Genomic DNA, 55,395 nt, shown 5'->3' on the forward strand with positions numbered 1-55,395 from the left:
GACACGGTGCAGTCGCGCTTGCCGGATCCGGAATGGCTCGAGCGCTGGCTCGACGAGCAGATCCGTTTCGACGGCGAGTGGGAGAAGAAGGTCGTCGAGCGGATCCTGCACAACCTGTCGATCCTGTTCGAGCGTACGTTCGCGACCGCGCAGGAGCTGAACCGTTATCGCAAGGAAGTCACCAGCCGCCTGCAGGCCGAAAGCGGCCCGTCGTCGGCCGCGCAGCCGGCCTGAGGCCGGCGGGTGCCGGCGGCGGCGCGAGTCACGCCTGGCTCGCGCCCGGCTCGCCGCACCGTGCCGCGTTCGCTGCATGAAGCCCGCCCGGCCGGTCCGGCGGGCTTTTTATCTGGCGCCGCCGTCGCGCGCGCCGTCGTTCATTCCGTCCGATTTCCATCATGTCCGCCACCTTCGAACGCAAGCTGATCACCCGTGATGCCCTCGTCGCGCTGCGCCCGTCGCTGCCGTCGCCCGTCGTGTTCACCAACGGCGTGTTCGACATCCTTCATCGCGGTCACGTCACGTACCTTGCCGATGCGAAAGCGCTCGGCGCCTGCCTGATCGTCGGCGTGAACAGCGATGCGTCGGTGCGCATGCTCGGCAAGGGCGACGACCGGCCGATCAACCGCGAAGAAGATCGCGCGGCACTGCTGGCGGCGCTGGAAAGCGTCGACTGGGTCGTGACGTTCGGGGAAAAGACACCCGTGTCGCTGATCGAGGCCGTCCGTCCGGACATCCTCGTGAAGGGCGGCGATTACGACATGGATGCGCTGCCGGAATCCGCGCTCGTGCGCGGCTGGGGCGGCCGGGCGCTGGCGATTCCGTTCGAGCACGACCGCTCGACCACTGCGTTGCTGAAGAAGGTGCGCGCGCAACGGCCCTGAGCGCGACGCGGCGCCGTCACGGAGCAGACGCCGCGAGCGGTGCGGTCGTGACGGCCGGCGCCGCGATCGGGCCGCCGACGACGGGCTGGTCGGTCGCTTGCAAGAGCGGCGTCGCGCGCAGCGCGTCCGGCCGCACCTGCCGCGCCAGCACGCCGGGTTCGCGCGGGCCGGCCGCCGGCAGCGGCCCGAACACGCCGCGCGCCGCCACGAACGCGAGCAGGTTGGCGAGAAAGAGAACAGCGATCAGCCAGCGCAGCATCGTCGAAACTCCTTGTCGTCATCGACGTGATTCACGTCGTTCAGTCGAGCCGGCCGCATGGCCGGCTTTTTCATGGCTTCCGTCGACCGTTCGTGCGAGCCGCTGGCGCGGCGCCGCGCGTACTGCGTCGTCGGCGTGATGCGGGCCCGCTTGTGCACGCTTGTGCCCGGTTCGGCCGGCATCGCCACGCGCCGGCGCGATGCCGGCGCATTTGCTTCAATCCTGCGCCGTCGCCGGGCCGGCCGTGTCCGCGGCGATCAACGCGAGCCCGGACAGGATCAGCGCGTCGTGCCGCGTGTGCGGGACCGTCAGCGCACGCGCGACGTCGTCCGCCGCGCCGCCTGCCAGCACGAGCCGTACCGGCGCCTGCCACGCGTCGACGAGATCGCGCCACGCGCGTTCGATCAGGCCGGCCTGCGCGTACAGGCAGCCGGCCGACAGCGAGCGCGGCGTATCGATCTGGAACGGTTCGGCCTGCGCGCCTGTGAGCAGGCCACTGGCGATATCGGTGGTCAGCGTCGGCAACTGCGCGGTGTGCGTGCCGAGCGCGCGCATCATCAGCGCCCAGCCCGGCGCGATCAGGCCGCCCGTGAAGCGGCCGTCCGCGCGCAGGACCTCGAGCGTCGTCGCGGTGCCGAACGTCGCGATCAGCAGATGCTCGCCCGGAAACGCCGCGTGCGCGCCGATCAGGCCGGCCCACCGGTCGCTGCCGAGCTGTTCGGGCGTCGTATAGCCGTTCGTCACGCCGCATTGCGCGGGCCGCGAGCGGATCGTCGTGCGCGGCAGGCCCGGCCAGCGTGCGTCGAGCAGCGCGTCGATTCGCGCGGCCACGTCCGCGCCCGCGACGTTCGAGATCCATGCGCCGCGCGGACGCGGCAGGCGCGACCAGTCGGGATCGGCGCCGCCGTCGCGCGTGTGGCCGAACGCGCCCGTGTCGACGAGCGTGCGCTGCGCGTCGGCGAGCGCCCACTTGATCCGGCTGTTGCCGGCGTCGATCAGCAGGTGCGGTTCGTTCATTGCGCTTCGCGCAGCGACACGTCGCCGGCCGCGATCGCCTGCACGCCGTCCGGCGTGTCGAGCAGCAGCTGGCCGGTGGCATCGATGCCCGTCGCGATGCCGCGCACGCGTTCGACGCCCTGTTCGAGCAGCACGACTTCGCGGCCCGCGTACGCGTGCAGCGCGTGCCAGCGCGGCAGGAACGGCGCGAGGCCGTCGGCGCCGAATTGCGCGAGCGCCGGCGTGAGCGCGTTCAGCGACGCGGCGAGCGTATCGGTGAGGTTCGCCGACGCGCACGCGATCGACAGCGCGGCGGGCGGCAGCCCGCTCGCGAGCGTCGCTTCGCGCGCGCGCAGCGCGTCGACCTGCGCGGCGACGGCTTCCGCGCCGCGCACGTTGATGCCAAAGCCGATCACGACGGCGGTGGCGTCGGCGGTGGTCCAGACGGTTTCGATCAGAATCCCGGCGAGCTTGCCGACGATGCGCGGCGTGCCGTCGTCGTCGGTCGTCAGCAGCAGGTCGTTCGGCCATTTGAGCGCGACGCGCATGCGGGCGTCGAGCGGCAGCGTGGCCAGCCCTTCGGCGAGCGCGACGCCGATCGCGATGCTGAGGCCGCCGAGCGCGTCGACCGCGCGCGGCACGATGCAGCCGACCGAGCACAGCAGCGCATTGCCGGGCTGCGCGAACCACGGGCGGCCTTGCCGGCCGCGACCGGCCGTCTGCTCGAATGCGACGCGCACGAGCGGCGCGGGCAACGCGTTCGCGCTGCGCGGCAGCGCCTTGAGCCGCGTGGCGACGTCGGCGTTGGTCGAGCCGGTAGCGGCGACGATGTCGAGCGGCCACGCGCGCGGCGCGGCGTCCAGGTGCGCCTCGAGCCGGTTGCGCGCGATGTGCGCGTCGCCGGAATCGGGCGTGTCGGAGGAGGTGGGGGCGTTCATGGCGCCTATTGTAGCGACAGGGGGCGTCGGCGCGCGCCGGGCCGTGCGTGCGACAGGCCGGTGTACGGCCGCAGCCCGGGCGCGCACCGCGCCCGGGCTGCCCGCCGGACCGGCGCCAAGCCGCTCAGTGTTGCCCCTGTTGTTCCAGCGCCTTGATGTCTTCCTCGCTCGTCATTTCGCAGGCGAGCAGCGTGTTGCCCTTGAGCGCCGGACCCTGGCGGGCCGACACGAGGATCAGCGCGCCGCCCGGGCCGCGGACGTTCAGCCGGCGCGAATAGCCGACGGACGACGCACCGAGCAGGTGGCCTTTCTCGCGGGTGAGCGCGTAGCGTTTGGCGAGCTGGTCGGCGACTTCGCCTTCCACGAGTACGCCGATGCCGGTGGCGACGAACACGACGTGCTGCGTCGTGAAGCCGTCGCGGCGGATCGGCTCGGGCAGGCGATAGACCGCCGCACCCAGCATCGAGTTGTCCGGTTTCGGATCGGCCGCCTTGGCGGCGTTGTAGATCGCGTCCATCAGGTCCGACGTGAACGGCGGCTTGCACAGCGCGGCGTTGAAGATGTCGGGCGGCGCCGGCGGTGCGGCGAGCGAAACGAGCGGAATGGCAGCGACGGCGGCGCCGATGGCGGCGCGCAGGCAGGACAGGCGATGCGACATGGATGAAGGCCTCTCAGGTTTTATCGTGAATGCGAGGCGGCATGTTAAGGCATCGCCGCACGTGTATCGAGCTGCGAAAACCGACAGGCTGCGCGGCGCGGCGACCGGCGTGCGTATCGCGCGCCGCGCATCGAGCGCCGTTGCGCGCGTTCGACGCACGACGCGACGGATCATGCTCGTCGGGCAAGCCGCCGTTACGCTACCGCGCGGTCGTGCGTGCGCCGTCGACGTCCGTCACGGCGCCACCACCGGATGCTTCAGCGCATGCGCGGTCTCGATCCACTGCGCGTGGAATTCGTCCGCGTCGGGCTCGAGCCCGAGTTCGCCGTTGCGATAGGCCATCGCGAGCGTCTGCACGGCTTCCGGCAGCTCGTGTTCGGCGGCCCGGCGATACAGCGCGAGCGCGCGCGCGTCGTCGCGCGGCACGCCGCTGCCGTCGCGGTACGCGTTCGCGAGCATGAAGTCGGCGGCCGGGATGTCCGCGCGCGACGCGATGTCGAACCAGTGCGCGGCCTGCACCGGGTCGGCGGCGATGCCGTAGCCGCTGCGGTAGATCAGCCCGAGGTAATACGCGGCGGCCGGGTCGCCCTGTTCGGCCGCGGCGCCGAGCAGCGCACGTGCGCGTGCATAGTCTTTCGGCAGGTCGCCGCTGCCGAGCAGCAACGCCTTGCCGAGCGCGAGCTGCGCGCGCCGTGCAGCCGGCGCGTCGGCCGCGTCGTGCGCCGCCGCGGCCGTTTCCAGCCAGCCGCGCCCCTCGTCGCGCAGCCCCGGTTCGTGCGCATCGACGAGCGCGATGCCGAGCGCCGCCTGCGCGGCGCCCGAGCCGCGGCGCGCGAGCGTGCGCAACTGGGCCAGCGCATGCGGCTCGGTCGCCTGCGCGACCATCGCCTGCCATTCGTCGAGTTGCGCGGCGCTCGGCGCGGGGCCGGCGCCGCGCAGGCCGGTCGCCGCGACGACGGCCGCGACGGTCACGGCCGCCGCCGCGAGCAGCGCGGCGGGCGGGAGCTTCGCGCGCAGCACGCGCCGCGCGGCAGCGGCGAAGCCGGTTTCGGCGGGCCGCATCGTCCGGATCGGTTGCATCGCGTGTCTCATTGCGTGAGGTCGATCTCGTAGGTCGCGAGGTTCTTGCCCGAGCCGTCGTCGGCCGCGACCTGCGTGATGCCGGTCAGGCCGGCCGCCGTCGCGTCGCCGAGGCGGTTCGGCGCGGACGCGAACCGCACGTGCGCGACCGAGCTCGCGAGCTTCGTGAAGCGCCAGCTGCGCTGCGCGCCGTCGGCCGCGCGCGTGATCGCGCCGCGCTTCTTGATGAACGCGATCAGCACGTCGCGGTTCGCGTCGGGCGACGCGAAGATCGTCTTGCTGCCGTCGAGGCCCGGGAAGTTGCCGCCGCCGCTCGCACGGTAGTTGTTGGTCGCGACGATGAACTGCGCGTTCGGGTCGATCGGCGCGCCCTTGTACGTCAGGTTCCGGATGCGGCTGCCGACCGGCTGCGTGACGTCGATTTCATAGGCGAGATCGGCCGACGTGAACATGTCGAAGTTGTAGCCGGGGAAGGTGCTGACGAGCGGCTGCACGGTCGCCTTCGTCGGGTCGATCGTGTTGAAGCGCTTCGCGGCGGTCTCGAGCCAGTTCTTCACGTCGGCGCCGCTCACCTTCACCGCGTACACGGTGTTCGGATACAGGTACAGGTCGGCGGCGTTGTTGATCGCGAGCGCGCCCGGCGCGACGTCGGTGTAGTCGGTGCCGCCGCCGAAGCCGCTCTTGAACGGCGCGCTGACCGACAGCACCGGCAGCGACGCGTATTGCGGCAGGTTGGCCTGCACGTAGGTCTTCACGTAGTCGGCCTGCGCCTCGTTGACGATCTGGATCGCGCCCGGATCGCCGACGTCCGCGAAGTACGAGTTCATCCGGTAGTCGGTCGAGCCGATCGGCGTCTTCACGTAGTCGATCGTCGCCTGGTGCTCGGCGGCGATCGCGGCGGAGACCGACGGGTCGGCGGCGACGTAGCTCTTGTCGGCGTTCTGGATCGGCCGCGCCTCGACGGTCGTCTGCGACTTGTCGACGGTCCACGTCTTGCCGTCGAACTTCAGGCCGAGCTTGATCACGCCGAGATGCTTGCCCCAGTAGTTGGCCATCACGGTCGGCACGCCGTTGACGGTGCCCTTGACCTTGTCGACGCCCGGCAGGTTGAACTGCGACACGGTGCTGTTCGCGTCCGGGAACACCTGGTGCGAGTGGCCGATCAGCATCGCGTCGATGCCGGGCACCTTCGACAGCCACCAGCTGCCGTTTTCCATCGTCGGCGAGTACGCGGCATTGTCGAGGCCGCCGTGCGAGATCGCGACGACGAGATCGGCGCCCTTCGCGCGCATTTCCGGAATGTACTTCTCGGCCGCCTCCTTCAGCCCGGTCGTGTAGACCTTGCCGTCGAGCCAGCGCTTGTCCCAGTTCATGATCGCCGGCGGCGTGAAGCCGATGATGCCGATCTTCACGGGCGCGCTGACCGTCTTGCCGTCCGGCGTCGTGGCCGTCACCGTGCGCGTGAGGATCGTGTACGGCGTGAACAGCGGCGCGTTGGTCTTCGCGCTGATCACGTTCGCGAGCACCTGCGGGAAGTTCGGGCCCGCGCACTTCTTCTGCTGGGCCGGCGCCGGCAGGCCGTCGACCTCGAACGTGTTGCCGGTCACCTGCGACAGGTACGGCAGCCCGTAGTTGAACTCGTGGTTGCCGATCCCGCCGCCGTCGAATTTCGCGGCGTTCATCACCTTGTAGATCGCGAGCGTCTGGTCGCAGCCCACCGGCTTCACGAGCGCCTGGTAGTCCGACAGCGCGGTGCCCTGGATCGTGTCGCCGTTGTCGAGCAGCAGCGTGTTCGGGTACTGCTTGCGGGCCTGCGCGATCAGCGTCGACACGCGCTCGAAGCCGAGCGAATTGTCGGCGGCGAGCTTGAAATAGTCGTACGACAGCACGTTGGTGTGCAGGTCGGTCGTCTCGAGCAGCGCGAGCGTGGCCGTCGTGCCGACGGGCGCCTGGGCCTCGGGCTGCGACGGCGGCGTGGCGGTGACGTCGTCGCCGCCGCAGCCGGCGAGGACGAAGGCGAGGCTGGCGAGCGCGGCGGCGGCCGGCACGTGGCGGCGGGAAAGCGGGGGGAGACGCATCGGTTGTCCTGTTCGGTGTTCTGTTTTATGAAGCGCGAGGTACGCACGCATGGCGGCGCGGTGCGCCGACGGCCTGAGGTGCGGCGCGTGAGAGTATCGAAAGGAAACGTGACGGAACAATGAAAGGTTGCGATGCCGGCAGCGGGCCGCGGCCGGCGGCGGCGTCGGGCCGGGGCCGGGGCCGGCCGGCGCCCCGGGCTCGACGCTCCCGGCTGCGAGCCGCGCCCCCGACGCCGCGCCGGAAATCCTCACGTCGCGGCGTCGGGCGGTTCGCTACAATGGCCGCTGTCATCCTTTTGCAAACAACCTGCCCTTGGACTTCGAGACTCCTCCCGGCCTGTCGGTCGACGCCGGCGGCCAGGGCCAGACGGTGCGCCTGACCGGCCAGTGGACCGCGCTGTCGCTCGCGCGCAACCGCGGCGCCGTGGCGCGCCGCATCGCGAGCATCGCCGCCGGGCGCGTGAGCGAATGGGATCTGTCCGGCATCGAGCGGCTCGATCACGTCGGCGGCCAGGCGCTGTGGCGCGTGTGGGGCCGCAAGCTGCCGGCCGGCGTCGCGCTGAGCGCCACGCAGCGCACGATCTTCGAGCGCATCGAGCGGCTCGACAGCCAGCGCGAGGCGCCCGAGCGCATCGTGCGGTTCGATCCCGTCACGCGGCTCGGCCAGGCGATCTTCTCGTTCGGCGAACACCTGCAGGGCGGCATCGCGATGTTCGGCCTCGTGATCCTCGATGCGCTGTCGGTGCTGCGCCGCCCGCGGACGATGCCGTGGCGGGAAACCTCCGCGAACATCTACAGCGCCGGCGCGCAGGCGCTGCCGATCACCGCGCTCGTCGCCTTCCTGATCGGCATCGTGCTCAGCTACCTGTCCGCGCAGCAGTTGCAGATGTTCGGGGCGAACCGCTACATCGTGAACATTCTCGGGCTGTCGGTGATCCGCGAGCTCGGCCCGGTGCTGTCGGCGATTCTCGTCGCGGGCCGCTCGGGCTCCGCGATCACCGCGCAGATCGGCGTGATGCGCGTGACCGAGGAGCTCGACGCGATGCGCGTGATGGGCATCCCGCACGGGTTGCGGCTGATCCTGCCGCGCGTGCTCGCGCTCGGCGTCGCGATGCCGCTGCTCGTGATGTGGACCAACATCATCGCGCTGACGGGCGGCGCGCTCGCCGCGAAGTTCGTGCTCGGCATCGACATCAACTACTTCGTGCGCTCGCTGCCGGGCGTCGTGCCGATCGCGAACCTGTACATCGGCGTCGGCAAGGGCGTCGTGTTCGGCATGCTGATCGCGCTGGTCGCGTGCCATTTCGGCTTCCGGATCAAGGCGAATTCGCAGAGCCTCGGCGAAGGCACGACCACGTCGGTGGTGTCGTCGATCACGGTCGTGATCCTCGCCGACGCGGTGTTCGCGATCCTGTTCCAGAACGTGGGGCTCGGATGAACGCATCGAACGAAACGACCGCGCATGCCGCGGCGATCGGCGCCGGGTCGGTCGGCTCCCGGCCGGACGCGGCCGCCGATGCCGGCGACCTAGTGATCGAGGTGCGCAACCTGACCAAGCGCTACGGGCGCAACATCGTTCACCAGAAGCTCGACTTCGACGTGCGGCGCGGCGAGATCGTGTCGATCGTCGGCGGCTCGGGCTCCGGCAAGACGACGCTCGTGCGCCAGATCCTCGGCCTCGAACGGCCGACGTCGGGCACGATCAAGGTGTTCGGCGAGGATACGGCGACGATCGACGACGCGAGCGCGCGGATGATGCGCACGCGTTCGGGGATGCTGTTCCAGCAGGGCGCGCTGTTCTCGTCGATGACGGTGTTCGACAACGTCGCGCAGCCGCTGCGCGAGCTCGGCCGCGTGCCGCCGGACCTGCTGCACGACATCGTGATGCTGAAGCTGGAGATGGTCGGGCTGCCGTGCAAGCACGCGTCGAAGATGCCGGCCGCGCTGTCGGGCGGGATGGTGAAGCGGGTCGGCATCGCGCGCGCGATCGCGCTGGAGCCCGAGCTGCTGTTCCTCGACGAACCGACGGCCGGCCTCGATCCGCAGGCCTCCGACGAATTCGTCGAGCTGATCGCGACGCTGCACCGCACGCTCGGGCTGACCGTCGTGATGGTGACGCACGACCTCGATACGATGGTCGCGCTGTCGACGCGCGTCGCGGTGCTGGCCGACCGCAAGGTGCTGGTCGCCGCGCCCGTCGAGGAGGCCGCGAACGTCGACCACCCGTTCATCCACGAATATTTCCTGGGGCTGCGCGGGCGCCGCGCGTTGCAGGCGCTGCCGCCCGAGCGGCGCGCGAAGCTGCCGAAGGCGGCCCTCGAACCGGCGCTGTCGAGCGTCGAGCTGTAGAAGCAAGGAACCCGCGAATGGAAAACAAATCACATGCGTTCTGGGCCGGCCTGTTCACGATCGCGCTGACGCTCGCGATCGCGGGCACCGTGTTCTGGTTCAACGTCGACCGCACCGTGCGCGTGCCGTACGACCTGCTCGCGCGCACCAACGTGACGGGGCTGTTCCCGGACGCGGCCGTGCGCTTTCGCGGCCTCGACGTCGGCAAGGTGCAGTCGATCGGCTTCGATCGCACGCATCCGGGTCAGATCCGGATCCGCATCCTCGTCGATCACGACGCGCCGATCACGCAGTCGACCTACGGCAGCCTCGGCTTCCAGGGCGTGACGGGCATCGCGTTCGTGCAGCTCGAGGATACGGGGCGCGATCTGTCGCCGCTGCCGTCGTCGCCGAAGTCGATCGCGCAGATTCCGATGCGGCCGAGCCTGTTCGACCAGATCCAGGAGCGCGGCGACGTGCTGCTGCGGCAGCTCGAACTCGCGGCGAAAAGCGCGAACGCGCTGATGTCGCCCGAGATGCGCGAGCAGTTGCGCGCGACCGCCGAAAGCCTGCAGCACGCGGCCGACGGCGCGGCGACGCTGACGAAGCAGCTCGGCCCGGCGGTCGCCGCGCTGCCGGAGACGATGCACGAGGTGAACCGCGCGATGGCGTCGGCGAACACGCTGCTGCAGCCGAACGGGCCGCTCGTGTCGAATCTGAACAAGGCCGGCACGGCCGCCGAGCAGGTCGGCGTCGCGCTGAACGGGCTCAACGCGCGCGTGCAGTACGACACGCTGCCGCGCTTCAATGCGCTGGCCGGCAGCGTCGGCGATGCGTCGCGGCAATTGAAGGACGTCGCCGGCGAACTCGGCCGCAACCCGCGCAGTCTGTTGTTCGGATCGCCCGGCGCGGCGCCGGGGCCCGGCGAAGCGGGCTTCGTCTGGCCGGGTGCGACGGCCGGGCAATGACGTCCATCGAAACCGGAAACATCATGCAGGAATACGCCATGCCACGAATCCTTGACCGCGCGCTGCGCCCGGCCGCGGCCGCGCTTGCCGCGCTGACGCTCGCGCTGGCGGCCGGTTGCGCCGGCAACAACGCGGTGCTGTCGAACATCCGCTACGACCTCGGGCCCGTGTCGTCGGTGGCGACCACCGGGGCCGGCCCCGCGCTGAAGGTGCTCGACGTCGCCGCGCCCGATGCGCTCGATACGGACAAGTTCGCGTACCGCCTCGCGTACGCCGATGCGCAGCACGTGGCCGTCTATCGCGACAGCCGCTGGACCGCGCCGCCCGCGCAGTTGCTCACGCAACGGCTGCGCGGCGCGCTGTCGTCGCGCGGCACGGTGCTCGAAGGGACCGACGGCGTGCGCGCGCCGACCCTCAAGGTCGACCTGAGCGAATTCGAACAGGTCTTCGACGGGCAGTCGCAAAGCCACGGCGCGGTGACCGCGCGCGCGACGCTGATGCTCGACGGCAAGGTGCTCGGCCAGCGCACGTTCGTCGCGCGCGCGCCGTCGAGCACGCCCGACGCGGCCGGCGGCGCGCGCGCGCTCGCGGCGGCCAGCGACGAACTCGTGTCGCAGATCGCCGCGTGGGTCGGCGTGCAGGCGTACGCGGGCACGCCGTGACGCCCGGCGGGCAGCCGCGATGAGCGCGCCCGGCACGCATCGCGCGTCGCCGCTCGCGCGGCAGGCGTTTGCCGCCTACGCGGCGCTGATCGTCTATGCGTCGCTGTATCCGTTCGAAGGCTGGGCGTCGCTCGGCATCGGTCCGTTCGATTACCTGTTCGCGCCGATGCAGCGCTACGTGACGGCGTTCGACGTGGTCACGAACGTGCTCGGTTATCTGCCGTTCGGCGCGCTCGGCGTGCTCGCGCTGCACCCGCGCTGGCGCGGCGTGGCCGCGACGCTGATTGCGAGCGTGCTCGGCGTGCTGCTGTCGGGGACGATGGAGGCGCTGCAGACCTACCTGCCGACGCGCGTCGCGTCGAATCTCGATCTCGGCGCGAACGCGCTCGGCGCGCTGCTGGGCGCGGCGCTCGCCGCGCCGGCCGCCGGCGCGCTGCTCGACCGCGGCGTGCTGCGCCGGCTGCGCTTCGCGTGGCTGGAGGCCGACGGGTCGACGCCGTTGCTGCTCACTGCGCTGTGGCCGTTCGCGATCGTGTTTCCGTCGCCGTTCCTGTTCGGCATCGGCGACTGGCCGGCCGCGCTGTGGGAGCGCGCCGACGCGTCGATGCAGGACGCGCTGCTCGCGTGGCTACCGGCCGCGTGGCACGTCAGCGAATGGCCCGAGCGGGTCGACGGCTGGTTGTCGGATTCCGCGTGGGAAGCCGTGCTCGGCGGGCTGATGCTGTTCCCCGCGCTGGCGATCGCGTCGCTCGCGATGCGCCCGCGCGCGCCGCGCATCCGGCTGCTGGTCGCGCTGGTGGTCGCCACGCTCGTGCTGAAGGCGGCCGCGACGTTCATGCAGTCGGCCACCGGCCTCGTCGTCGTGTGGGCGACGCCCGGCGCGCGGCTCGGCATCGAGCTGGGTTTCGCGGCGGCGCTCGTCGCATTGCGCGTGCCGGCGACGTGGCGCGCGATGCTCGCGGCGCTCGCGCTGCTGGCCGGCGTCGCGCTCGTGAACCTGCTGCCGGTCAATCCGTTCTTCGACTTCACGCTGTCGGGGTGGCGGCAGGGCCGCTACGTGCACTTCAACAGCATCGCGCGCTGGCTCGCGTGGATCTGGCCCTACGCGGCGCTGATCTGGCTCGGCCAGCGCGTCGAACACGCGTGGCTGCCGGCCGCGCTGCGCCGCTGACGCGGCAGCCGGGGCCCGTGCGGCGGCTGCCGTGCCGCGGGCAGCCGCGTGCGCCGGTCGCTATAATCGTCCGCATCCTCCGTTGCCGCTTCGCGTAACGGCAATTCATCGCCCTTCTTTCCGCACGGCCTTGCGCCGGGCCGCACGTCACCATCATGGATTCCTACTACCAGCACCACGTCTTCTTCTGCCTGAACCAGCGCGAACCGGGCGCCGAGCGCCCGAGCTGCGCGCAATGCGACGCGCAGACCATGCAGGAATACGCGAAAAAGCGCGTGAAGGAACTCGGTCTCGCGGGGCCCGGCAAGGTCCGCATCAACAAGGCCGGCTGCCTCGACCGCTGCGAGGAAGGGCCGGTGATGGTCGTGTATCCGGAAGGCACGTGGTACACGTATGTCGATCGGGCCGACATTGACGAGATCGTCGAGTCGCACCTGCGCGACGGCAAGGTCGTCGAGCGCCTGAAGATCTGAGCGGGCCGGCCGAATGAACGTTCATACGCAGAAATCGCTGATCGCGGGCCCGATCGGCCAGATCGAAATCGCGGTCGACCTGCCCGACGTCGTGCGCGAAGGCGGCGCCGCGCCGCGCGGCATCGCGCTCGTCGCGCATCCGCATCCGTTGTTCGGCGGCACGATGGACAACAAGGTCGCGCAGACGCTCGCGCGCACGCTCGTGCAACTGAACTACGTCGTCTACCGGTCGAACTTCCGCGGCGTCGGCGCGACCGAAGGCGTGCACGACAACGGCGCCGGCGAGGCCGACGACCTGCTCGCGGTGCTCGCGCACATGCGCGCCCAGCCCGCGTATGCGGACCTGCCGCTCGTGCTCGCGGGCTTCTCGTTCGGCACCTTCGTGCTGTCGCACGTCGCCAAGCGCCTGCGCGACGCGGGCGAGACGATCGAGCGGATGGTGTTCGTCGGCACGGCCGCGAGCCGCTGGCAGGTGGCCGACGTGCCCGAGAACACGCTCGTGATCCACGGCGAAACCGACGACACGGTGCCGATCGCGTCGGTGTACGACTGGGCGCGGCCGCAGGAGCTGCCGGTCGTCGTGATCCCCGGCGCCGAGCATTTCCTCCATCGCAAGCTGCACGTGCTGAAGCGCATCATCGTCGACGCGTGGCGCTAGGGCCGGCGCAAGCCCGTCATTAGCGTGCGCGGTCCCTAGCCCCGCATGCGGGCGCCGGCGCAAGCGCCGGCGGCCCGTGCCGCGACCGTCGCCCGGCCGGACGATGCGCGACCCTTCCCCGCACTTCACGCGGCACCGCGCCGCACTCCGCTTGCCGCACGCCGGCGCGACGCGCGTTGCACGCCGCTCGCGCCCGCCCGTCGCGTGGCGTCGAGCGCGCGTGCCCGATGCGTCGCCGCGCGATGCGCGCGCAGCCGGCATGCGGGCGTTCGGCGGCCAAGTTCGCGAAAACCCCGTTCGCGGCCACGTATAATGGCCGCATTCCGCGTTGCCCGCGGCCCGGCTGGGCCCATGCGGCGCTCGTTTCGCCGCCTGTCCGCCCGCTCGCGACGGCCGCGAACCGAACGCGTCCGCACGAGTCCAACCGGCGCGTTTCGCGTCGCCCGACAGTGTCGGGCGAGTGCCCGAAACGCCCGCCGCCTTGCCGTTCAACCCTGCGCGTTTCGCACCGCACTTTCTGCCATCAGCCTGAATCGATCATGCGTCTGTCTTCCCAAGGCCTCAAGTCCCTCGCTTCCTCCATCGCCTTCGGCACCGCCGCGCGCAACGTCGCGCTCGGCGTGATGCTGCCCGTCGCGCTCGCATCGACCATCGTCGTCGCCGAGGCGAAGCCGGCCGCCAAGGCCAAGGCCGCGCATGCGGCGCCGGCCGCCGAGCAGTCCACCGGCGCGCCCGCGACCTACATGCCGGGCGCGGTGCCGCCGCCGGGCGTGAACGCACGCTCGTGGGTGCTCGTCGACGCGACGAGCAACACGGTGCTCGCATCGGGCAATGCGGACGAACGCGTCGAGCCGGCGTCGCTGACGAAGCTGATGACGGCGTACCTCGTGTTCGAGGCGCTCGACAAGAAGAAGATCTCGATGGAGCAGATCGTCACGCCGAGCGACGCGGTGCGCCGCGTCGGCCGCGACGAGTCGCGCATGTTCATCGAGGCGAACAAGCCGGTGTCCGTGCATGACCTCGTGTACGGGATGATCATCCAGTCGGGCAACGATGCCGCGATCGCGCTGGCCGAACTCGTCGGCGGCAGTGAAGGGCAGTTCGTCACGATGATGAACGACGAGGCCGCGCGCCTCGGCATGAAGGGCACGCACTTCGCCGACGTGAACGGCATGCCCGACCCGAACCACTACACGACGGCCGGCGACCTCGCGAAGCTGTCCGCGCACCTGATCCGCGATTTTCCGCAGTACTACGGGATCTTCTCGGAGAAGGAATTCAAGTACAACAACATCCGCCAGGGCAACCGCAACCGGCTGCTGTGGCTCGACCCGACGGTCGACGGCCTGAAGACGGGCCATACGCAGGCGGCCGGCTACTGCCTGATCGCGTCGGCCAAGCGCGCGATCCCGGGTGTCGACGGCCAGCGCCGCCTCGTGTCGGTGATGATGGGCGAGCAGAAGGAAAGCGACCGTACGCAGGACAGCATGAAGATGCTGAACTACGGCTACAGCGCGTTCGACTCGGTGCGCCTGTTCAAGGGCGGCCAGGCGATCGCGACGCCGCGCCTCTACAAGGGCAAGGACAACACCGTGCAGGTCGGCGTGAGCGCCGACCAATGGGCGACCGTGCCGCGCGGCCTCGGCGACAAGGTCAAGACCGAAGTCGACGTCAACGCGCCGCTGATCGCGCCGCTCGCGCAAGGCCAGCGGGTCGGCACCGTGAAGATCGTCGCCGACGGCAAGACGCTGTCCGAATTCCCGGTCGTGGCACTGCAGGCCGTGCCGGAAGCGGGTATCTTCGGACGTATCTGGGACTCGATCCTGCTGATGTTCAGCAAGAAGAAGTAAGCGCGACGGGCCTTTGTTTTCACGACTTCATCCCCATCTGTCATAGCCATGAGCCAAGCCGAATTCGAACCGATCGTCTACCTCAGCGTCTCGTCGCAGGAGGAACTGGTACCGCTGTCCGAAGCCCGTGTGCCGGTGCTCGACCGCGGGTTCATCTTCGGCGACGGCGTGTATGAAGTCGTCCCCGTGTATGCGCACGACGGCGCGCACGTGCCGTTCCGGATCGAACAGCATCTGGAGCGGCTCGCGCGCAGCCTGAAGAAGATCGGCATCGACGACCCGCACGATGCGGCCGGCTGGCGCGCGCTGATCGAGCGGGTGGTCGCGGCGAACGCCGAAGGCCTCGGCGACGGCAACGCGCTCGTCTACCTGCAGGTGACGCGCGGCGTCGCGAAGCGCGGCCACGCGTTCCCGGCGAACGCGGTGCCGACGGTGTTCGCGATGACGAGCCCGCTGCGCCTGCCGTCGGAAGAGGAGCGCGCGAAGGGCGTGCGCTGCGTGACGGCCGAGGATCGCCGCTGGCTGCATTGCGACATCAAGTCGATCTCGCTGCTCGGCAACGTATTGATGGCGCAGCATGCGGCCGAACGCGACGCGTTCGAGACGATTCAGTTGCGCGACGAAAACGTGACCGAAGGCTCGTCGTCGAACGTGTGGATCGTGAAGAACGGCGAACTGTTCGCGCCGCCGCGCAGCAACAAGATCCTCGAAGGGGTCCGCTACGCGCTGGTCGAGCAACTGGCCGACGAATGCGGGATCCGGTTCGTCGCGCGCGAGATCAGCGAGGTCGAGCTGCGTTCGGCCGACGAAATCATGATCACGTCGGCCACCAAGGAAATCCTGCCCGTCACGTCGCTCGACGATCTGCCCGTGCAGGGCGGCAAGCCGGGCCCCGTGTTCGCGGCGCTGTACGACGCGTACCAGCGTGCGAAGGCGCGCGAGTTTGAACAGTTTGACCTAACCCGGAGAAAATGATGAGCGAACCGACCAAAACCGTCGAGGTCACCGGCGCGATCGAAACCCGGAAGGAGTCGCTGCTGGAGTTTCCGTGCGATTTCCCGATCAAGATCATGGGCAAGGCGCACCCCGAATTCAAGGACACGATCTTCAAGGTCGTGGCCGTTCACGACAACGAGATCGACGTCGAGAAGATCGAGGAGCGCGCGTCGAGCGGCGGCAATTACACGGGCCTCACGATCACCGTGCGCGCGACGAGCCAGGAGCAGCTCGACAACATCTACCGCGCGCTGACCGGCCATCCGATGGTCAAGGTCGTGCTCTAACGCCCGTTCCGGCAGTCCGGGATCAGCGCAAACGGCCGCTGATCCCTTTCCATCCGCCCTCCAGCGCGCACTCGGCGGGGCATTTCCCCGCCGCGCGCCGCGCGTCCAGCTCGTCGCACAGACGCTTGTATTCGGCGACTTCCTCGAACAGCCAGGTCCGGAACGCCTGCACGCGCGGCGTGTTCAAGAGCGGCGGCGGACACACGAAAAAATAGTGCCACGGGCTCGGCCCGTCGATGTCGAACAGGCGCACGATGCGCCCGTCGAGCAGGTCGTGCACCGCGAGCGAGCGGCGCACCAGCGCGATCCCCTGGCCCTCGATCGCGGCGAGCAGCAGGTTCGACGAATCCTGGTACAGAATGCCCCGTTTCGGCTCGGTCAGCGTGTCGAGCCCGGCCGCGTCGAACCATGGCCGCCACAGCTCGTCGTCCGAGCGCAGCAGCGGGTAGTGCACGAGATCGGCGGGCGTCTGCGGCAGCTTGCCGCCGTTCAGTGTCGGCGCGCACGCCGGAAAGAACACCTCCTCGAACAGCGGCTCCACGTGCAGCCCCGGATAGCTGCCGAAGCCGAAGCGGATCGCGAGATCCACGTCGTCGCGCGCGAAATCGGTGAGCGAGTTGGTCGACTGCAGCTCGACGTCGATTTCCGGATGCCGCTCGATGAACGTGCCGATGCGCGGCGTGATGAAGCGCGCGGCGAACGACGACAGCATCGACACCACCAGCCGCCGGTCGCGGTCGCTCGCGCGCACGTCGCGCGTCGCGTCGGCGATCACCATCAGCGCGGTGCGGATCTGCTGCGCGTAGCGCATGCCGGCGTCGGTCAGGCACAGCCGCTTGCCGTTGCGCGTGAACAGCTGTACGCCGAGCTCTTCCTCGAGCGCGCGTACCTGGTGGCTGACCGCGCCGTGCGTGACGAACAGCTCGTCGGCGGCGCGCGAGAAGTTCTCGTGGCGGGCGGCGGCTTCGAACGCGCGAATCGCGTTCAGCGCCGGGAGCTGGCGGAGGTCCATTTGCTAATTTTCCTCACATCGACGTGAAAATTGGTCGTTTGGTCGGGCGCCTTCGAGTGACTACGATTGTAGCCATCGAAGCACTTATTGGCGGAGTCGATCATGCAAGAAATCTCTTCAAGCATCACCTTCGAAATTCCCGCGGGCGAGACCGTGCCGATGAAGGTGCAACGCAGCACGCGGCTGATCGTCCAGTGCGGGCCGGTCTGGGCGACGCGCAGCAACGACGTCGACGATTACTTCCTGGTCGACGGCGAGACGCTCAAGCTGCGCCGCGGCGAGCGGCTGTGGCTCAGCGCGGAAAGCCGGGAGGGCGCGCGCGTCGCGTTCTCGGTGTCGCGGCCGCCGCGGGAAGTCGCGCTCGGCGGGCTGGGCCGGTTGCGCGAACGCGTCGCTGCATTGGTCCACGACGGCTGGCGCACCGTCTGACCGTCGTTTCGTCCGACGGATACCGGCGATCCGTCCCCCACCCAAGGCCGGCGAGACCCACGGGTTTTCGGTAAACTACCGCCCATGTCCGTTTCGCCGGTTTCCATCGTGTCCACGCCTGTCGCCGTTTCCGCATCGCCCGCCGGAGCCTTGGATCAGCTGGCTCAGCCGGTCACCGTGCGGTGGCGGGGCCGCGAGGCCTACGAGACGAGCTTCGACGCGATGCGCGCGTTCACCGACACGCGCACCGCCGACACCGGCGACGAGATCTGGGTGGTCGAGCATCCGCCCGTCTACACGCTCGGCCAGGCCGGCGACCCGGCGCACCTGCTGGTGGCCGACAGCGGCGTGCCGCTCGTGAAGGTCGACCGCGGCGGACAAATCACCTACCACGGCCCCGGCCAGATCGTCGTCTACCTGCTGCTGGACCTGCGCCGGCGCAAGCTGATGGTGCGCACGCTCGTGACGAAGATCGAGCAGGCCGTGATCGACACCCTCGCGGCGTATAATCTCGCTTCGGTCCGCAAGGCGGGCGCGCCCGGGATTTATGTGGCATCCGGCGTGCACGAGGGCGCGAAGATCGCGGCCCTCGGCCTGAAGATCCGCAACGGCTGCAGCTATCACGGGCTGAGCCTGAACGTGAAGATGGATCTGCGCCCGTTTCTCGCGATCAATCCGTGCGGCTATGCCGGACTGGAAACCGTCGACATGGCGAGCCTCGAGGTTGCCGCCGACTGGAACGACGTCGCCCACACGCTGGTGGGCCGTCTGATCGCCAACCTCGACGGCGCATCCGCGGCCGCCGACAAGCCGCACGCACTGGAACAATCGAATGACTGACGTTACCGCTTCTCCCGCACCGGCCGATACGGCCGCGACCCCGGCCTACGATCCGACCGCCAAGCAGAAGGCGCAGGCGAAGACGGCGCGCATCCCGATCAAGGTCATTCCGATCGAAAAACTGAAGAAGCCGGAGTGGATCCGCGTGAAGGCGGCTACCGGCAGTTCGCGTTTCAACGAGATCAAGACGATCCTGCGCGAGCACAACCTGCACACCGTGTGCGAGGAAGCGAGCTGCCCGAACATCGGCGAGTGCTTCGGCAAGGGCACCGCGACGTTCATGATCATGGGCGACAAGTGCACGCGCCGCTGCCCGTTCTGCGACGTCGGCCACGGCCGGCCCGATCCGCTCGACGCGGATGAGCCGAAGAACCTCGCACGCACGATCGCCGCGCTCAAGCTCAAGTACGTGGTGATCACGAGCGTCGACCGCGACGACCTGCGCGATGGCGGCGCCGCCCACTTCGTCGAGTGCATCCGCGAAGTGCGCGAGCAGTCGCCCGACACGCGCATCGAGATCCTGACGCCGGACTTCCGCGGCCGTCTCGACCGTGCGATTTCGATCCTGAACGCGGCGCCGCCCGACGTGATGAACCACAACCTCGAAACGGTGCCGCGCCTGTACAAGGAAGCGCGCCCGGGTTCGGACTACGCGCATTCGCTGAAGCTCTTGAAGGACTTCAAGGCGCTGCATCCGGACGTCGCGACGAAGTCGGGGCTGATGGTCGGCCTCGGCGAGACGGAAGAGGAAATCCTGCAGGTGATGCGCGACCTGCGCGCGCACGACGTCGACATGCTGACGATCGGCCAGTACCTGCAGCCGTCCGAGCACCACCTGCCGGTGCGCGCGTACGTGCATCCGGACACGTTCAAGATGTACGAGGAAGAGGCGTACAAGATGGGCTTCACGCACGCGGCCGTCGGCGCGATGGTGCGTTCGAGCTATCACGCCGATCTGCAGGCGCATGGGGCGGGGGTGGTCTGAGCACCGCGTTTGCCTCCATCCGCGCAAGACCCGCAGTCCCGAAAGCCCGCAGCGATGCGGGCTTTTTCGTTGGCGCGGCGGTGATCCGCGCATGCGCGCGGCAATCGTCACCCGATCGGACGCGCGATCCAATCCGACACGAAAAGCAAAGCTGAAACGACATCGATTGCTTCGCACGATAAGTTCGCTCCCGCTGCGCGCAAAGCTCGTAAAGTCGGCTCTCCGCTTGCAACACCCGCATTCCGAAGGAGAGCCGCATGTCCCGTTTCAGCTTCATCCGCCGCGCGCTCGTCGCGCTGACCGCCTTTGCCGCGCTCGGCGCGGCGCACGCCGAATCGCGCGAAGTCGTGATCGCGTATCAGGACATGGTCGTGCCGTGGCGCTACGCGCAGGCGAGCGGTGAGGTCGAAAAGGCGACCGGCTACAAGGTCACGTTTCGCAAGCTCGACAGCGGCGCCGACGTGATCCGCGCGCTCGCGTCGGGCTCCGTGCAGCTCGGCGAAGCCGGTTCGAGCCCGATCGCGGCCGGCCTGTCGCAGGGGCTCGACATCTCGCTGTTCTGGGTGCTCGACAACATCAACGACGCCGAGGCGCTCGTCGCGCGCAACGGCTCGGGCGTGACCAGCGTCGCCGCGCTCAAGGGCAAGAAGATCGGCGTGCCGTTCGTGTCGACGTCGCACTTCCATACGCTCGTCGCGCTGCAGGCCGCGGGCGTGAATCCGAACGACGTGAAGATCGTCAACCTGCGTCCGCCCGAAGTCGCAGCCGCGTGGACGCGCGGCGACATCGACGCGACCTATATCTGGGACCCGGTGCTCGCGAAGGTCAAGCAGTCGGGCACCGTGCTCACGACGTCGGGCCAGGTCGCGAAGGAAAGCGGCAAGGCGACCTTCGACGGCTTCGTCGTGAGCCGCAAGTTCGCGCGCGAGAACCCGGAGTTCGTCACGCGCTTCGTGAAGGTGCTCGCGTCCGCCGATGCCGACTATCGCGCACACACCGCCGCATGGCGGGTCGGTTCGCCGCAGGTCGCGGCGGTCGCGAAGGTATCGGGCGCGAACGCGGCCGATGTGCCCGCGAGCCTCGCGCTCTATGCGTTCCCGACGCCCGCTGAGCAGGCATCGCCGACGTGGCTCGGCGGCGGCGCGCAGTCGGGCGCCGCGAAGTCGCTCGCGGCCACCGCTGCGTTCCTCAAATCGCAAGGCACGATTCAGACGGTGCTCGCGGATTATTCGGTCGGCGTCGATCCGCAGTTCGTGCAGAAGGCCGCGCGCTGAGCGCGGCAAGTCCGGCAACTCGGCCAACTCATCGCGGAGCCTCTCGATCATGAGCACGCTGGAAGTCCGCCAGGTATCGGTCGCCTATCCGGGCGAGCGCGGCAGGCCGACGACGCAGGCGCTCGCGCGCGTCGACCTGCGCATCGATGCCGGTGAATTCGTCGTCGCGCTCGGTGCGTCCGGCTGTGGAAAGACGACGCTGCTGAACTGCATGGCAGGCTTCGTCGCGCCGACGACGGGCGACGTGTGCGTCGACGGCGTGCCGGTCACGGGCCCCGGCGCCGATCGCGGCGTCGTGTTCCAGAAATACGCGCTGCTGCCGTGGCTCGACGTGCTCGACAACGTCGCGCTCGGGCTGCGCTTCGCACGCGTGTCGAAGGCCGAACGCGAAGCGCGCGCGGCGGAGATGCTCGCGCTCGTCGGCCTCGAGCGTCATGCGCATGCGCGCGTGTACGAACTGTCGGGCGGGATGCAACAGCGCGTCGGCATCGCGCGCGCGCTCGCGAGCGATCCGCGCGTGCTGCTGATGGACGAGCCGATGGGCGCGCTCGACGCGATGACGCGCGGCACGATGCAGGCGCTCGTGCTCGACGTGTGGGCGCGCACCGGCAAGACGGTGTTCTTCATCACGCACGACGTCGAGGAGGCTCTGTTCCTCGCGACGCGTCTCGTCGTGATGACGCCGGGCCCCGGTCGCATTGCCGAAACCTTCGAGCTGCCGTTCGCGCGCCGCTACGTCGAAACGCGCGATGCACGCGCGGTGAAGTCGTCGCCGGATTTCATCGCGTGGCGCGAGCGGCTGATCGCCTATCTGCATCGCGATGAGACCGTCGCGGAGGCCGCGCCATGAGCGAACTCGCGCGGCACGGCGTGGCCGTCGGACGCGGCCGGATCAGTACATTGCACAGGCAGGACAGCATGAGCACGCAGGATTCTTGGGCGGCCGATCGCACGGCCGCGGGTGTCGAGCCGGACGACGGTCGCACGACGCGGGCCGAGGCTGCGGCGCGCGCCGTGCGTGCGCGTCGTTCGTCGGGCCGTTATCGCTTGCCGGGGCAGGGGAAAACGGCTGCGCTCAGCGCGGCGACGGTCGCTGCGCTGGCCGTGCTGTGGTGGGTTGCGACGCATCGGCAATGGTTGCCGCCGCTGTTTCTCCCCACGCCGGAAGCCGTATGGACGGCCTTCGTCGACGCGTGTCACGGCCGCATCCAGGGCGGCCTGCCGTTGTCCGAGCATCTGTTGTGGAGCGCTGCCCGCGTGTTCGGCGCGTTCGCGCTCGCCGCCGCGCTCGGCGTGCCGGCCGGCATCCTGATGGGCGTGAGCCGCATCGCACGCGGCGTGCTGGATCCGCTGCTGGAGTTCTACCGGCCGCTACCGCCGCTCGCGTATCTTCCGCTCGTCGTGATCTGGTTCGGCATCGACGAAACGGCGAAGCTCGTCGTGATCTTCCTCGCATGCTTCGCGCCGATCGCGATGGCCGCACGCGCCGGCGTGCGCGCGGCGACGGTCGAGCAGATCAACGCCGCGTACTCGCTCGGCGGCAGCTTCGCGCAGATCGTGCGGCACGTCGTGTTGCCGGCCGCGCTGCCGGAAATCCTCACCGGGCTGCGGATCGCGATCGGGTTCGGCTGGACGACGCTCGTCGCCGCCGAGATGGTTGCCGCGACGGCCGGGCTCGGGCAGATGGTGCTCAACGCATCGAGCTTTCTGCGCACCGACATCGTCGTGATGGGGATTCTGATCATCGGCGCGATCGCGTGGCTGTTCGATCTCGCGATGCGCTGGGTCGAGCGGCGGGTGGTGCCGTGGAAGGGGAGAGGGTGACTCGAAGCAGGCGGCGCATGCTGCCGACAAGCGTCGATCATTCCCCCATCGCCACCCCTTCCCGCCGCGGATCCGCGCCACCGAACCACACCGTCTGCCCCTGCACGTTCAGCCGTTGGATCCCCTGCAGCCCCGAGTTCATCTCGACGACCTGCACGTCGTGCCCGCGGCCCTTCAGCCCGTCGACGAGCGCGTCCGATACGCGCCCGCGCTCGAGTTGCGTCGGCCCGTTCATCGACCCGAAGTTCGGCAGCGCGATCGCCTGCTGCATCGTCATCCCCCAGTCGAGCACGCCGACCAGCGTCTTCGCGACATGATTGATGATCGCGGGGCCGCCGGCCGAGCCGACGATCATCGTCACCTGCTTCGTCTTCTTGTCGAACACGAGTTCGGGCGACATCGCCGAGCGCGGCCGCTTGCCTGGCTGCACGCGGTTCGCGATCGGTCGGCCGTTGTCGGTCGACGCGAACGAGAAGTCGGTGAGCTGGTTGTTCAGCATGAAGCCGCGCACCATCAGCCGCGAGCCGAACGCGTCCTCGATGCTGGTCGTCATCGACAGCGCCTGACCGTAGCGATCGACGATCGCGATGTCGGACGTCGACGGCAATTCGGCGCTGCGGTCGTCGGCCATCGCGAGCGTCGCGCCCTGCGGCGTGCCGGCCTGCGCGACGCCCATGCTCGTGTCGCCGATCAGCCGCGCGCGCTGCGCGAGATAGGACTTGTCGGTGAGGCTCGCCCAGTTGCCGCCCGGCAGCGGCACGAAATCGGGATCGGCCACGTAGCGCGCACGGTCCGCGTACGCGAGACGCCCGGCTTCGCTGAACAGATGGGCGGCGAACGGCGTCGGCTCGTAGCCGAGCTCGTTGCGCACCGGCTTCTGCGCGCCGATCTGCTGCCAGTCGGGCATCGCCTCGAGAATGCCGAGCATCTGCGCGATCGCGAGGCCGCCCGACGATGGCGGCGGCATCCCGCAGACCACCGAGCGCCGATAGTCGGCGCACAGCGGCGCACGCACCTTCGCCTTGTAGCGCGCGAGATCCTGCAGCGACAGCAGCCCCGGGTTGGTCGGGTGCTTGCGCACCTTCGTGACGATGTCGCGCGCGATCGCGCCGCTGTAGAACGCGTTCGCGCCGCGGTCGGCGACCTGGCGCAGCACGGTCGCGAGCGCGGGATTCTTCAGCACCGTGCCGGCAGCCTTCGGTGTGCCGTCCGCATTGTAGAAATACGCGCGGGCGGCCGGGTCGTCGTGCAGGTACTTGTCGTTCGCGATCAGCATCGCGAGCCGCGGGCTGATCGTGAAGCCGCGCTCGGCGAGCCGGATGGCCGGCTGGAACAGCCGGCGCCACGGCAGCTTGCCGTGCGCGCGGTGCGCGGCGTCGAGCATCCGCAGCACGCCCGGCGTGCCGACCGAGCGCCCGCCGACGACGCCTTCGTAGAAGCCCATCGGCTGGCCGGTCGGCCCGTAGAAGAGGCGCTCGGTCGCGGCGGCCGGCGCGGTCTCGCGGCCGTCGTACGCCTGCGTCGTCTTGCCGTCGAAGTACAGCATGAACGCGCCGCCGCCGATGCCCGACGATTGCGGCTCGACCAGCGCGAGCACCATCTGCGTCGCGATGGCCGCGTCGATCGCGGTGCCGCCGGCCTTCAGCATGTCGTAGCCGGCCTGCGTGGCGAGCGGGTTCGCGGCCGCGATCATGAAGTGCTGCGAGGTCCAGCCCGACTTGTCGGTCCAGCCGGACGACAGTTCGGGCGCGTGAACGCCGGGCAGCGGGACGGCCGCGCCCGATGCGGCGGCGACCGGGACGACGGCGCCCGATGGCGCGGACGGGGACGTGCAGCCGGCGTTGAACGCGACGAGCGCGACGGCGGCGAGCAGCGTCCAGGGACGCGAATGCGGACGAATCCGGTCGAACATTGAACCCTCGGCAGCAGTGAATTCGAAGGAGACGGCGGCGTTGACGTTGGCGCTGGCGCAACGGCGCCGCCCGTCCCGGCGCGCTATTGTCGCCGCGTGCCCGGCGGCTTGTCATCCGACAGGAAACCCTGACGCATCCCGCCGGGCCCGCCCCGGCCGGTCTTTCCGGCCTGTTCGAGGATGAATTCTATGAACGTCGACGTCGCGCGCGTGTGGTGGCGGTTCGGCATGTACAGCATGTACATGTGCGTGCCGAAGATGCTGAGCCGGTATGCGTCGAGCGACGTGACGACGGCGCCGCGGCGCAGATCGTCCTGCATCACGTAGTCGGGCACGATGCCCACGCCGATCCCCGCGAGGATCGCCTGGCGCAGGAACAGGAAGTTCTCCGAAATCAGCGTCGGCTCGAGCAGCACCTCGTGACGCTCGTCGCCGAGATACGCGGCGATCCGCAGTTGCCGGCCCATCACCGTCGCGGTGACGACCGGCGCGGCGGCCAGCGCGCCGAGGCTCGCCGGCATCCCGTGCGCGGCCGCGAACGCGGGCGACGCGCACGCGACGTAGCGCACCGCGCCCATGTCGCGTGCGACGAGGTTCTGCGGCGGCTCGGACATCACGCGGATCGCGATGTCGACTTCGTCGCGCATCAGGTCTTCCACGCGGTTCTCGAACACCACGTCGAGCACGATGCCCGGATGCCGCCGCTTGAACGCGAGCAGCCAGTCGGACATCACCATCTGCCCGTAGCCGCTCGGCACCGACAGCCGCACGCGGCCCTGCAGATCCTGCCCGAGCGTGGTCACCGATTCCTGCGCGGCGAGCAGTTCGTTGCGGATGCGCCGGCCGTGCTCGTACAGCTTCAACCCGATCTCGGTCGGCTCCATGCGCCGCGTCGTGCGCCGCACGAGCTGCTGGCCGATCGAGCGCTCGAGCTGGTTCAGCCGGTAGCTGACGTTCGCCCGGCTCATCTTGAGCCGCTGCGCGGCCTTGCTGAGATTGCCGGCGTCGAGGATCTCGACGAGCAGCGTCAGCGCGTTCAGGTCCATGCGGGGTGTCTCCTGATCCGGCCCGTTTAACGATCCGAGCTGGTCCGAAACGGTCCGAAAGCATTCAATGTCAAGTCGGACTTGACAGCTTGTAAAAGCGTGCAGGAATTGTCAATGAATCTCGATCAATCGAGAATCGAGTCATGCCCGGCAACCACGCCGGATCGTTTCCCGCCGCGCGGGACAGCTCGCGAACCGGCACCGCCCGCCGGCCTGGCGAGCGGTCCCGTCCGCCCGGCGCACCGCACTTGGAGACACGATGAATTCACCCGCTTCCCACGAACCCGCCCAGACGGGCACCGTCACCCGCGAGCGGCGCGACAAGGTGCTCGTCGTCACGATCGACCATCCGCCCGTCAACGCGCTGTCCGCCGACGTGCGGCGCGGCCTCGCCGACGCGATCGACGCCGCGCAGGCCGACGACGCGATCCGCGCGGTGCTGATCGTCGGCGCCGGCCGCAACTTCATCGCGGGCGCCGACATCCGCGAATTCGGCAAGCCGCCGGTGCCGCCGTCGCTGCCCGACGTGTGCGAGCGGATCGAGTCGAGCACGAAGCCGGTCGTGGTCGCGCTGCACGGCGCGACGCTCGGCGGCGGCCTCGAGGTCGCGCTGGCCGCGCATTACCGGCTCGCGGTGCCGGGCGCGAAGCTCGGGCTGCCCGAAGTGACGCTCGGCCTGCTGCCCGGCGCGGGCGGCACGCAGCGCGCGCCGCGCCTGATCGGCGCGAAGGCCGCGCTCGACCTGATGCTGACGGGCCGCCATGCGAGCGCCGAGGAAGCGCTCGCGCTCGGCCTCGTCGATCGCGTCGCGCACAGCGACGACACGCTCGCCGAAGGGCTCGCGTACGCGCAGGAACTCGTGTCGCTCGGCGCGCCCGTGCGCCGCACGCGCGACGCACGGGGCCTGGCGGACCGCGCGGCCGCGCAGGCCGCGCTCGACGCGGCGCGCGCGGAATTGCCGAAGAAGTCGCGCGGCCTGTTCTCGCCGGCGAAGATCGTCGACGCGGTCGAGGCCGCGCTGACGCAGTCGTTCGATGCGGGGATGAAGCTCGAACGCAGCCTGTTCCTGCAGTGCGTCGACAGCCCGCAGCGTGCGGGCCTCGTGCATGCGTTCTTCGCGGAACGCGAAGCGGCGAAGGCGCCCGAGGCGCGGCGCGCGAGCGCACGGCCGGTCGAGCGGATCGGCGTGGTCGGCGGCGGCACGATGGGCGCGGGCATCGCGGTCGCGGCGCTCGACGCCGGGCTGCCGGTGACGATGATCGAGCGCGACGAAGCGTCGCTCGCGCGCGGCCGGGCGCACGTCGAGAAGGTGTACGACGGCCTCGTCGCGAAAGGGCGGATGACGCCGGCCGCGCACGCGGCGCGGCTCGCGCGCTTCAAGGGCAGCACGTCGTACGACGCGCTCGCGCAGGCCGACGTCGTGATCGAAGCCGTGTTCGAGGACATGGCCGTGAAGCAGGCCGTGTTCGCCGAGCTCGCCCGCGTGTGCAAGCCGGGCGCGGTGCTCGCGACCAACACGTCGTATCTCGACATCGACGCGCTCGCCGCGAGCATCGACCGGCCGGCCGATGTGATCGGCCTGCATTTCTTCTCGCCGGCCAACGTGATGAAGCTGCTCGAAATCGTCGTGCCGGCGCGCGTGAGCCCGGACGTCGTCGCGACCGCGTTCGCGCTCGCGAAGCAGTTGAAGAAGACGCCGGTGCGCGCGGGCGTATGCGACGGCTTCATCGGCAACCGGATCCTCGCCGTGTACCGGACGGCGGCCGACTACCTGATGGAAGACGGCGCGTCGCCGTACCAGATCGATCGCGCGGTGCGCGAGTTCGGCTTTCCGATGGGCCCGTTCCAGGTGGTCGACCTCGCGGGCGGCGACATCGGCTGGGCGACCCGCAAGCGCCGCGCGGCGACGCGCGACCCGAACGCACGCTACGTGGAGATTTCCGACCGGCTGTGCGAGCGCGGCTGGTTCGGGCAGAAGACCGGCCGCGGCTACTACCTGTATCCGGACGGCGCGCGCGTCGGCACGCCCGATCCGGAAGTGGAAGCGATCGTCGCGCAGGAACGCGCGAAGAAGGGCGTCACGCCGCGCACGTTCACCGACGGCGAGATCCTGCGCCGCTACCTCGCCGCGATGATCAACGAAGGCGCGAACGTCGTGCACGAGAAGATCGCGCTGCGCCCGCTCGACGTCGACGCGGTGTTCCTGCACGGCTACGGCTTTCCGCGCTATCGCGGCGGCCCGATGCACTACGCGGACACGATCGGCCTCGCGAACGTGCTCGCCGATATCCGCGCGTTCGCGAAGGAAGATCCGCTGTTCTGGAAGCCGTCGCCGCTGCTCGTCGATCTCGTCGCGCGCGGCGCGGATTTCGCGAGCCTGAACCGCATCGACTGAACGCCAACCGCATTTGCAACGGACCGAAGATGGACCTCGATTTCACGCCCGAAGAAGAAGCCTTCCGCGCGGAAGTGCAGCGCTTCCTGCAAGCCGAACTGCCCGAGCGCATCGCGCGCAAGGTGAAGGGCGGCCTGCATCTGACGCGCGACGACATGCGCGAATGGCACGCGATCCTGAATGCCCGCGGCTGGCTCGCGAGCCACTGGCCGCGCGAATACGGCGGCCCCGGCTGGAGCGTCGCGCAGAAGTTCCTGTTCGACAACGAATGCGCGCTCGCCGGCGCGCCGCGCATCGTGCCGTTCGGCGTGAACATGCTCGGCCCCGTGCTGATCAAGTACGGCAGCGACGCGCAGAAGCGCCATTGGCTGCCGCGCATTCTCGACGGCACCGACTGGTGGTGCCAGGGCTATTCGGAGCCGGGCGCCGGCTCCGATCTCGCGGCGGTGAAGACGAGCGCGGTGCGCGATGGCGATCACTACGTCGTGAACGGCCAGAAGACGTGGACCACGCTCGGCCACTACGCGAACATGATCTTCTGCCTCGTGCGCACCGCGACCGACGTGCGCAAGCAGGAAGGCATCAGCTTCCTGCTGATCGACATGAGCACGCCGGGCGTCGAGGTGCGCCCGATCATCACGCTCGACGGCGAGCACGAGGTGAACGAGGTGTTCTTCACCGACGTGCGCGTGCCCGTGGAAAACCTGGTCGGCGAAGAGAACCGCGGCTGGACCTACGCGAAATACCTGCTCACGTACGAGCGCACCAACATCGCCGGAATCGGCTTCTCGACCGCCGCCCTCGACCGGCTGCGCGCGGTGGCCGCGAAGGTCGCGAAGAACGGCCGGCCGCTCGCGGACGATCCGTTCTTCGCGGCACGCGTCGCGCGCGTCGAGATCGAACTGGAAAACATGCGCACGACCAACCTGCGCGTGCTGGCCGCGGTCGCGGGCGGCGGCGTGCCGGGCGCGGAAAGCTCGATGCTGAAGATCCGCGGCACGCAGATTCGCCAGGAGATCACCGCGCTGATGCGGCGCGCGATGGGGCCGTATGCGCAGCCGTTCGTCGAAGAGGCGCTCGACGCCGACTACGCGGGCGAACCGGTCGGCCCCGACGAAGCCGCGAGCGCCGCGCAGCAGTATTTCAACAACCGGAAGCTGTCGATTTTCGGCGGCTCGAACGAGATCCAGAAGAACATCATCGCGAAGATGATGCTCGGGCTGTAACGAGGGACGCGACGATGGATTTCCAGCACACAGAAGACCGCCGGATGCTGGCGGACACGTTGAACCGCTTCATCGCCGAACAGTACGCGTTCCCGGTGCGCGACCGCATCGCGCAGTCGGCCGAAGGCTTCGACCGCGCGATGTGGCGGCGCTTCGCCGAGCTCGGCACGGTCGGCGCGCTGTTTCCGGAAGCCGACGGCGGCTTCGGCGGCGCGGGCTTCGACATCGCCGTGGTGTTCGAATGCCTCGGGCGCGGGCTCGTCGTCGAGCCGTTCCTCGGCGCGCTGCTGGCCGGCCGTGCGCTGTCGCTCGCGGGCGGCGATGCGCATCGCGACAAGCTCGCCGCGCTGATCGACGGCAGCGCGAGCGCCGCGTTCGCACACGACGAGCCGGGTTCGCACTACGAGCTGACGACCGTGCGCACGCGCGCCGAACGTGCAGGCGACGGCTGGGTGCTGACGGGCGCGAAGGGCGTCGTCGACCAGGCCGCGCAGGCGGCGTTCTTCGTCGTCAGCGCGCGCGTGTCGGGGCGCGACGACGACGCGGCCGGCATCGGCCTGTTCGTCGTGCCGGCCGATGCGCCGGGCGTGTCGCTACGCGACTACCGGAAGATCGACGGCGGCCGCGCGGCCGAAGTGCGCTTCGAGCGCGTCGCGCTGCCGGCCGATGCGGCGCTCGGCGCGCACGACGGCGAAGCGGGCGCCGAGCTGCTCGAACGCGTGCTCGGCTACGGGCTGCTCGCGTTGTCGGCGGAAGCGCTCGGCGCGATGGACGTCGCGAAGGAAGCGACGCTCGACTACCTGCGCACGCGCAAGCAGTTCGGGTTGCCGATCGGCAGCTTCCAGGCGCTGCAGCACCGGATGGCCGATCTGCTGCTCGAAGTCGAGCAGGCGCGCTCGGCCGTGATCAACGCGGCCGCGCAGCTCGATGCGCCGCGCGCGGTGCGCGAGCGCGCGCTCGCCGCGGCGAAATACAGCATCGGCCGGATCGGCACGCTCGTCGCCGAGGAATGCATCCAGCTGCACGGCGGAATCGGGATGACGTGGGAATTGCCGCTCGCGCACTACGCGAAGCGGCTCGTGATGATCGATCACCAGCTCGGCGACGAGGATCACCATCTCGCGCGCTACATCGCGCTGTCCAAACGATAACGGCGCAAACGCGAATGGAGGAGACGACGATGACGAACGAAGCGCGCGCGCTGCCGCTGGCCGGCGTGAAGGTGCTCGATTTCTCGCGTGTGCTCGCGGGCCCGTGGTGCGCGATGGTGCTCGCCGATTTCGGCGCGGAAGTGATCAAGGTCGAGCATCCGGCGCGCGGCGACGATACGCGCGACTGGGGGCTGCGGATCGGCGACACCGAGACCACGTATTTCAACAGCGTGAATCGCAGCAAGCGGTCGATCTGCGTCGACCTGCAGACGGAAGCCGGCCAGCGCCTCGCGCGCGAGCTGGCCGCACGGGCCGACGTGGTGATCCACAACTTCAAGTTCGGCGGCGCGGAGAAGCTCGGGCTCGGCTACGCCGCGCTGGCCGAGCTGAATCCGCGCCTCGTGCACTGCGCGATCTCCGGCTACGACCGTTCGGGCCCGGAGGCCGCGCGGCCCGGCTACGACCTCGTCGTCCAGGGCGAGGCCGGGCTGATGGCGCTGAACGGCGAGGCGGGCCAGCCGCCGCTGAAGTTCGGCGTCGCGGCGGTCGACCTGTTCACCGGCATGTATTCGGCGCAGGCGATCCTCGCCGCGCTTTACGAGCGCCATGCGACGGGGCGCGGTCGCCGCATCGAGATGGCGCTGTTCGACTGCGGGCTGATGATCACCGCGTACTACGGGCTCGACGCGCTGCTGATGGGCGAGGACCCGCCGCGCTACGGCAACGCGCATCCGTCGATCGTGCCGTACGGCGTGTTCGATGCGGCCGACGGCCCGCTCGTGATCACGGTCGGCAACAACACGCAGTTCGCGCGCTTTTGCGACGCGATCGAGCGGCCCGATCTCGCGGCCGACGAACGCTACAGGACCAACCTCGGCCGTTCGGAGAATCGCGCCGACCTGCTGCCCGAGATTCGCCGCGAACTCGCGCGCCGCTCGCGTGCGACGCTGCTGGCGGCGCTCGCCGCCGCGGGCATTCCGTGCGGCGAAGTGCTCGGGCTGCACGAAGCATTGACGTCGGAACGCGCCACCCGCGCCGGGCTCGTCACGCGGCAGCCGCATCCGGTCGCGGGCGGGGTCGACGTGCTCGCGCCGCCATACCGCTTCGACGGCGCGCGGCTGCCGGTGCGCGGTGCGCCGCCGGTGCTCGGCGCGGATACGGACGCGGTGCTCGGCGGCTGGCTCGGGATGTCGGCCGACGAGGTGGCGCGGCTGCGTGCGGATCGCGTCGTGTAACGCGTTGCATGGATTGCCGCCGCGGCGCGGGCGGAGCAGTCGATACGCGCCGACCATCCACGAGACAGCTCTCGCGATACGACGAGACGATATTGGAGACAACATGGAGCTTTCCGTCATCGAATCGGTCACGGCGCGCCCTGACTACCAGCAGCTCGTGCGGGCACGGCGCCGCTTCAGCTTCATGCTGACGGCGCTGATGATCGCCACGTACTACGGCTTCATCCTGCTCGTCGCGCTCGCGCCGCACGTGCTCGCCGCGCCGCTGTACCGCGGCGCGACGACGACGGTCGGGATCGCCGCGGGCGTCGCGATCATCCTCGTCGCGATCGGCCTGACCGCGTGCTACGTGCTGCGCGCGAACCGTGCGTTCGACCGCCGCGTCGACGCGATCCTGCAGCGTTCGTAACGGAGGCCGACATGCGATTCGTTTCGCGCGCGCTCGTCGCGCTGGCCGTTCTCGTTTCCTCCGCCGCCCGTGCGACCGGCGTCGCCGGGCCGATGCCCGACAAGGTCGAGCTGAACCCGGTCGCGATCGGGATGTTCTTCGCGTTCGTGTTCGCGACGCTCGCGCTCACGCGCTGGGCCGCGCGCCGCACGCGCTCGACACGCGACTTCTACACGGCCGGCGGCGGCATCACCGGGCTGCAGAACGGGCTCGCGATCGCGGGCGATTACATGTCGGCCGCGTCGTTCCTCGGGCTGTCGGGCATGGTGTTCATGTTCGGCTTCGACGGGCTGATCTATTCGATCGGCTTCCTGGTCGGCTGGCCGTTCGTGATGTTCCTGATCGCCGAACCGTTGCGCAACCTCGGCAAGTTCACGTTCGTCGACGTCGTCGCGTACCGCTTCGCGCAGCGGCCGATCCGGCTGCTGACGTCCGCGAACGCGCTGACGATCGTCGTGCTGTATCTCGTCGTGCAGATGGTCGGTGCGGGCAAGCTGATCCAGCTGCTGTTCGGGCTGTCGTACGGCACGGCCGAGCTGATCGTCGGCGTGTTGATGGTCGTCTACGTATTCTTCGGCGGGATGACCGCGACCACCTGGGTGCAGGTGATCAAGGCCGTGCTGCTGCTCTGCGGCGCGACGCTGCTCGCGTTGCTGGCGCTCGGCGAATTCGGCTTCGACATCGACGCGATGTTCCGCCGCGCGGTGGCCGTGCATCCGGGCGCGCTGTCGATCATGGGGCCGGGCAAGCTGATCCGCGATCCGGCCAATGCGCTGTCGCTCGGCATCGCGCTGATGTTCGGCACGGCCGGCTTCCCGCACATCCTGATGCGCTTCTTCACGGTGCCGAACGCGAAGGAGGCGCGCAAGTCGGTGCTCTACGCGACGGGCTTCATCGGCTATTTCTACCTGCTGACCTTCGTGATCGGCTTCTCGGCGATCGTGCTGCTCGCGCAGCATCCGGAATTCTTCCGGCTCGGCGCGAACGGCACGTTCAACCTGACGCACGACCTGCTCGGCGGCTCCAACATGGTCGCGGTGAAGCTCGCGCAGGCGGTCGGCGGCAACTGGTTCTACGGGTTCATCGCGGCCGTCACGTTCGCGACGATCCTCGCGGTGGTCGCCGGCCTCACGCTCGCGGGCGCGACGACGATCTCGCACGACCTGTACGCGCAGATGTGGGCGCGCGGCAAGCCCGACGAGCGGCTGGAAATGCGCATCTCGCGCGCGGCGACGATCGCGCTGTCGGCCGTCGCGATCGCGCTGTCGATCCTGTTCGAGCACGTGAACGTCGCGTTCATGGTCGGGCTCGTCGCGGCGGTGGCCGCGAGCGCGAATTTCCCGGTGCTCGCGACGTCGATCTTCTGGCGCGGGATGACGACGCGCGGCGCGGTGCTCGGCGGCGGCCTCGGCCTCGTGTCGGCGGTCGTGCTGACGGTGCTGTCGAAGTCGGTGTGGGTCGACGTGCTGCATCATGCGCACGCGCCGGTGTTCCTCGACAACCCGGCGCTCGTGTCGGTGCCGCTCGCGTTCGTCGGGATCGTCGTCGGTTCGCTCGCGGATCGCGGCGAGCGCGCGCGCCGCGAGCGCGACGCGTTCGCGCGGCAGGAGTTCTACGCGCAGACGGGCGTGCTCGCGAGCCGGGCCGTGCAGCACTGATTCACCCGATGAAACAATGCGTCCGTCCGGATCGCCGGACGGATATTTTCCGGAAATCCGGAATTCCGGATTTCCTTGCCTGCCGCATTACGGGAAATACAATGAAAACAATGGCTTGAGGGGTTCCGGAAACCTGGCATCGACCTTGCAATATGAAAAGCACGGCCATCCCCCGGCCCGACTATTAAACCAAGGAGACAATCGATGACCAGCGCCTTCCTCCCCTGTCGGATGTTCTGAGGCATCGCTTGTTGCGGCACGGCAGCCGCGCGGGCGAATGCCTTCTCCCCTGAGACATTCGCCTGCGCGCGTGACGCCGTTTCCACCGGCTCATCATCTACTTCAGCAGGAACCATCGTGAAGAAGAAACCCTTCTACAAAGTGCTCTATGTGCAGGTGATCTTCGCCATCATCGTCGGCGTGATCCTCGGCCACTACTACCCGGCGCTCGCCACCGACATGAAACCGCTCGGCGACGGCTTCATCAAGCTGATCAAGATGGTGATCGGCCCGATCATCTTCTGTACGGTCGTCACCGGCATCGCCGGCATGGAGGACATGAAGAAGGTCGGCCGCGTCGGCGGCAAGGCGCTGCTGTACTTCGAGATCGTGTCGACCTTCGCGCTGGTGCTCGGCCTCGCGGCCACGCACCTGCTGCGTCCGGGCGTCGGCTTCAACATCGATCCGGCGACGCTGAACGGCAAGGAAGTCGCGTCGTACGCGGCGAAGGCGCACGGGCAGTCGACCGTCGACTTCCTGATGCACATCATCCCGAACACGATGGTCGACGCGTTCGCGCAGGGCGAAATCCTGCAGATCCTGCTGATCGCGCTGCTGTTCGGCAGCGTGCTCGCGCACCTCGGCGAGCGCGGCAAGGTCGTGACCGACTTCATCGACGGCCTGACGCGCGTGCTGTTCGGCATCGTGCACATCGTCACGAAGCTGGCCCCGATCGGCGCGTTCGGCGCGATGGCGTTCACGATCGGCAAGTACGGCGTCGGCTCGCTGGTGCCGCTGCTCAAGCTGATCGGCACGTTCTACCTGACGTCGGTCGTGTTCGTGCTCGTCGTGCTCGGCGCGATCGCGCGCTTCACCGGCTTCTCGATCATCCGCTTCGTGTCGTACATCAAGGAGGAGCTGCTGATCGTGCTCGGCACGAGCTCGTCGGAAGCCGCGCTGCCGCAGCTGATGGAAAAGCTCGAGAAGGCGGGCTGCTCGCGTTCGGTCGTCGGCCTCGTCGTGCCGACCGGCTATTCGTTCAACCTCGACGGCACCAACATCTACATGACGATGGCCGTGCTGTTCATCGCGCAGGCGACCAACATCGAGCTGACGTGGATGCAGCAGCTCACGCTGCTGGCCGTCGCGATGCTGACGTCGAAGGGCGCGAGCGGCGTGACCGGTGCGGGCTTCATCACGCTCGCCGCGACGCTGGCCGTCGTGCCGACGATCCCGCTGTCGGGCATGGTGCTGATCCTCGGCATCGACCGCTTCATGAGCGAATGCCGCGCGCTGACGAACATCGTCGGCAACGGTGTCGCAACCGTCGTCGTGTCGGCGTGGGAGAAGGAGCTCGACCGCAACAAGCTGCGCCAGGCGCTGAAGGGCGGCGCCGAAGTCGCGCCGACCGAGACGGCCGGCGTCTGACGCGATGAACGAGCAGGCGGCGGCACGGCCCGCCGGCCGTGCGGCCCGCGGCGGCCGGGGTATCGGGGCGGAGGCCTATGACACAATAGGCGATCCGCATCGTCAGGAAGCCTCGACCGTGACGCGCCGCCTGCTCATCCTCGTCGTGCTCGCCGCCGCGCTCGTCGCGGCGTGCGCGCTCACGTGGACGATCACGTGGCAGCGCGGCGTCGCCGAGCTGCAGCGCAATGCCGCGGTACGCGTCGAGCGCACCACCAACGCGCTCAAGAGCACGCTCGACCGCTACGAATCGCTGCCTTATCTGCTCGGCAGCCATCCGTACGTGCAGGATCTGCTTGCCGAGCCGAAGCGCGGCGACTACACCGCCCGCGTCAACCGCTATCTCGAAGACCTCAACGAACACGCGCACGCGACCGTCACCTACGTGATCGGCGCGGACGGCCTGTGCGTCGCCGCCAGCAACTGGCGCGCGCCCGACAGCTTCGTCGGGATCGAATACCGTTTCCGCCCGTATTTCCTCGATGCGATGAACGGCCGGGTCGGCCGCTTCTTCGGGATCGGCACGATCTCGCGCGATCCCGGCTACTACATCTCGCAGCCCGTGTGGCGCGACGGCAAGATCGCGGGCGTCGTCGTCGTGAAGCTCAATCTCGAATGGTTCCAGGGCGCCGACGCGTCCGAGCCGCTCGTCGTCGTGGACGATCACGGCGTCGTGTTCCTGTCGTCCGTGCCCGCGTGGAAGTACCACACGCTGCGCCCGCTCACGGGGCCCGTCGCCGCGTCGATCTACGAAACGCGCCAGTACGCGCAGCAACCGGTCACGCCGCTGCCGCTGCGTGTCGAGCAGACGCTCGGCGCCGATGCGGAGATCGTGCGCCTCGGTGCCGGCCGGCGCGCGCCGCGCTTTCTCGCCAGCAAGCGCCGGATCGGCGAGCCCGACTGGCTGCTCGTCACGCTCGCGCCGATCGCGCCGATCGATGCCGATGCGCGCAACGCCACGATCGTCACCGGCTTCGGCTTCGTGTCGGTCGCGCTGCTCGCGTTCTACTGGCGCATGCGCCGCGCCCGCGTGCGCGAGATGATCCGCGGCCGCGCGCTGCTGCAGCAGGCGTACGCGGAACTGAACCGGCGCGTCGAGGAGCGCACGGCCGACCTGTCTGAAGCGAACGAGCGATTGCAGAAGGAAGTCGGCGACCGGATCCGCGCGGAGCAGGAGCTGCGCGCCGCGCACGACGAACTGATCCAGGCGAGCAAGCTCGCCGCGCTCGGCCAGATGGCGGCCGGCATCACGCATGAACTGAACCAGCCGCTCGCGGCGCTGCGCAGCTTCTCGGACAACACGCGCGTGCTGCTCGATCGCGGCGAGCAGGCCGCCGCGCGCGAGAATCTCGAGGCGATCGCCGCGCTCACCGAGCGGATGGGCAAGATCACCAACCAGCTGAAGCTGTTCGTCGGCCGCGCGAAGCCGCGCAACGAGCAGGCGCTCGTCGTGCGCGCGCTGCGCAGCGTGCTGTCGCTGCTCGACGAGCGCCTGCGCGGCGTCGCGCTCACGCTGACGCTGCACGACGCGACCGTCTCGCCCGCGCACGACGCGCCGCTCGATCTGGCGCGCGACTATCCCGAACTCGTCGCGCGCTGCGAGGACCTGCGCCTCGAACAGGTGCTGATCAACCTGCTCGGCAACGCGCTCGACGCGGTGGCCGGCGTCGCGGCGCCGGCCATCGAGGTCACGATCGCGGTGTCGGCCGCGACGCTCGCGGTCGAGGTGCGCGACAACGGCTGCGGCATCGCGCCCGATTTGTTGCCGCGCCTGTTCGAGCCGTTCTTCACGACCAAGGAAATGGGGCGCGGGCTCGGGCTCGGTCTCGCGATCTCGTCGTCGATCGCGAGCGACGCGGGCGGCGCGCTGACCGCACGCAACGCACCGTCGGGCGGCGCGCTGTTCGTCTTGACGCTGCGGCGCGCCCGCACGCATCATCCGGACTCCGTGTCCGAGCCGGCGGGCTCGCATTAGCGTGAGCAGGCCGGTCGGCGAACGACCGGCATCAACGAGATGCCGCGCGCGCCGCGCGGCTTGTCAGGAGCGAGTGAGTACGATGGCCAACCGGCTGCAAGTGATCTATATCGAAGACGATGCGCTCGTGCGCCGGGCGAGCGTGCAGAGCCTTCAACTGGCGGGTTTCGACGTTGCCGGCTTCGAGTCGGCCGAAGCGGCCGAGAAGGCGATCGTCGCGGATACCGCCGGCGCGATCGTCAGCGACATCCGGCTGCCCGGCGCGAGCGGGCTCGACGTGCTCGCGCAGTGCCGCGAGCGCGTGCCCGACGTGCCGGTGATCCTCGTCACCGGTCACGGCGACATCTCGATGGCCGTGCAGGCGATGCGCGACGGCGCCTACGACTTCATCGAAAAGCCGTTCGCGGCCGAGCGCCTGATCGAGACGGTGCGCCGCGCGCTCGAGCGCCGCGAACTCGTGCTCGAGAACCACGCGCTGCGGCGCGAGCTGGCCGGGCAGAACGTCGTTGCGCCGCGCATCATCGGCCGCAGCCCCGCGATCGAGCAGGTGCGCAAGCTGATCGCGAACGTCGCGCCGACCGACGCGTCGGTCCTGATCAATGGCGACACGGGCGCCGGCAAGGAGCTGATCGCACGCAGCCTGCACGAGTTGTCGCCGCGCCGCGACAAGCCGTTCATCGCCGTGAACTGCGGCGCGCTGCCCGAGCCGATGTTCGAGTCGGAGATGTTCGGCTACGAGCCCGGCGCGTTCACCGGCGCCGCGAAGCGGCGCGTCGGCAAGCTCGAATACGCGTCCGGCGGCACGCTGTTCCTCGACGAAATCGAAAGCATGCCGCTCGCGTTGCAGGTGAAGCTGCTGCGCGTGCTGCAGGACGGCGTGCTGGAGCGGCTCGGCTCGAACCAGCCGATCCGCGTGAACTGCCGCGTGGTCGCCGCCGCGAAGGGCGACATGAGCGAGCTCGTCGCGGCCGGCACGTTCCGGCGCGACCTGCTGTACCGGCTCAACGTCGTGACGATCGCGTTGCCGCCACTCGCCGAGCGCCGCGAGGACATCGTGCCGCTGTTCGAGCACTTCATGCTCGATGCGGCCGTGCGCTACGGCCGGCCCGCGCCGGTGCTGACCGACCGGCAGCGCGCGAGCCTGATGCAGCGCGACTGGCCGGGCAACGTGCGCGAGCTGCGCAACGCCGCCGACCGCTTCGTGCTCGGCGTGGCCGACGTGCCGCAGCAAACGGGCGCCGCCGACGACGCCGACAACGACCAGACGCTGAAGGAGCGCATCGAGCAATTCGAGCGCGCGGTGATCGCCCAGGCGCTGAACCAGACGGGCGGCGCGGTCGCGGCAACGGCCGACCGGCTGCATGTCGGCAAGGCGACGCTGTACGAGAAGATGAAGCGTTACGGGCTGTCGGCGAAAGGCGAAACCGAGCGCTGAAAAGCAAACGGACCGCGGAACCGGGGGGGCCGGTCATGCGGTCCGTTTCTGGCCGGAACGGCGCGGTGCGCGCGCCTTTCAGCCGAATCTGGCGGCGCTCAGGCCGCGTTGCCGTCGAGCGCCTTCTTGAGCAGCGCGTCGAGCTCCGCGAATTGCGGCGCGCCGACGTAGCGCTTCAGGATCTTGCCGTCCTTGTCGACGACGAAGGTCGTCGGCGTGAGTTGCACGTTGCCGAACTGCTTCGCGACGCTGCCGTCGTCGAGCGCGACCTTGAACGGCAACTGGCGCGTCTGCGCGTAATTCGCGACGTACATCGGCGGATCGTAGTTCATCGCGACCGCGACGAACTCCAGCCCCTGACCCTTGAAGCGATTGTAGGTGTCGACCATCTGCGGCATTTCCTGCATGCAGGTCGCGCAGCTCGTCGCCCAGAAGTTCACGAGATAGACCTTGCCCTTCAGGTCGCCGGCGGTCGAGACCTTCTGGCCCGACAGCAGCGTGAAGGTGGCGTCCGGCACGCTGGACTTGCCGTTGAACGCGAAGAAGCCGGCGACGGCGATCGCCGCGACGACGGCGGCCGCGGCGAGGTAGCGGACGGGGCCGGCACTGCGGCGGGTGGAAGGCGTGGTGTTCATCTGGTGCTCTCGGAGTCGATGACGCTGATCGACGCAAAGGACGTCGAAATTCGGCGCTCATTTTAGCGCGAATGCGGTGCGCGCACCGGCGGCCGCCACGCATCCCGGTTTTCCGGTTCGACGGATAATGGTCGTTTTGCCTGCCGCGATCCACGCCATGCCGAAGGAAGTCATCGATTCGTTGTGCCCCCTTTTTCGCCCGCTGCGACACTTCGCCGCGCTGGCCTGCGTGAGCGCCGCGCTCGCCGCGTGCTCGCCGTCGTACGACTGGCGCACGCTGCACAACGACGCCGGCTACACGATCGACCTGCCGGCGAAGCCGACCGTCGAGGAGCAGCCGGTGGCGCTCGGCGGTACCTCGATGCCGATGCGGATGCAGGCCGCGCACGTCGACGGCGCGGTATTCGCGGTCGGCACGCTGACGTTGCCCGACGATCGCGACGACACACGCCGCGCGGCGCTCGAATTCCTGCGCGCGGGGCTGTCGCGCAATCTCGAAGGCGCGCCGCAGACGGCGGCGGTGCCCGTGCCGCTCGCGGCCGGCGGCGCCGTGAACGGGCTCGAGCTGCGCATCGCGGGCGCCGCCGCCGGCGGCGATCGCGCGCGCAAGACGATCGTCGCGCGGCTCGCCGCGCGCGGCCGGCACGCGTATCAGGCCGTCGTGATCGCCGACGGGCCGCTCGCGCAGGAGCAGCTCGATCAATTTTTCGGTTCGTTCAAACTCGATTGACGACGGCCGGCGAGGGCGCTCGGACACGCCGTGACAACTGAAAGTTCATTCGCAGCTTTCGACGCTAATCGCCGGATTTTGCGAGGGTTTTTCGGCTATCCACAGCGCATGTGGATAACTTTGTTGAAAAGTGGCGGGGATTTCCCGCGAAGCCGCGCGGGACGGCCTTCCGGCCCGTTTGGTCGCCCATCCTCCTTTTGAGAAAAATCAATCGAAACAACGGGATACGAATTCCGCCCGGCAAAGGCCGCGACGAGCCGCGATCCAGGGCCGGATTCGCGGAATTGTGTATAAGTCAAGTCTTGACAGCCTGATTTTGTCCTCCTGGGCTGCTCACGGCGCCGTCAACGCGCGCCGGTAGCGGATCGCCTCGGCGATCTGCGCGGCCGTCGGCAGCGGGTCGCCGGCCAGATCGGCGATCGTCCGCGCGACTTTCAGCACGCGGAAATACGCACGCGCCGACCAGCCGAAGCGCTCGCCGGCCTCGCGCAGCAGCCGCTCGCCTTCGTCGGTCGGCCGGCACAGGTCGTCGGTTTCGCGGCCGCTCAGCATGTGATTCGTCTTCCCCTGTCGCTCGAGCTGCAGCGCACGCGCCTGCGCGACCCGGGCCGCCACCGCCGCGCTCGGCTCGCCGGGCGCCGTCGCGCGGGTCGCGAGTTCGGCCGGCGACAGCGCGGGCAGGTCGATCTGGATGTCGATGCGGTCGAGCAGCGGCCCCGACAGCTTGCGCAGATAGCGGGCGGCCGCGTCCGGCGAGCAGCGGCAGCGCCCGGACGGATCGCCGTGCCAGCCGCACGGGCACGGGTTCATCGCGGCGATCAGCTGGCACGCGGCGGGGAAGTCGGCCTGCTGGGCCGCGCGCGAGATCGTGATGCGGCCGGCTTCGAGCGGCTCGCGCAGCATTTCCAGCACGTGCCGGTCGAATTCCGGCAGTTCGTCGAGAAACAGCACGCCGAGGTGCGCGAGCGTGATTTCGCCCGGCTGCGGCGGATTGCGGCCGCCGACCAGCGCGGCGGCGCTCGACGAGTGATGCGGCGCGCGAAACGGCCGGCGGCGCCACTGCGCGGGCGAGAAGCCGAGCCGGCTCGCGGACAGCAGCGCGGCCGAGGTCAGCGCCTCGTCGTCGGTCAGCGGCGGCAGCAGGCCGGCCAGCCGTGCCGCCAGCATCGACTTGCCGGCCCCTGGCGGGCCGACCATCAGCATGTGATGGCCGCCCGCGGCGGCGACTTCCAGCGCGCGTCGCGCGCCGCGCTGGCCGATGACGTCCGCGAGATCGGGCGCGGCGGGTGCCGGCAGGCCGTCGAGACAGGGCGCGGCGACCGGCGCGAGCCGCCCGTCCGGCGCATCGGCGAGGTGCGCGCACAGCGCCGGCAGGTCGCGCGCACCGAATACGGTCACGCCCGGCACGAGTGCGGCCTCGGCGGCGCTGTCGAGCGGCAGGTACAGCTCGGGCGGACGCGCTGTCGCGGCCGAATCGCGCGGGGCGCCGGGATCCATGCCCGGGCCGCCGGCCAGGCCCGCGCCGGATTCCTCCGCACGCCGGTCCCGCGCGGCGCCGCACGCCATCGCGAACGCGCCGCGCATCGGCCGCAGCGCGCCCGTCAGCGACAACTCGCCCGCAAATTCGCGGCCGGCCAGCGCGTCGGCCGGGATCTGGCCGTTCGCGGCGAGAATGCCCAGCGCGATCGGCAGGTCGAAGCGGCCCGACTCCTTCGGCAGGTCGGCCGGCGCGAGATTGACGGTGATGCGGCGCACCGGGAATTCGAACCCGCAGTTCTGCAGCGCGGCGCGCACGCGCTCGCGGCTTTCGCGGACTTCGAGATCGGGCAGCCCGACGATCGAGAACGACGGCAACCCGTTGGCGAGATGGACTTCGACGGTGACGTCCGGCGCGCGGCCGGAGGCGGGCGCGCGACTGCGCACCACGGCGAGCGACATGGCGAGGCTCCTGTAAACAGGCGGACGACGGCCGTTCGGGGCCGCATGCCGCGGGACTCGGAGGAATCGGGTGCGCGCTTGCCGGCGTGGCGCGGGGAAAGAACGAGGTGCTGCGAAGAGCGATGGACTGCGAAGAGCGCGGGACGACGAAGAGCGCGGGACTACGAAGAGCGCGGGACTACGAAGAGCGATGGACTGCGAAGAGCGATGGACTACGAAGAGGGGCTGCGAAGAGCGACGGACGACGAAGCGTGGCGAAACGGCTTCGGGGTGGCGGGCGCGGGCCGCACGAGGCGGCCCGCACCCGGACCTTGCGGCCGGTGGGGCGTCAGGCCTGCGGGGCGGCGAGCTTCTGCTCGAGTTCCGCGACGCGCTTTTCGAGCTCCTCGAGGCGCACGCGGGTGCGGGCGAGCACCTGTGCCTGCGTATCGAATTCCTCGCGCGTGACGAGATCGAGCTTCGAGAAGCCTTGCGACAGCATGGCCTTCACGTTGCGCTCGACGTCCTTGGCCGGCGAGTTTTTCAGCAAATCGCTGACGCGCGACTGCAGATCGTTGAAAACGTCGCTGGGTTGCTTCATGTGATTCCCCTTCCTTGCACAAAAAATGTGCATCTTCAGTTGCATACGTGCCCATGATGCACGCATGACCGGAAATGGTGCGCGCGGGGCGCGAATTCCGGGCATGGCGCCCGCATGGGTGAATGGCCCGGCGATCCGGGACGTGCGTGCACTCTAGCAACGATCCTTTCGCCGCGCCAGCAAACCGGGCCATGTTGGCCATTCGGCCGGGCTTCCGCGTCTTACGTCGCGGGATGCGACCCCGTTCAGAAGCCCTTCGAGACGGTGCTCGGACCAACATGGCATGCGAGTTGCTGAGAAGAGTCCGTCACAACATTCCAACTCATCCGACGGGACAACCCAGCGAGAGGACTTCATGAAACTCATTACCGCAATCATCAAGCCGTTCAAGCTCGATGAGACGCGCGAAGCGCTGTCGGCGCTCGGCGTCTCGGGCATCACGGTGACGGAGGTCAAAGGGTTCGGGCGCCAGAAGGGGCACACCGAGCTGTACCGCGGCGCCGAATACGTGGTCGATTTCCTGCCGAAGATGAAGATCGAGGCGGCCGTGTCCGACGATCTCGTCGACCAGGCGGTGGAAGCGATCGAGCGGGCCGCGCGCACGGGCAAGATCGGCGACGGCAAGATCTTCGTCACGCCGATCGAACAAGTGATCCGGATTCGCACCGGGGAGACAGGCGCGGACGCGCTGTAACAGAACAGACAAGACAAGCGACAAGAGGAAACCCAAGATGCGCAAACTTCTGATGTCCCTGCTGATGGCCGGCTCGCTGATCGCGGCCGGCGTTGGCTCCGCGCTCGCCGACGACGCGGCGTCCGCCGCGGCTGGTTCCGCCGCGGCTGCTTCCGCGCCGGCCGCCGCCACTTCCGACGCATCGGCTGCCGCCGCACCCGCTTCGGCGCCGGCCGCCGACGCATCCGCCGCCGCTGCCGCACCCGCTTCGGGCGCGGCCGACGCATCGGCCGCCGCATCCGCGCCGGCCGCCCCGGCGGCGCCCACCGCGCCGTTCTCGGTCGATTCGTCGAAGATCAGCGCGGGCGACACCGCGTGGATGCTCACGTCCACCGCGCTCGTGCTGTTCATGACGATCCCCGGCCTCGCGCTGTTCTACGCGGGCATGGTCCGCAAGAAGAACGTGCTCGCGACCGTGATGCAAAGCTTCGCGATCACCGCGCTGATCACGGTGCTGTGGACGGTGGTCGGCTACAGCCTCGCGTTCACGCCGGGCAACGGCTTCATCGGCGGCCTGTCGCGCGTGTTCCTGCACGGGATGAACTACATCAAGGGCGACAAGGCGACGACGCTGACGGTCAGCCATCTCGCGTCGACGATTCCGGAATCGGTCTACTTCGTCTACCAGATGACGTTCGCGATCATCACGCCGGCGCTGATCTGCGGCGCGTTCGCCGATCGCATGAAGTTCTCGGCGATGCTCGTGTTCATGACGCTCTGGTCGCTGATCGTCTATGTGCCGATCGCGCACATGGTGTGGGAGCCGACCGGCTGGCTGTCGGCGGACGGCGTGCTCGACTTCGCGGGCGGCACCGTCGTGCACATCAACGCCGGTATCGCGGGCCTGATGTCGTGCCTGGTGCTCGGCAAGCGCGTCGGCTACGGGCGCGAATCGATGGCGCCGCACAACCTCGTGCTGACGATGATCGGCGCGTCGATGCTGTGGGTCGGCTGGTTCGGCTTCAACGCGGGTTCCGCGGTCGCGGCCGACGGCCGTGCCGGCTTCGCGATGCTGACGACGCAGGTCGCGACGGCCTGCGCGGCGCTCGGCTGGATGTTTGCCGAATGGATCGCGAAGGGCAAGCCGTCGGTGCTCGGCATCGTGTCGGGCGCGGTCGCGGGTCTGGTGGCGATCACGCCGGCGGCCGGCTTCGTCGGCGTGGCGGGCGCGCTCGTGATCGGTATCGCGGCGGGCGTCGTGTGCTTCTGGTCGGCGACCTGGCTCAAGTCGAAGCTCGGCTACGACGATTCGCTCGACGCGTTCGGCGTGCACGGCGTGGGCGGGATTCTCGGCGCACTGCTGACCGGCGTATTCGCGGTCAAGGACATCGGCGGCATGGACGGCAGCCTGCTGCTGCAGGCGAAGGGCGTGCTGATCACGCTCGTGTACAGCGGCGTGCTGAGCTTCGTGCTGCTGAAGTTGATCGATCTGACGATCGGCTTGCGCGTGTCCGAAGAGGAAGAGCGCGAAGGCCTCGACGTGGTGCTGCACGGCGAGCACGTGGAATAAGTCACACGAACCACGGCGGGCCGCCGCGACGACGGCGCCCGCCCCCGAATGAGCGCAGCGACTTCGGCCCGCCTACTCGGCGGGCTTTTTTTCTCCTGACGCGTGCAGTCGTAGCGGATAACCCTTCACTCTATCGGGTCAATAGCCGAAAACTTCCTCCATATCCTTGTGAAGCCGGGAACAATCCCCAAATGGGCAAGGCAATTGCTCTACAATCTTCATTCTCCCGCTCGCGAGTGATTCATGGTTCCCCACCTCGTTACCGCGTTGAACGGTCCGCTGCTCGAACTCGAGCAGAAGATCCTCGACGCGACGCCTGCGATCGAACGCTGGTTCAGGCTCGAATGGCAGGAACACACCCCGCCGTTCTATTGTTCGGTGGACCTGCGCAATGCCGGCTTCAAGCTGGCGCCCGTCGACGCGAACCTGTTTCCCGGCGCCTTCAACAATCTGCCGTCCGAAGTGCTGCCGCTCGCCGTGCAGGCCGCGATGGCCGCGATCGAGAAGATCTGCCCGGACGCGAAGAATCTGCTCGTGATTCCCGAGCTGCCGACCCGCAACGCGTTCTACCTGGAAAACGTCGCGCGCCTCGCGACGATCATGCGCCAGGCCGGCCTGAACGTGCGTTTCGGCTCGCTCGACCCCAGCATCACCGACATGACGCCGATCACGCTGGCCGACGGCCAGAAGATCGTGCTCGAACCGCTCGAGCGTTCGCAGCGCCGCCTCGGCCTGAAGAATTTCGATCCGTGCTCGATCCTGCTGAACAACGACCTGTCGGCCGGCATCCCGGCCGTGCTGGAAAACCTGCACGAACAGTACCTGCTGCCGCCGCTGCACGCGGGCTGGGCCGTGCGCCGCAAGTCGACGCACTTCGCATGCTACGACGACGTCGCGAAGAAGTTCGCGAAGATGGTCGGCGTCGATCCGTGGATGGTGAATCCGTATTTCGCGCACGTCGAAGGCGTCGACTGGCAGGCGCATGAAGGCGAGCAGGCGCTCGCCGACGCGATCGACGGCGTGCTGAAGAAAATCGCGCGCAAGTACCGCGAATACGGGATCAGCGAGAAGCCGTACGTCGTCGTGAAGGCCGACGCGGGCACCGCGGGCCGCGGCGTGATGACCGTGCACGACGCGGCCGAGATCGGCCGCATGACGAAGGCCGAGCGCGCGCAGATGGCCGAATCGAAGGCCGGCCTCGCGGTGCGCGACGTGATCGTGCAGGAAGGCGTCTACACGTTCGAGCGCGTCGGCGACGAAGTGGCCGAGCCGGTCGTGTACATGATCGACCGCTACGTGGTCGGCGGCTTCTACCGCACGCACGGCGGCCGCGAGCGCGACCAGAACCTGAACGCGCCCGGCATGCACTACGTGCCGCTCGGCTTCGAGCACACCGCGCTGCCGGATGCCGGCGCGAAGCCGGGCGCCGCGCCGCCGAACCGTTTCTACATGTACGGCGTCGTCGCACGGCTGTCGCTGATCGCGTCGTCGATCGAACTGGAAAAGACCGACCCCGAAGCCATCCAGGTGTAACGGACCTTCGCTACGTACAGGACCCGCATGGACATTCTTTTTATCGCCGACCCGCTCGAGCATTTCAAGATCTACAAGGATTCGACCTACGCGATGATGGCGGAGGCCGCTCGGCGCGGGCATGCGGTGTACGCGTGCGAACCGCGCCACCTCGCGTGGACGGGCTCGGCCGTCGAGGCCGACGTGCGGCGCATCACGTTCGTCGGCGAACTGGACGACCTGCATCGCGACACCTGGTTCGACGCGGGCGCGGTCGATGCGCGCCGTCTCGAATCGTTCGGCGCGGTGCTGATGCGCAAGGATCCGCCGTTCGACATGGAGTACGTGACGTCGACGTGGCTGCTCGAGCTGGCCGAGCGTGCCGGCGCACGCGTGTTCAACCGGGCGCAGTCGATCCGCGATCATTCGGAGAAGCTCGCGATCGGCGAATTTCCGCAGTTCGTCGCGCCGACGCTCGTCACGCGCGACGCGAAGCGGCTGCGCGCGTTCCACGCCGAGCACGGCGACGTGATCCTGAAGCCGCTCGACGGAATGGGCGGGATGGGCGTGTTCCGCGTGAAGCCGGACGGCATGAACCTCGGTTCGATCGTCGAGATGCTGAGCCACGACGGCACGCGCTCGGTGATGGCGCAGAAGTTCATCCCCGAGATCAAGGCCGGCGACAAGCGCATCCTGCTGATCGGCGGCGAGCCGGTGCCGTATTCGCTCGCGCGGATTCCGCAGGGCAGCGAGGTGCGCGGCAATCTCGCCGCGGGCGGGCTCGGCGTCGCGCAGCCGCTGACGGCCCGCGACCGCGAGATCGCCGCAACGCTCGGGCCCGTGCTCGCGTCGCGCGGGCTGCTGCTGGTCGGCCTCGACGCGATCGGCGACTGGCTGACCGAGGTGAACGTCACGAGCCCGACGTGCTTCCGCGAGATCATGGAGCAGACGGGCTTCGACGTCGCCGCGATGTTCATCGACGCGCTGGAGCGTGCGGCCGCGTAGGCCGCCTTCCGCGCCACCCCGGCGGCGGCCGCGCAGGCCCCCCCGTCGCCGGAGCCGCTTGACCGGCCTGCTACAATGCCCGCTTGCCCGGTGCCGCGATCGGCGCACCGAAGGCCCGGCGGTCGGGCCGACACTGTTGCAAGGCTGAACATGAAACGTTCCCCATACTCGCTACGCTCATTGCCCCGCCGCGGGGTATCGGCCCGCCAGGGGCGGCCGGGAGCGATCTGACATGACCGGGATTCTGATCATCGCGCACGCGCCGCTCGCCACCGCGCTGCGGGACTGCATCGCGCACATCTACGGCGGCGTGCCCGCCCGCATCGGCTGCATCGACGTGACGGCGGACAGCGATCCGGCCCAGGTGATGGCGTTTGCGCACGCGGAACTCGCGCGGCTCCGGGAAGACAACGGCGTGGTCGTGCTGACCGACATGTACGGCGCGACGCCCGCGAACATCGCGGGCCAGCTCGCGAAGCTCGACAACGTGCGCGTGCTTGCGGGCGTGAACCTGCCGATGCTCGTGCGGGCCGTCTGCTACCGCACCGTGCCGCTCGACAAGCTGGTCGACAAGGCGCTGTCCGGCGGCGCGAAGGGCGTCCACGAGGTGTCGTCCGGCACGCCGCCGCCCCCGTCGGAAACCGGCTGCGGCCAGTGCGCGCCAATTCCGCCCGAACCGCAGCCGCGCACCGAATCGCACTGAGCCTCCGTTTTCCGTTTTAGCCCGACCCGCCGGCGCGCGCCGCCGGCGGTCCCGACCGACCCGACCGAGAATCATGCTTCAACAAGAAACCACCATCGTCAATAAATTGGGGCTCCATGCGCGCGCATCGGCCAAGCTTACGCAACTGGCCGGCAACTTCCAGTCGGAAGTCTGGATGACACGCAACGGGCGCAAGATCAATGCGAAGAGCATCATGGGCGTGATGATGCTGGCGGCCGGCATCGGCAGCACCGTGACGATCGAGACCGAAGGGCCCGACGAGCGGGAAGCGATGGATGCGCTGCTGAAGCTGATCGCCGACAAGTTCGGCGAAGGCCAGTGAGCGCGACGCGGAATCATTGCCGTTTCCAGTCAGAATGCCGCGGATGTCGCGGCATTTTTTTCGTCGGAAGCATTGATGCGGAATGCGCAATGCTGCGCTGCATGCAGTCAGCAGGGAGTCGCGGAATTTATAATCGCTAACCGGGGTCATAAGCGCATCGCAGCAGTGTGCCGCGGCTTTACTTGTACAGAGGAGGTGCGCGTGTCCTTCACGCTGCATGGCATTCCCGTCTCACGAGGTATCGCGATCGGGCGAGCCTATCTGATCGCGCCGGCGGCGCTCGACGTCGCCCATTACCTGATCGAGGCCAACCAGACCGACGCCGAAGTGGAGCGATTCCGCACGGCGCGCGACGTCGTGCGTCGCGAGCTCGAAGCGCTGCGCGCCGACCTGACCGACGACACCCCGAGCGAAGTCGGCGCATTCATCGACGTCCACACGATGATCCTGAGCGACGAGATGCTCGTGCAGGAAACCATCGACCTGATCCGCACGCGCCGCTACAACGTCGAATGGGCGCTGACCGAGCAACTCGAACTGCTCACGCGCCATTTCGACGACATCGAGGACGAATACCTGCGCGAGCGCAAGGCCGACATCGAGCAGGTGGTCGAGCGCGTGCTGAAGGCGCTCGCCGGTGCGCCGTCCGCGTCGCAGGCGCTCGACGGCGCGGCCGCGAACGGCACGAACGAGATGATCGTCGTCGCACACGACATCGCGCCGGCCGACATGATGCAGTTCAAGACGCAGTCGTTCCAGGCGTTCGTCACCGATCTCGGCGGCCGCACGTCGCACACGGCGATCGTCGCGCGCAGCCTCGGCATTCCGGCCGCGGTCGGCGTGCAGCATGCGAGTGCGCTGATCCGCCAGGACGACCTGATCATCGTCGACGGCGATCAGGGCATCGTGATCGTCGATCCCGCGCCGATCGTCCTCGAGGAATATTCGTATCGCCAGTCCGAGAAGGTGCTGGAGCAACGCAAGCTGCAGCGCCTGAAGTTCTCGCCGACGCAAACGCTGTGCGGCACGAAGATCGACCTGTACGCGAACATCGAGCTGCCCGACGACGCGAAGGCGGCCGTCGAGGCCGGCGCGGTCGGCGTCGGCCTGTTCCGCTCCGAGTTCCTGTTCATGCATCAGAAGGAGATGCCGGAAGAGGAGGAGCAGTTCGCCGCGTACAAGCGCGCCGTCGAGTGGATGAAGGGCATGCCGGTGACGATCCGCACGATCGACGTCGGCGCGGACAAGCCGCTCGACGCGCTCGACGAAGGCTACGAAACGGCGCCGAACCCGGCGCTCGGCCTGCGCGCGATCCGCTGGAGCCTGTCCGAGCCGCAGATGTTCCTCACGCAGTTGCGCGCGATCCTGCGCGCGTCCGCGTTCGGCCAGGTGAAGATCCTGATCCCGATGCTCGCGCACGCGCAGGAGATCGACCAGACGCTCGACCTGATCCGCGAGGCGAAGCGCCAGCTCGACGACGCGGGGCTCGCGTACGATCCGAACGTGCGCCTCGGCGCGATGATCGAGATCCCGGCCGCGGCGATCGCGCTGCCGCTGTTCCTGAAGCGCTTCGATTTCCTGTCGATCGGCACGAACGACCTGATCCAGTACACGCTCGCGATCGATCGCGCCGACAACGCGGTCGCGCACCTGTACGACCCGCTGCATCCGGCCGTGCTGCACCTGATCGCGTACACGTTGCGCGAAGCGAAGCGCGCGGGCGTGTCGGTGTCGGTATGCGGGGAGATGGCGGGCGACCCGGCGCTCACGCGCCTGTTGCTCGGGATGGGGCTCACCGAGTTCTCGATGCATCCGAGCCAGTTGCTCGTCGTGAAGCAGGAGATCCTGCGCGCGCACCTGAAGGCGCTCGAAAAGCCGACGGCCGACGTGCTGGCCGCGTTCGAGCCGGAAGAAGTCCAGGCGGCGCTGCAGCGGCTGTCGATCGCCGAGCCGCGGGCGGATGCGGCTGCCTAGGCGTTCTTGCCGCCGCTAACCATCGCGAAACGTCACGCATGCGCGGCCCGGCGCATGCCCGTCGCGCGTCAGTGCCGGCCGCTGCACACCGGGCAGTCGGCCTGGCGCGCGATTTTCATCGTCGTCCATTCCATCCGCAGCGAATCGAGCATCATCAGCCGCCCGTTCAGCGTCTTGCCGATGCCGCCGATCACGCGCAGCGCCTCGGCCGCCTGCATCGCGCCGATGATCCCGACGGTCGGCGCGAACACGCCCATCGTCGCGCATGCGACTTCCTCGAACGGCTGGTCTTCCGGAAACACGCACGCATAGCAGGGCGCGGCCGCGTCGCGGAAGTCGAACGTGCTGATCTGGCCGTCGAAGCGAAGCGCGGCGCCCGACACGAGCGGCACGCCGCGCGCGACGCATGCGCGGTTGATCGCGTGCCGCGTCGCGAAGTTGTCGGTGCAGTCGAGCACGACGCTCGCATGCGGCACGTGTGCGTCGAGCCACGCATCGTCGACGCGCGCCGCGACCGCGTTCACCGTCACCTCCGGGTTCAGTTGCGCGAGCGTGTCGCGCCCCGATTCGACCTTGCTGCGGCCGACCGATGCCGTCACGTGCAGGATCTGCCGCTGCAGGTTCGTGAGGTCGACCGTATCGGCGTCGACGAGCGTGAGCGTGCCGACCCCCGATGCCGCGAGATACATCGCGGCCGGCGAGCCGAGGCCGCCCGCGCCGACGACGATCGCATGCGCGTCGAGAAAGCGCTGCTGCGCGTCGATGCCGATTTCGTCGACGAGGATGTGGCGGGAGTAGCGAAGGAGTTGATCGTCGTTCATGGGGGCTCGTGAGCGAGGCGGGCGGACGTTCGTTATTTTAGGCGCGCATGAAAAACGGGCCATCGCGGTCTTCCCGCGATGGCCCGTCGGATGCCGGCCGGCGCTTACTTCGGCGCGGAGGCCGGCTTCGGTGCGGATGCCGGCTTCGCGGCGCTTGCGCCCGATGCCTTCGCGGCCGCGGCGGCCTTGCCGGCCGGGCTCTTCGTCGTGCTCTCGGCGAGCAGCGACTTCGATTCCTGGACCGGCTTGCCTTCGAGCTTGTTGAGCGCCTGCTGCATCATGAAGTCGTCGGCGCTGCCGAACTCGATCGGCTTGCGATCGCGATCCTTCTGGCGCTGCTCCGGCGTCTTCTTGTCGTTCTGCTCTTCGAGAATGCGCAACTGGTCCAGCCGGCGCTGCTCGCGCTCTTCCTGTTCCTTCTTCTCGTTCGGATCCTGCGTGTTCGCGAGGTGGTTCGTGTAGTCGACCTCGCGCGTCACGAGCACGTCGTCCGGATCGCCGTCCGCGTACTGATCGACCGGCACGTCCGGCGTGATGCCCTTGTTCTGGATCGAACGGCCGCTCGGCGTGTAGTAGTACGCGGTGGTCAGGCGCAGCGCGGTGTCGGCCGTCATCGGGCGGACCGTCTGCACCGAACCCTTGCCGAACGTCGTCTTGCCCATGATCTGCGCGCGCTTCGAATCCTGCAGCGCACCGGCGACGATTTCCGACGCGGACGCCGAATACGCGTTCGTCAGCACGATCATCGGCACGGTCTTGAAGATCGGCGGCAGGTTCTTCAGCGGATCGCCGTCGAAGGACGGCAGGCGATAGTTGTCGTACGTATCGCGGTAGACCTGCTTCGAATCGGGGATCTGGCCGTTGGTCGACACGACGACCGAGTCGGGGGGCAGGAACGCGCCGGCCACGCCGACCGCGCTCTGCAGCAGGCCGCCGCCGTTGTTGCGTAAGTCGAGGATGAGGCCCTTCAGATTCGGTTGCTGGCGCGCGATGTCCTGCAGCTTCTGCGCGAGATCCGGCGTCGTGCGCTCCTGGAAGCTCGTGATGCGGACATACGCGTAGCCCGGATCGAGCATCTTCATCTTCACGCTCTGGACCTTGATGATCGCGCGCGTGACCGTGACCGGGAACGTGCGGTCGTCGCTCTTGCGGAAGATCGTCAGCGTGACCTTGGTGCCCGGCTCGCCGCGCATCTGCTTCACGGCCTTGTCGAGCGTCATGCCGCGCACCGGCTTGTCGTTGATGCGCGTGATCAGGTCGCCCGGACGGATACCGGCGCGGAACGCCGGGGTATCCTCGATCGGCGAGATCACCTTGACGAGGCCGTCTTCCTGCGAGATCTCGATGCCGAGGCCCGCGAAGCGGCCCTTCGTCTGCTCCTGCAGCTCGTCATAGTCGGTCTTGTCGAGGAACGACGAGTGCGGATCGAGGCTCGACACCATGCCCTTGATCGCGGCCGTCAGCAGCTTCTTGTCGTCGACCGGTTCGACGTACTCGCGCTTGATCTGCCCGAATACTTCCGCGAACAGGCGGAGCTGGTCGAGGGGAAGCGGCGCCGTGGCGGTCTGCTCGGCCGATGCGGAAACCTGCAGCGTGGCGAACACGCCCGTGGCAAGGCCCGCGGCAATCAGGCCGATGTTCTTCAAATTCATTCGCATAGAGATCTGGTGCGGTCGGGAAGCGCGTGGCGGTAGCGGGGATGTAGCGGACAAGTATAACTGTTCGTCCGATAACTCAGTGGAACGGCGCGAAAAGCGTCGACAAGGCCGCAGAAGGCCCGGCGAGGCACCGCCGGGCGCGCTGCGGGGTTCGAAAGCGGATTCGACCGCAGCAGGGCCGCGAAGGTTCGCGCGACGTGCGGCCCGGCGTTCGAGGCCGAGCCCGGCACGCCGCGCCGGAGCGCGGCTTGTCCGCCGCGCCGGGCGTCAGCCCGCCTTGCCCTGCTTCGCGACGGCGGCCTGCGCCTGCGCGATCGCTTCCTGGTCGCCGAGGTAATAGTGCTTGATCGGCTTCAGGTTCTCGTCGAGTTCATAGACGAGCGGCACGCCGTTCGGGATGTTCAGGCCGACGATGTCGCTGTCCGAGATGCCGTCGAGGTACTTGATCAGCGCGCGCAGCGAGTTGCCGTGCGCGGCGATCAGCACCTGCTTGCCGGCGCGGATCGCTGGCGCGATCGACTCGTTCCACAGCGGCAGCACGCGCGCGACCGTGTCCTTCAGGCACTCGGTGAGCGGCAACTGCTCGCGCGGCACCTTCGCATAGCGCGGGTCGCCGAACGGCGCGCGCTCGTCGGTCGGCTCGAGCGCGGGCGGCGGCGTGTCGTAGCTGCGGCGCCACACGAGCACCTGCTCGTCGCCGAACTTCGCGGCCGTTTCCGCCTTGTTCAGGCCCGACAGCGCGCCGTAGTGGCGCTCGTTCAGGCGCCACGAGTGGACGACCGGCAGGTACATCAGATCCATCTTGTCCTGCACGTGCCACAGCGTGCGGATCGCGCGCTTGAGCACCGACGTGTACGCGATGTCGAACGTGTAGCCGGCCTCCTTGAGCAACTCGCCGGCCTGGTAGGCCTCGTTGCGACCCTGTTCGGTCAGGTCGACGTCGACCCAGCCGGTGAAGCGGTTTTCCTTGTTCCACGTCGATTCGCCGTGGCGGATGAGAACGAGTTTGTACATGGATCTTGCGGTCGGTAGTGAAGGGAAGCGGGGCGCGTCGCGCGGCGCCCGGACCGGGCCCGCCATCGCGCAAGGCGGTTATTTTATAATGGCGGGATTGTCCTCATCCGATTTCTCTTCTTCCGGCGGAATTCCGTGACGTTCTTTACCAATTACACCAACCTGGCCCTTATCGCGATCCTGGTGGTTTCCGGCGGCCTGCTCGCATGGCCCGCACTGCGCCGCGGTCGCGGCGGCCTGTCTGCCGCGGAGGCGACGCAGCTCATCAACCGTCGCAACGCGGTCGTGATCGACCTGCGCGCCGCCGCCGATTTCGCCGCCGGCCATCTGCCGTCGGCGCGTCAGGTCGCGCCGGGCGAGATCGGCGCGAAAATTGCGCAGGTCGCGAAGAACAAGAGCACCCCGGTGCTGCTCGTCTGCCAGAACGGCCAGCAGTCGCAGAAGGCGGCGCGCGAGGTCGAGGCGGCGGGTTACGCCGAGGTGCACGTGCTCGAAGGCGGCGTGGCCGCCTGGCAGCAAGCCGGGATGCCGGTCGTCAAACAAGGAGTGGCGAAGTGAACAAGGTTTTGATGTACAGCACGCAGGTGTGTCCGTATTGCATGCAGGCCGAGCGCCTGCTGAAGCTGCGCGGCGTCGAGCAGATCGAAAAGGTGCTGATCGATCGCGATCCGGCCCGCCGCGAGGAAATGATGACGCGCACGGGGCGCCGCACGGTGCCGCAGATCTATATCGGCGACACGCACGTCGGCGGCTACGACGATCTGTCGAAGCTCGACCGCGAAGGCGGCCTCGTGCCGCTTCTGCAAGCGGCCTGATTAGGGCAGAATGGCCGCCGGCCGCGCCGCGGCTTGGGCGCGCAGGATTCATCCGTGGCGGCCGGCGAACAGCCGGGCCGCCCCGTCACCACTTTTAGGGAAACACCATGTCCGACGTCGAAAACCAACCGTTCTTCAACATCCAGCGCGTCTACCTGAAGGATATGTCGCTCGAGCAGCCGAATTCGCCGGCGATCTTCCTCGAGCAGGACATGCCGTCGGTTGAAGTCGAAGTCGACGTCAAGGCCGACCGCCTCGCGGAAAGCGTGTTCGAAGTCGTCGTGTCGGGTACCGTCACCGCGAAGGTGAAGGACAAGGTCGCGTTCCTGATCGAAGCGAAGCAGGCCGGCATTTTCGACATTCGCAACATTCCGGACGAACAGCTCGACCCGCTCGTCGGCATCGCGTGCCCGACGATCCTGTTCCCGTACCTGCGCTCGAACATCGCCGACGCGATCACGCGTGCGGGCTTCCCGCCGATCCACCTGGCGGAAATCAACTTCCAGGCGCTGTACGAGCAGCGTCTCGCGCAGCTTCAGCAGCAGGCCGGTGCGGCAGGCGCACCGAACGGCGCGCCGAATGGCGCGCCGAACGGCACGACGCTGAACTG

At 68.9% G+C, this 55,395-nt stretch carries 53 protein-coding genes and 1 pseudogene (1 of these 54 only partly in view); 38 read left to right on the forward strand and 16 right to left on the reverse strand.

What is annotated here, in order from left to right; genetic code table 11:
- Positions 1-234 (forward strand): annotated as a pseudogene (locus WT53_RS28870) (ferritin-like domain-containing protein); the annotation flags it as partial.
- A gap of 161 nt (positions 235-395) precedes the next feature.
- Complete coding sequence (gene rfaE2 / locus WT53_RS28875) at positions 396-881, forward strand: D-glycero-beta-D-manno-heptose 1-phosphate adenylyltransferase (protein ID WP_034208500.1); 486 nt, start codon at positions 396-398, stop codon at positions 879-881.
- Between the two features lie 16 nt (positions 882-897).
- Here rfaE2 and WT53_RS28880 read toward each other — a convergent pair whose 3' ends face one another.
- From WT53_RS28880 to WT53_RS28910, 7 genes are all read right to left on the reverse strand, one after another.
- Positions 898-1,140 carry a hypothetical protein gene (locus WT53_RS28880; protein WP_034208499.1) on the reverse strand — a complete coding sequence of 81 codons (243 nt, stop codon included), beginning with the start codon at positions 1,138-1,140 and terminating at the stop codon, positions 898-900.
- A complete protein-coding gene (locus WT53_RS33935; protein ID WP_034208498.1) occupies positions 1,125-1,322 on the reverse strand; it encodes a hypothetical protein in 198 nt (65 codons plus the stop codon). Before WT53_RS33935 ends, WT53_RS28880 begins: the two co-directional genes overlap by 16 nt.
- A gap of 34 nt (positions 1,323-1,356) precedes the next feature.
- A complete protein-coding gene (locus WT53_RS28890) occupies positions 1,357-2,157 on the reverse strand; it encodes a type III pantothenate kinase (protein ID WP_034208497.1) in 801 nt (266 codons plus the stop codon).
- Positions 2,154-3,074 (reverse strand): biotin--[acetyl-CoA-carboxylase] ligase, encoded by a 921-nt coding sequence (locus WT53_RS28895; RefSeq protein WP_034208496.1) that lies wholly within the window; start codon positions 3,072-3,074, stop codon positions 2,154-2,156. The genes WT53_RS28890 and WT53_RS28895 overlap by 4 nt, the downstream gene beginning before the upstream one ends.
- Before the next feature lie 124 nt (positions 3,075-3,198).
- Entirely contained in the window at positions 3,199-3,732 is a 534-nt protein-coding gene (locus WT53_RS28900; protein WP_034208495.1) for a hypothetical protein, read from the reverse strand.
- A 234-nt stretch (positions 3,733-3,966) separates the two neighbouring features.
- Positions 3,967-4,812, reverse strand: coding sequence for a tetratricopeptide repeat protein (locus WT53_RS28905; protein WP_060262471.1), 846 nt, complete (start codon positions 4,810-4,812; stop codon positions 3,967-3,969).
- Positions 4,813-4,820: 8 nt separating this feature from the next.
- Positions 4,821-6,890 (reverse strand): bifunctional 2',3'-cyclic-nucleotide 2'-phosphodiesterase/3'-nucleotidase, encoded by a 2,070-nt coding sequence (locus WT53_RS28910; protein WP_060262473.1) that lies wholly within the window; start codon positions 6,888-6,890, stop codon positions 4,821-4,823.
- Between the two features lie 313 nt (positions 6,891-7,203).
- Between WT53_RS28910 and WT53_RS28915 the strand changes: the two genes are divergently transcribed.
- From WT53_RS28915 to WT53_RS28960, 10 genes are all read left to right on the forward strand, one after another.
- The gene (locus tag WT53_RS28915) at positions 7,204-8,328 is read left to right on the forward strand and encodes an ABC transporter permease (protein WP_059781388.1); all 1,125 of its coding nucleotides are present in this window, start codon (positions 7,204-7,206) and stop codon (positions 8,326-8,328) included.
- Positions 8,325-9,239 carry an ABC transporter ATP-binding protein gene (locus WT53_RS28920; protein ID WP_059781390.1) on the forward strand — a complete coding sequence of 305 codons (915 nt, stop codon included), beginning with the start codon at positions 8,325-8,327 and terminating at the stop codon, positions 9,237-9,239. Before WT53_RS28915 ends, WT53_RS28920 begins: the two co-directional genes overlap by 4 nt.
- A 17-nt stretch (positions 9,240-9,256) precedes the next feature.
- Positions 9,257-10,186 (forward strand): MlaD family protein, encoded by a 930-nt coding sequence (locus WT53_RS28925; protein ID WP_034208490.1) that lies wholly within the window; start codon positions 9,257-9,259, stop codon positions 10,184-10,186.
- 38 nt (positions 10,187-10,224) lie between these two features.
- Entirely contained in the window at positions 10,225-10,848 is a 624-nt protein-coding gene (locus WT53_RS28930) for an ABC-type transport auxiliary lipoprotein family protein (RefSeq protein WP_060262525.1), read from the forward strand.
- Positions 10,849-10,867: 19 nt separating this feature from the next.
- Positions 10,868-12,019, forward strand: a complete 1,152-nt coding sequence (locus WT53_RS28935) for a VanZ family protein (RefSeq protein WP_060262475.1) — start codon at positions 10,868-10,870, stop codon at positions 12,017-12,019.
- Between the two features lie 155 nt (positions 12,020-12,174).
- Entirely contained in the window at positions 12,175-12,492 is a 318-nt protein-coding gene (locus WT53_RS28940) for a ferredoxin (RefSeq protein WP_034208488.1), read from the forward strand.
- A gap of 13 nt (positions 12,493-12,505) precedes the next feature.
- Entirely contained in the window at positions 12,506-13,150 is a 645-nt protein-coding gene (locus tag WT53_RS28945) for an alpha/beta hydrolase (protein WP_034208487.1), read from the forward strand.
- A gap of 539 nt (positions 13,151-13,689) precedes the next feature.
- A complete protein-coding gene (locus WT53_RS28950) occupies positions 13,690-15,000 on the forward strand; it encodes a D-alanyl-D-alanine carboxypeptidase family protein (RefSeq protein ID WP_060262478.1) in 1,311 nt (436 codons plus the stop codon).
- A gap of 48 nt (positions 15,001-15,048) precedes the next feature.
- Positions 15,049-15,975 carry a D-amino acid aminotransferase gene (locus tag WT53_RS28955; protein ID WP_034208484.1) on the forward strand — a complete coding sequence of 309 codons (927 nt, stop codon included), beginning with the start codon at positions 15,049-15,051 and terminating at the stop codon, positions 15,973-15,975.
- On the forward strand, positions 15,975-16,283 hold the full coding sequence (locus WT53_RS28960) for a YbeD family protein (RefSeq protein ID WP_011546305.1): 309 nt from the start codon (positions 15,975-15,977) through the stop codon (positions 16,281-16,283). The genes WT53_RS28955 and WT53_RS28960 overlap by 1 nt, the downstream gene beginning before the upstream one ends.
- Before the next feature lie 22 nt (positions 16,284-16,305).
- Here WT53_RS28960 and WT53_RS28965 read toward each other — a convergent pair whose 3' ends face one another.
- Positions 16,306-17,295, reverse strand: coding sequence for a transcriptional regulator GcvA (locus tag WT53_RS28965; protein WP_006485238.1), 990 nt, complete (start codon positions 17,293-17,295; stop codon positions 16,306-16,308).
- Positions 17,296-17,397: 102 nt separating this feature from the next.
- Between WT53_RS28965 and WT53_RS28970 the strand changes: the two genes are divergently transcribed.
- The 6 genes from WT53_RS28970 to WT53_RS28995 all read left to right on the forward strand — a co-directional run bounded on the left by WT53_RS28970 (position 17,398) and on the right by WT53_RS28995 (position 22,647).
- Positions 17,398-17,724, forward strand: a complete 327-nt coding sequence (locus WT53_RS28970; RefSeq protein WP_060262527.1) for a DUF2917 domain-containing protein — start codon at positions 17,398-17,400, stop codon at positions 17,722-17,724.
- 84 nt (positions 17,725-17,808) lie between these two features.
- Positions 17,809-18,564, forward strand: coding sequence for a lipoyl(octanoyl) transferase LipB (gene lipB / locus WT53_RS28975; protein ID WP_060262480.1), 756 nt, complete (start codon positions 17,809-17,811; stop codon positions 18,562-18,564).
- A complete protein-coding gene (lipA, locus tag WT53_RS28980) occupies positions 18,557-19,549 on the forward strand; it encodes a lipoyl synthase (RefSeq protein ID WP_006499067.1) in 993 nt (330 codons plus the stop codon). Before lipB ends, lipA begins: the two co-directional genes overlap by 8 nt.
- Before the next feature lie 257 nt (positions 19,550-19,806).
- Positions 19,807-20,823, forward strand: coding sequence for a taurine ABC transporter substrate-binding protein (gene tauA / locus WT53_RS28985; RefSeq protein ID WP_060262482.1), 1,017 nt, complete (start codon positions 19,807-19,809; stop codon positions 20,821-20,823).
- A 49-nt stretch (positions 20,824-20,872) separates the two neighbouring features.
- Positions 20,873-21,673: a taurine ABC transporter ATP-binding protein gene (locus WT53_RS28990; protein ID WP_060262484.1), complete on the forward strand. Its 801-nt coding sequence runs from the start codon at positions 20,873-20,875 to the stop codon at positions 21,671-21,673.
- A complete protein-coding gene (locus WT53_RS28995) occupies positions 21,670-22,647 on the forward strand; it encodes an ABC transporter permease subunit (protein WP_060262486.1) in 978 nt (325 codons plus the stop codon). The genes WT53_RS28990 and WT53_RS28995 overlap by 4 nt, the downstream gene beginning before the upstream one ends.
- A 37-nt stretch (positions 22,648-22,684) precedes the next feature.
- On the opposite strand, the gene ggt is transcribed toward WT53_RS28995, so the two are convergent.
- The gene (ggt, locus tag WT53_RS29000; protein ID WP_060262488.1) at positions 22,685-24,559 is read right to left on the reverse strand and encodes a gamma-glutamyltransferase; all 1,875 of its coding nucleotides are present in this window, start codon (positions 24,557-24,559) and stop codon (positions 22,685-22,687) included.
- 83 nt (positions 24,560-24,642) lie between these two features.
- Positions 24,643-25,605 (reverse strand): LysR family transcriptional regulator, encoded by a 963-nt coding sequence (locus WT53_RS29005; RefSeq protein WP_034208478.1) that lies wholly within the window; start codon positions 25,603-25,605, stop codon positions 24,643-24,645.
- Between the two features lie 259 nt (positions 25,606-25,864).
- Between WT53_RS29005 and WT53_RS29010 the strand changes: the two genes are divergently transcribed.
- The 9 genes from WT53_RS29010 to WT53_RS29050 all read left to right on the forward strand — a co-directional run bounded on the left by WT53_RS29010 (position 25,865) and on the right by WT53_RS29050 (position 38,814).
- The gene (locus WT53_RS29010) at positions 25,865-28,000 is read left to right on the forward strand and encodes a 3-hydroxyacyl-CoA dehydrogenase NAD-binding domain-containing protein (RefSeq protein ID WP_060262490.1); all 2,136 of its coding nucleotides are present in this window, start codon (positions 25,865-25,867) and stop codon (positions 27,998-28,000) included.
- 29 nt (positions 28,001-28,029) lie between these two features.
- On the forward strand, positions 28,030-29,226 hold the full coding sequence (locus tag WT53_RS29015) for an acyl-CoA dehydrogenase family protein (protein WP_060262492.1): 1,197 nt from the start codon (positions 28,030-28,032) through the stop codon (positions 29,224-29,226).
- Between the two features lie 14 nt (positions 29,227-29,240).
- Entirely contained in the window at positions 29,241-30,377 is a 1,137-nt protein-coding gene (locus tag WT53_RS29020; RefSeq protein ID WP_060262495.1) for an acyl-CoA dehydrogenase family protein, read from the forward strand.
- A 29-nt stretch (positions 30,378-30,406) separates the two neighbouring features.
- Positions 30,407-31,612: a CaiB/BaiF CoA-transferase family protein gene (locus tag WT53_RS29025; protein ID WP_060262529.1), complete on the forward strand. Its 1,206-nt coding sequence runs from the start codon at positions 30,407-30,409 to the stop codon at positions 31,610-31,612.
- Positions 31,613-31,715: 103 nt separating this feature from the next.
- Entirely contained in the window at positions 31,716-32,021 is a 306-nt protein-coding gene (locus tag WT53_RS29030; RefSeq protein WP_034208474.1) for a DUF485 domain-containing protein, read from the forward strand.
- 11 nt (positions 32,022-32,032) lie between these two features.
- Positions 32,033-33,718, forward strand: coding sequence for a cation acetate symporter (locus WT53_RS29035; protein ID WP_060262497.1), 1,686 nt, complete (start codon positions 32,033-32,035; stop codon positions 33,716-33,718).
- 357 nt (positions 33,719-34,075) lie between these two features.
- The gene (locus WT53_RS29040; RefSeq protein WP_034208472.1) at positions 34,076-35,365 is read left to right on the forward strand and encodes a dicarboxylate/amino acid:cation symporter; all 1,290 of its coding nucleotides are present in this window, start codon (positions 34,076-34,078) and stop codon (positions 35,363-35,365) included.
- A gap of 4 nt (positions 35,366-35,369) precedes the next feature.
- Positions 35,370-37,379 (forward strand): ATP-binding protein, encoded by a 2,010-nt coding sequence (locus WT53_RS29045; protein WP_059781411.1) that lies wholly within the window; start codon positions 35,370-35,372, stop codon positions 37,377-37,379.
- Between the two features lie 82 nt (positions 37,380-37,461).
- On the forward strand, positions 37,462-38,814 hold the full coding sequence (locus tag WT53_RS29050) for a sigma-54 dependent transcriptional regulator (protein ID WP_034208470.1): 1,353 nt from the start codon (positions 37,462-37,464) through the stop codon (positions 38,812-38,814).
- A 98-nt stretch (positions 38,815-38,912) separates the two neighbouring features.
- On the opposite strand, the gene WT53_RS29055 is transcribed toward WT53_RS29050, so the two are convergent.
- Positions 38,913-39,449 carry a peroxiredoxin gene (locus tag WT53_RS29055; protein ID WP_059781412.1) on the reverse strand — a complete coding sequence of 179 codons (537 nt, stop codon included), beginning with the start codon at positions 39,447-39,449 and terminating at the stop codon, positions 38,913-38,915.
- A 157-nt stretch (positions 39,450-39,606) separates the two neighbouring features.
- On the opposite strand from WT53_RS29055, the gene WT53_RS29060 reads away from it, so the two are divergent.
- The gene (locus tag WT53_RS29060) at positions 39,607-40,179 is read left to right on the forward strand and encodes a hypothetical protein (protein ID WP_034208771.1); all 573 of its coding nucleotides are present in this window, start codon (positions 39,607-39,609) and stop codon (positions 40,177-40,179) included.
- Between the two features lie 333 nt (positions 40,180-40,512).
- Here the strand turns inward: WT53_RS29060 and WT53_RS29065 are convergent, their stop codons facing one another.
- Both WT53_RS29065 and WT53_RS29070 read right to left on the reverse strand, forming a co-directional pair.
- On the reverse strand, positions 40,513-42,117 hold the full coding sequence (locus WT53_RS29065) for a YifB family Mg chelatase-like AAA ATPase (RefSeq protein WP_034208468.1): 1,605 nt from the start codon (positions 42,115-42,117) through the stop codon (positions 40,513-40,515).
- Positions 42,118-42,445: 328 nt separating this feature from the next.
- Positions 42,446-42,697 (reverse strand): accessory factor UbiK family protein, encoded by a 252-nt coding sequence (locus WT53_RS29070; RefSeq protein ID WP_006489451.1) that lies wholly within the window; start codon positions 42,695-42,697, stop codon positions 42,446-42,448.
- 355 nt (positions 42,698-43,052) lie between these two features.
- Here WT53_RS29070 and WT53_RS29075 point away from each other — a divergent pair, with 355 nt between their 5' ends.
- The 7 genes from WT53_RS29075 (at position 43,053) to ptsP (ending at position 50,477) form a co-directional block, all read left to right on the forward strand.
- On the forward strand, positions 43,053-43,391 hold the full coding sequence (locus tag WT53_RS29075; protein ID WP_006398175.1) for a P-II family nitrogen regulator: 339 nt from the start codon (positions 43,053-43,055) through the stop codon (positions 43,389-43,391).
- A 37-nt stretch (positions 43,392-43,428) separates the two neighbouring features.
- A complete protein-coding gene (locus WT53_RS29080) occupies positions 43,429-44,940 on the forward strand; it encodes an ammonium transporter (protein ID WP_059825185.1) in 1,512 nt (503 codons plus the stop codon).
- A 243-nt stretch (positions 44,941-45,183) separates the two neighbouring features.
- Positions 45,184-46,473, forward strand: coding sequence for a glutamate--cysteine ligase (gene gshA, locus WT53_RS29085; protein ID WP_034208466.1), 1,290 nt, complete (start codon positions 45,184-45,186; stop codon positions 46,471-46,473).
- Positions 46,474-46,500: 27 nt separating this feature from the next.
- Complete coding sequence (gshB, locus tag WT53_RS29090) at positions 46,501-47,457, forward strand: glutathione synthase (RefSeq protein WP_034208465.1); 957 nt, start codon at positions 46,501-46,503, stop codon at positions 47,455-47,457.
- A 232-nt stretch (positions 47,458-47,689) separates the two neighbouring features.
- Entirely contained in the window at positions 47,690-48,160 is a 471-nt protein-coding gene (locus WT53_RS29095; protein WP_060262500.1) for a PTS sugar transporter subunit IIA, read from the forward strand.
- A 73-nt stretch (positions 48,161-48,233) separates the two neighbouring features.
- Entirely contained in the window at positions 48,234-48,503 is a 270-nt protein-coding gene (locus WT53_RS29100; RefSeq protein WP_006477716.1) for an HPr family phosphocarrier protein, read from the forward strand.
- Positions 48,504-48,704: 201 nt separating this feature from the next.
- Positions 48,705-50,477: a phosphoenolpyruvate--protein phosphotransferase gene (ptsP, locus tag WT53_RS29105; RefSeq protein ID WP_034208770.1), complete on the forward strand. Its 1,773-nt coding sequence runs from the start codon at positions 48,705-48,707 to the stop codon at positions 50,475-50,477.
- Positions 50,478-50,545: 68 nt separating this feature from the next.
- Here ptsP and WT53_RS29110 read toward each other — a convergent pair whose 3' ends face one another.
- The 3 genes from WT53_RS29110 to gpmA form a co-directional block, all read right to left on the reverse strand.
- Positions 50,546-51,298 carry a molybdopterin-synthase adenylyltransferase MoeB gene (locus WT53_RS29110; protein ID WP_034208463.1) on the reverse strand — a complete coding sequence of 251 codons (753 nt, stop codon included), beginning with the start codon at positions 51,296-51,298 and terminating at the stop codon, positions 50,546-50,548.
- A 104-nt stretch (positions 51,299-51,402) separates the two neighbouring features.
- Positions 51,403-52,956, reverse strand: coding sequence for a S41 family peptidase (locus tag WT53_RS29115; RefSeq protein ID WP_059781422.1), 1,554 nt, complete (start codon positions 52,954-52,956; stop codon positions 51,403-51,405).
- A gap of 267 nt (positions 52,957-53,223) precedes the next feature.
- Positions 53,224-53,970 carry a 2,3-diphosphoglycerate-dependent phosphoglycerate mutase gene (gene gpmA, locus WT53_RS29120; RefSeq protein ID WP_060262502.1) on the reverse strand — a complete coding sequence of 249 codons (747 nt, stop codon included), beginning with the start codon at positions 53,968-53,970 and terminating at the stop codon, positions 53,224-53,226.
- A 135-nt stretch (positions 53,971-54,105) separates the two neighbouring features.
- Here gpmA and WT53_RS29125 point away from each other — a divergent pair, with 135 nt between their 5' ends.
- From WT53_RS29125 to secB, 3 genes are all read left to right on the forward strand, one after another.
- A complete protein-coding gene (locus tag WT53_RS29125; protein ID WP_034208460.1) occupies positions 54,106-54,528 on the forward strand; it encodes a rhodanese-like domain-containing protein in 423 nt (140 codons plus the stop codon).
- On the forward strand, positions 54,525-54,785 hold the full coding sequence (gene grxC / locus WT53_RS29130) for a glutaredoxin 3 (RefSeq protein ID WP_006477722.1): 261 nt from the start codon (positions 54,525-54,527) through the stop codon (positions 54,783-54,785). The genes WT53_RS29125 and grxC overlap by 4 nt, the downstream gene beginning before the upstream one ends.
- A 107-nt stretch (positions 54,786-54,892) precedes the next feature.
- On the forward strand, positions 54,893-55,395 hold the 5' portion of the coding sequence (secB, locus tag WT53_RS29135) for a protein-export chaperone SecB (protein ID WP_059781425.1). The gene runs 1 nt beyond the window's last position; only the first 503 of its 504 coding nucleotides appear in the window; its start codon is at positions 54,893-54,895; only part of the stop codon is in view: it crosses the right edge, with 2 bases visible at positions 55,394-55,395.

Origin of the sequence: Burkholderia sp. MSMB2157WGS (assembly GCF_001532755.1) — a bacterium.
GTDB lineage: Bacteria > Pseudomonadota > Gammaproteobacteria > Burkholderiales > Burkholderiaceae > Burkholderia.

Excerpts from the sequence above, each read along its gene's own strand:
- WT53_RS28900 (WP_034208495.1), bottom strand. The coding sequence starts at position 3,732 with ATGTCGCATCGCCTGTCCTGCCTGCGCGCCGCCATCGGCGCCGCCGTC.
- WT53_RS28970 (WP_060262527.1), top strand. The coding sequence starts at position 17,398 with ATGCAAGAAATCTCTTCAAGCATCACCTTCGAAATTCCCGCGGGCGAG.
- lipA (WP_006499067.1), top strand. The coding sequence starts at position 18,557 with ATGACTGACGTTACCGCTTCTCCCGCACCGGCCGATACGGCCGCGACC.
- WT53_RS33935 (WP_034208498.1), bottom strand. The coding sequence starts at position 1,322 with ATGCCGGCCGAACCGGGCACAAGCGTGCACAAGCGGGCCCGCATCACG.
- WT53_RS29010 (WP_060262490.1), top strand. The coding sequence starts at position 25,865 with ATGAATTCACCCGCTTCCCACGAACCCGCCCAGACGGGCACCGTCACC.
- gshB (WP_034208465.1), top strand. The coding sequence starts at position 46,501 with ATGGACATTCTTTTTATCGCCGACCCGCTCGAGCATTTCAAGATCTAC.
- WT53_RS29055 (WP_059781412.1), bottom strand. The coding sequence starts at position 39,449 with ATGAACACCACGCCTTCCACCCGCCGCAGTGCCGGCCCCGTCCGCTAC.
- WT53_RS28920 (WP_059781390.1), top strand. The coding sequence starts at position 8,325 with ATGAACGCATCGAACGAAACGACCGCGCATGCCGCGGCGATCGGCGCC.
- ggt (WP_060262488.1), bottom strand. The coding sequence starts at position 24,559 with ATGTTCGACCGGATTCGTCCGCATTCGCGTCCCTGGACGCTGCTCGCC.
- WT53_RS28995 (WP_060262486.1), top strand. The coding sequence starts at position 21,670 with ATGAGCGAACTCGCGCGGCACGGCGTGGCCGTCGGACGCGGCCGGATC.
- lipB (WP_060262480.1), top strand. The coding sequence starts at position 17,809 with ATGTCCGTTTCGCCGGTTTCCATCGTGTCCACGCCTGTCGCCGTTTCC.
- WT53_RS28880 (WP_034208499.1), bottom strand. The coding sequence starts at position 1,140 with ATGCTGCGCTGGCTGATCGCTGTTCTCTTTCTCGCCAACCTGCTCGCG.
- WT53_RS29095 (WP_060262500.1), top strand. The coding sequence starts at position 47,690 with ATGACCGGGATTCTGATCATCGCGCACGCGCCGCTCGCCACCGCGCTG.
- WT53_RS29035 (WP_060262497.1), top strand. The coding sequence starts at position 32,033 with ATGCGATTCGTTTCGCGCGCGCTCGTCGCGCTGGCCGTTCTCGTTTCC.
- tauA (WP_060262482.1), top strand. The coding sequence starts at position 19,807 with ATGTCCCGTTTCAGCTTCATCCGCCGCGCGCTCGTCGCGCTGACCGCC.
- WT53_RS29070 (WP_006489451.1), bottom strand. The coding sequence starts at position 42,697 with ATGAAGCAACCCAGCGACGTTTTCAACGATCTGCAGTCGCGCGTCAGC.
- WT53_RS28965 (WP_006485238.1), bottom strand. The coding sequence starts at position 17,295 with ATGGACCTCCGCCAGCTCCCGGCGCTGAACGCGATTCGCGCGTTCGAA.
- rfaE2 (WP_034208500.1), top strand. The coding sequence starts at position 396 with ATGTCCGCCACCTTCGAACGCAAGCTGATCACCCGTGATGCCCTCGTC.
- gpmA (WP_060262502.1), bottom strand. The coding sequence starts at position 53,970 with ATGTACAAACTCGTTCTCATCCGCCACGGCGAATCGACGTGGAACAAG.
- WT53_RS28990 (WP_060262484.1), top strand. The coding sequence starts at position 20,873 with ATGAGCACGCTGGAAGTCCGCCAGGTATCGGTCGCCTATCCGGGCGAG.
- gshA (WP_034208466.1), top strand. The coding sequence starts at position 45,184 with ATGGTTCCCCACCTCGTTACCGCGTTGAACGGTCCGCTGCTCGAACTC.
- WT53_RS28910 (WP_060262473.1), bottom strand. The coding sequence starts at position 6,890 with ATGCGTCTCCCCCCGCTTTCCCGCCGCCACGTGCCGGCCGCCGCCGCG.
- WT53_RS29065 (WP_034208468.1), bottom strand. The coding sequence starts at position 42,117 with ATGTCGCTCGCCGTGGTGCGCAGTCGCGCGCCCGCCTCCGGCCGCGCG.
- WT53_RS28940 (WP_034208488.1), top strand. The coding sequence starts at position 12,175 with ATGGATTCCTACTACCAGCACCACGTCTTCTTCTGCCTGAACCAGCGC.
- WT53_RS28905 (WP_060262471.1), bottom strand. The coding sequence starts at position 4,812 with ATGCAACCGATCCGGACGATGCGGCCCGCCGAAACCGGCTTCGCCGCT.
- WT53_RS28955 (WP_034208484.1), top strand. The coding sequence starts at position 15,049 with ATGAGCCAAGCCGAATTCGAACCGATCGTCTACCTCAGCGTCTCGTCG.
- WT53_RS28945 (WP_034208487.1), top strand. The coding sequence starts at position 12,506 with ATGAACGTTCATACGCAGAAATCGCTGATCGCGGGCCCGATCGGCCAG.
- WT53_RS29020 (WP_060262495.1), top strand. The coding sequence starts at position 29,241 with ATGGATTTCCAGCACACAGAAGACCGCCGGATGCTGGCGGACACGTTG.
- WT53_RS29015 (WP_060262492.1), top strand. The coding sequence starts at position 28,030 with ATGGACCTCGATTTCACGCCCGAAGAAGAAGCCTTCCGCGCGGAAGTG.
- WT53_RS28930 (WP_060262525.1), top strand. The coding sequence starts at position 10,225 with ATGCCACGAATCCTTGACCGCGCGCTGCGCCCGGCCGCGGCCGCGCTT.
- WT53_RS29005 (WP_034208478.1), bottom strand. The coding sequence starts at position 25,605 with ATGGACCTGAACGCGCTGACGCTGCTCGTCGAGATCCTCGACGCCGGC.
- WT53_RS28895 (WP_034208496.1), bottom strand. The coding sequence starts at position 3,074 with ATGAACGCCCCCACCTCCTCCGACACGCCCGATTCCGGCGACGCGCAC.
- WT53_RS29050 (WP_034208470.1), top strand. The coding sequence starts at position 37,462 with ATGGCCAACCGGCTGCAAGTGATCTATATCGAAGACGATGCGCTCGTG.
- WT53_RS29025 (WP_060262529.1), top strand. The coding sequence starts at position 30,407 with ATGACGAACGAAGCGCGCGCGCTGCCGCTGGCCGGCGTGAAGGTGCTC.
- WT53_RS29030 (WP_034208474.1), top strand. The coding sequence starts at position 31,716 with ATGGAGCTTTCCGTCATCGAATCGGTCACGGCGCGCCCTGACTACCAG.
- WT53_RS28960 (WP_011546305.1), top strand. The coding sequence starts at position 15,975 with ATGAGCGAACCGACCAAAACCGTCGAGGTCACCGGCGCGATCGAAACC.
- WT53_RS29080 (WP_059825185.1), top strand. The coding sequence starts at position 43,429 with ATGCGCAAACTTCTGATGTCCCTGCTGATGGCCGGCTCGCTGATCGCG.
- WT53_RS29045 (WP_059781411.1), top strand. The coding sequence starts at position 35,370 with ATGAACGAGCAGGCGGCGGCACGGCCCGCCGGCCGTGCGGCCCGCGGC.
- WT53_RS28925 (WP_034208490.1), top strand. The coding sequence starts at position 9,257 with ATGGAAAACAAATCACATGCGTTCTGGGCCGGCCTGTTCACGATCGCG.
- WT53_RS29115 (WP_059781422.1), bottom strand. The coding sequence starts at position 52,956 with ATGCGAATGAATTTGAAGAACATCGGCCTGATTGCCGCGGGCCTTGCC.
- WT53_RS28935 (WP_060262475.1), top strand. The coding sequence starts at position 10,868 with ATGAGCGCGCCCGGCACGCATCGCGCGTCGCCGCTCGCGCGGCAGGCG.
- WT53_RS29110 (WP_034208463.1), bottom strand. The coding sequence starts at position 51,298 with ATGAACGACGATCAACTCCTTCGCTACTCCCGCCACATCCTCGTCGAC.
- WT53_RS28950 (WP_060262478.1), top strand. The coding sequence starts at position 13,690 with ATGCGTCTGTCTTCCCAAGGCCTCAAGTCCCTCGCTTCCTCCATCGCC.
- WT53_RS29100 (WP_006477716.1), top strand. The coding sequence starts at position 48,234 with ATGCTTCAACAAGAAACCACCATCGTCAATAAATTGGGGCTCCATGCG.
- WT53_RS29075 (WP_006398175.1), top strand. The coding sequence starts at position 43,053 with ATGAAACTCATTACCGCAATCATCAAGCCGTTCAAGCTCGATGAGACG.
- WT53_RS29060 (WP_034208771.1), top strand. The coding sequence starts at position 39,607 with ATGCCGAAGGAAGTCATCGATTCGTTGTGCCCCCTTTTTCGCCCGCTG.
- WT53_RS28890 (WP_034208497.1), bottom strand. The coding sequence starts at position 2,157 with ATGAACGAACCGCACCTGCTGATCGACGCCGGCAACAGCCGGATCAAG.